Genomic DNA, 49439 nt, shown 5'->3' with positions numbered 1-49439 from the left:
TCAAAGACCGATAGCATCCACTGTTTGGTGGACGTCACTCTCGTTGAGTGCCTGTATATAATATCAAATTATATCGTTCCTGTCAATCAAAATAATAACTTTTTTATGATTATTTCAGATTATTTTTACTAATCTGCTATTCCATATGATCTAGGCAGAAATTCTTTCTATCGCTTTACGAATTTGCCTCTTGATATGGATACTTTTGATAATCACAAAAGGAGTTCCTACATCGTAAGAACTCCTTCTTGATATCCTTTAGGATTGTTAATCGTGTAATTCCGGAAGAATTGGCTGTTTAATTCCAATTTCTTCATCAGATACATCTTCACCATCCATGATTTTCTGTACCATTTCACTTGTTAATTTCTCAGGTGAAGGTACATATGCCATAAATTGATCATCATCTGGTTTCGCATTACGTTCGATACGCTCTTCGCGTAACTCTTCTGCTCTTTCCGCAATGATTTCATTTGTCTGGCGATCAGCTTTGCAGCCGGTTCCAGCTGGAATCAGCTTACCGATGATAACATTTTCTTTCAGACCAATCAGGTAATCTTTCTTACCTTTGATTGCTGCATCCGTCAGAACTTTCGTTGTTTCCTGGAAAGATGCTGCCGATAAGAAGGAGTCTGTTTCAACAGATGCCTTAGAAATACCTAACAATACCGGTTTGAAAGTAGCCGGTGTTTTACCGCTTAACAATGCCTGACGGTTGATTTTCGTGATTTCGGTCAAGGATACCTGCACACCTGGATTCAAGTGTGTATCATTGCCTTCCAGAACGACTACTTTACGCAGCATCTGGCGAATCATAACTTCAATATGCTTGTCACTGATTTCAATACCCTGGCTAGCATATACTTTCTTAACTTCTTTTAGAATGTAGTTTTGAACCTGACGTACACCAGCAACCTTTAACAATTCCTTAGGGTCAACCTGACCTTCCGTAATTTTGTCACCAGCTTCGACATGTGCACCAACCTTCATCCAAGGACGAATTGCCTGTACCAAAGTCACCTTATGCGTAATACTTTCTTTATCATTTGCGACAACTACTTCGTAGCCTGTTTCAATCTGATTAATCGATGTGATTTCACCGGTAATCTGAGCTAATACAGCTACACCCTTAGGACAACGAGCTTCAAACAGCTCCTCGACACGAGGAAGACCCTGTGTGATATCTCCACCATCAGCACTTGCTACACCACCGGTATGGAAAGTACGCATGGTCAGCTGTGTACCTGGTTCACCGATAGATTGGGCAGCCATGATACCAACAGCTTCGCCAACTTCAACATCTTTACCGGTTGCCATGTTACGACCATAACATTTCTTACATACACCGTAAATAGATTTACAAGTAAATGCGCTTCGGATATATAAGCCTTCAACACCAGCATCTACAATTCGCTGCGCAATTGGCTCCGTGATGAATTCATCACTTTCAATGATGACTTCACCTGTCTTAGGATCTGTAACTTCTTGTTTTGTATAACGACCAACTAAACGATCATACAAAGATTCGATAATCGTATTCGTTTTGCGATCTACGATAGCTTCTACCCAGTACCCTTTATCTGTACCACAGTCTTCCTGTTTAACGATAACATCCTGGGCAACGTCAACCAAACGACGTGTCAGATATCCAGATTCGGCAGTCTTCAATGCGGTATCGGTCAGACCTTTACGCACACCGTGTGTTGAGATAAAGAACTCAGACACATTCAGACCTTCACGGAAACATGAATAGATAGGAACCTCGATGATACTTGGTACATATTCACCCTTCGCTGATTTGGACTGTGATGGTTTCGCCATCAGACCACGCATACCAGCTAACTGAGTAAAGTTTGACGTATTACCACGGGCACCAGAACGCGCCATCATGTTGATTGGGTTTTTACGTGGCAAGTTACCTAACAGCTCTTCGGCGATATCATCTTTGACATCTGCCCACAGCTTATTTAAGTGACGTTCCCACTCCTGCATCGTAAGCTTACCTTTCTTACGCAGGGTTTTTAATTCTTCGGCTTTGGCTTTACCATATTCCACATGCTCTTCTTTATGAGGAGCAACCTCGATATCACTTAAGGATACCGTAACACCGGCAACTGTAGAATATTTAAATCCCATATCCTTGATCTGGTCAAGGATTTCAGATGTTTTTTCAGTACTGTAACGTTTGAAGATCTCACCGATGATCTTACCTAAATCTTTCTTCTTGAAAGCAGGTGTTACAGGTAAATTACGGATAGCTTCTTTTACATCTTTTCCCATATCCAGGAAATACTTTTCCGGTGTTGCCTGGAAATTGGCTGCACTTACCTCATTCAAGAATGGGAAGTCGCTAGGGAACATGTTGTTAAAGATAACCTTACCAACTGTTGTCAGCAAATACTGTTTCTGCTGTTCATCCGTAAAGCTTGTTTTATTTAATGCTCTTGCCGGAATGGCAATACGAGAATGTAAATGAATCTGGTCTGTTTCATAAGCCATCAAAATTTCATTGATGCTACCGAAGACATGTCCTTCATTATCTCCATAACGCTGCCACATAGCTGCTGATTTTGGACAATCGACAGATAAATAGCGCTGCGCTTCATCATGGAATTCTTCAGCCGTTTCTTCCATCGTCAGATAGAAGTTACCCATGACCATATCCTGACCTGGGGTAACGATTGGTTTTCCATCCTTTGGACCTAGGATATTGTTAGAACCTAACATCATCACTAAGGCTTCAGCTCTTGCTTCTTCACTCAATGGTACATGGACAGCCATCTGGTCACCATCGAAGTCGGCATTAAAGGCAGTACATACTAATGGATGCAGACGCAATGCACGTCCTTCTACCAGTTTTGGCTTAAACGCCTGAATACCTAAACGGTGCAGCGTAGGGGCACGGTTCATTAAGACAGGATAGCCATCAATTACCTTTTCAACGATATCCCAAATACGTGGATCCTGACGATCAATCAGTTTCTCTGCTGTTTTTGGATTGCTGGCGATTTCCTGATTTACGATTTCATTAATAACAAATGGTTTAAACAACTGAATTGCCATTTCACGTGGAATACCACACTGATACATCTTCAAATCTGGTCCTACGGCGATTACAGAACGACCGGAGAAGTCAACACGTTTACCTAATAGGTTCTGACGGAAACGTCCTTGTTTACCCTTTAAGGAATGTGATAAAGACTTCAAAGCACGTCCGCCGGCACCGGTAATTGGTTTAGAACGACGACCATTATCGATCAAAGCATCAACTGCTTCCTGCAGCATACGTTTTTCGTTTTGTACGATGATAGCAGGAGTTCCCAACTCTAATAGCTTCTTCAAACGGTTGTTACGTGTGATGACACGACGATATAAATCATTTAGATCACTTGTCGCGAAACGTCCACCATCTAACTGCAGCATTGGTCTTAAATCAGGTGGGATTACCGGAATTACTGTCATAACCATCCATTCTGGCTTATTGTCAGAATTACGGAAAGCTTCTACGGTATCCAAACGCTTGATTAATTTCTTACGTTTTTCACCCTGCGCATTTTCCAAAGCTTCTTGAATGTGTTTGTATTCTAATTCCAGGTCAACTTCTTTCAACAGGGTCAAAGCAGCTTCTGCACCAGTCTGTGCCGTAAAGCTTCCAGGACCGTACAGTGCCATATATTCACGATATTCTTTTTCAGATAAGATCTGTTTGTATTCCAGATTCGTATCCTTAGGATCTGTTACGATCCAGGATACGAAATATACTACTTCTTCCAATTGTTTTGGTGTTACATCCAGCAGCAGTGCCATACGGCTAGGAATACCGCGTAAATACCAGATGTGTGCTACCGGTGCAGCCAATTCAATGTGTCCCATACGTTCACGACGAACACTGGATTTGGTGATTTCTACACCACAGCGGTCACAGACAACACCTTTATAACGTACTTTCTTATACTTACCGCAATAACATTCCCAGTCCTTGCTAGGTCCGAAAATACGTTCACAGAACAATCCATCACGTTCCGGTTTCTGGGAACGATAATTGATTGTTTCCGGTTTTTTAACTTCACCATGACTCCATTCATGGATTCTTTCAGGAGATGCTAGGCTCACCTGAATTGAGGCAAAATCATTAACACTCATCTACTTACGCCTCCTCTACTTGTTCATCATCTTCTGCAATTAATACATCTTCGTCGAAGTCATCCATGTTTTCTTCATCATCCAAAAGCACTTCATCATCTTCAACTTCAACATCTTCATTTATATCATTGATATCCTCTTCACTGACAACCTCTTCCTGTGGAATTGGTGGCAGTGCAGCAGGTTCACTTGATTCTTCTTTGTTGATATCGACTTCATTTCCGTCTTCATCCAGCATCTTCACATCGATGGCTAATGCCTGTAATTCATGTTTCAATACGCGGAAGGATTCAGGAATGCCTGGTTCAGGAATATCTTTTCCTTTGATGATTGCTTCATAAGTCTTAGTACGTCCTACGATATCATCAGATTTTACCGTCAAGATTTCCTGCAGTGTATGGGCAGCACCATAAGCTTCCAGTGCCCAAACCTCCATCTCACCGAATCGCTGACCACCATTCTGTGCTTTACCACCTAATGGCTGCTGCGTTACTAAGGAATAAGGTCCGGTTGCACGGGCATGCAGCTTATCGTCAACCATGTGCGCCAGTTTGATCATGTACATAACACCGACAGAAATACGTTCATCGAATGGTTCACCGGTACGTCCATCGTACAGTACCTGTTTACCATCTACGGTCATATCGGCTTCTTTCATGATGTCGCTTAATTCCTGATTGTTGATACCATCGAATACCGGTGTGGAGAATTTCACGCCCAGTTTCTTAGCGGCATATCCTAAATGGATTTCCAGAACCTGTCCGATGTTCATACGAGATGGCACACCGAATGGGTTCAACATGATATCAATTGGCGTTCCATCTGGCATATATGGCATATCCTCAACCGGTAAGATCTTGGAGATGACACCTTTATTACCATGACGGCCGGCCATCTTATCACCTTCAGAAATCTTACGTTTCTGAACGATGTAAACTTTTACGGTTTCATTGACTCCAGGTGGCAGATCATGTCCTTCGCTTCTTTTGAAGATGCGGATAGAATGGACGATACCGGCACCGCCATGAGGTACCTTCAAGGAGTTGTCACGCACTTCACGGGATTTCTCACCGAAAATTGCTAATAACAGTTTTTCTTCAGGAGAGATTTCACTCTGTCCTTTTGGTGTTACTTTACCAACCAGAATGTCACCCTCGCGTACTTCCGCACCAACCATGATGATACCACGGCTGTCTAAGTTACGGCAGGCTGCTTCACTTACGTTAGGAATGTCACGAGTAATTTCTTCTGGCCCTAATTTTGTTTCACGACAATCAATGTCGTATTCTTCAATATGAATTGACGTATACACATCATCACGTACCAAACGCTCACTCATGATGATGGCATCCTCATAGTTGTAGCCATACCATGTCATATAGGCGATCGTAACGTTTTGTCCAAGGGCAAGTTCACCCTTTTCCATAGATGGTCCATCGGCTAGGATATCTCCCTTATCGATGCGTTCACCTTTTTTTACGATTGGACTTTGGTTGATGTTGGTACCATTGTTAGAACGCTGGAATTTACGCAAACGATATTCATGACGTTCTCCATCATCACCACTGACGATGATGCGCTGAGAATCGACGTATTCAACAATACCGTTTTCTTTTGCGACGATACCGACACCAGAGTCCTTGGCAATCTTATATTCGATACCAGTTCCTACATATGGAGAATGTGGCTGTAACAAAGGTACGGCCTGACGCTGCATGTTCGCACCCATCAAGGCACGAGAAGCATCGTCATTTTCCAGGAATGGTACACAGGCAGTTGCCACGGATACGATCTGTTTTGGTGAAACGTCGGCCAATTCTACTTCTTCACGTTTAGCGATGATGGTTTCTCCCGCTTTACGAGCAACGACATTTTCATTGATCAAACGGCCTTCTACAACCTCATTCGCCTGCGCGATAACATAATCTGCTTCTTCATCAGCTGATAAGTAGATTGCTTCATCTTCTACTGTTCCATCTTTCTTAACGATACGATATGGTGTCTGAATAAATCCATATTCATTGATCTTACCATAAGAAGTCAGGTTGGAAATCAGACCGATGTTTGGACCTTCTGGAGTTTCGATAGGACAGATACGACCATAGTGAGAACTATGAACGTCACGTACTTCAAAACCGGCGCGATCTCTGGTCAGACCACCTGGACCTAAGGCAGAAATACGACGTTTGTTGGTCAATTCTGCCAATGGATTCTGCTGATCCATGAACTGTGACAGCTGAGAACTGGAGAAAAACTCCTTGATAGCTGCTGTTAATGGACGAATATTCGTTAATTTCTTAGGTGTTAAGGTTGCTGTTTCCGCAATGGACATACGTTCCTTAACAACACGCTCCATACGGCTTAAACCGATACGGAACTGGTTCTGGATCAATTCACCAACAGAACGGATACGACGGTTACCCAACATATCAATATCGTCGGTTTCTCCAACACCTTCCATAACATTTAAGTTATACGTATAGAATGCATACATATCGGAAATCGTAATGGTATGCTTGTTCGCATATGGGTCATTACCGATTACTTTTACTACTTGCTCATCGCCAGTACGTACAAGCACTTCCTGAACGGCTGCACCTACCAACCATGCATACACCGTTTCACCGTTGTTTACTTTATTACGTAAAGCTTCCTGGTCGTTTGCACTTAAGGTATCTGGCTTATGACGAGGTAAATAGCCTTCTGCATAGAAGTCACCTTCTTCATTTTCCAGGTCATTGCCCTGTGCATCCGTTACACGGCCTAACGCATACATGCGCTGTCCATAGTTTAACACTGCATTGACATTGCCTTTTTCCAAAGCCACCTGCTTTGCGATGATACCGCCATGTACAGAAATGGTTTCACATTCTTTTGCGATTGCGTCTACATCCTTCTGTGTTAATACGGTTCCTTCAAACAGGGTAGCATCACTCAATTCCACATCCTCTGCCAAAACACGGCCAACAAGACCAAGATGGTTAGATGCCGGAACTTCTACTTTATCCGGATGGTTGAATAATGGATTGAAAGGGAAAGCATGTACATGCATACCTTTTTCCAACTCTTCACGTAAAGTGTTACGTTCATCACGATGAATCATCGTACCGCTAGGCATGAAGACACTGCCATCACTTGCCAAAATATCCATTGCCAAACGATTACCGTAAATACGGTTGATGGCATTTAATTTCTTACGTAATTTAAAACGTCCGGCTTTGGTTAGATCATAACGGCGAGGATCAAAGAACTTCGCATTCATTAAGGTGATAGAACCATCCAAGGTAGGTATTTCATCCGAACGCTGGTTTTCATAAATAGACAATAAAGCTTCCTGTGTAGTCTTAACCTTATCGGCTAACAGGGTATTCTCAATTTCTTCGTATTTACCAAAGTAAGATGCATATAATGTAAGGTAAAGATTCATGAATTCACGATCTTCATCATCCTGTGCAACATCTTCGATCACATCACGTCCCATAGCCTTTAAGAACGTCTTGATCTGTGTTGTATCATGGGCATCTTCGCTGTGATCTAAATCAATTGACATACCGACAGCTTTAAACAATACAGAAGAAAGCATTTTACGTTTACGGTCAATGCTCATGTTTAAAACACGTCCGGTAGACGCTTTTTTCGTTTCTGTCATGTATTCCAGCCAAGTACCGCGGCTTGGAATTAATTCACAGGCATACGATACTTTACCTGTTTTTTCATCATAACCGGTAGAGAAGTACGCTCCCGGAGAACGCACGATCTGCGAAACGATGACACGTTCCGCTCCATTGATGATGAAAGTACCTGTTTCGGTCATTAAAGGGAAATCACCTAGGAAGACATCTTCCCATTTATTGATAACTTCACCTGTTGTGTTATCTGTTATTTCAAGTTCCATGCGTGCTTTCAATGGTGCTGCGTAATTACATTCGCGATACATTGATTCTTCCGCATTGTATTTAGGTTCACCGAATTCATAACCGGCGAACTTCAGCTTGATATTTCCTCCATAGTTTTGAATCGGGTAGATTTCATTGAAAACTTCTCCAATTCCTTCGTTCTTGAACCACTCAAAAGAATCCGTCTGAATTTCAACCAGATTCGGCAGTTCCAGATGTCCACTAACTTTTGAGTAATCGCGACGCTCTGCCTTTTTACCGGAAGCGACAATACGATAAGGCTGTTTTTTGTCCATGTACGCCATCCTTTCTACAAGTTTTTCTTACCAAAATAGGGCATGAAAACCCATTTTAATATTTTAGTATTATGCAATTTATTATAATATCAATGGTTTGTCAAATTGTCAATGCTTTTTCGATATTTTAGCTATTTGTGTCCGTTGGGTAGCAATCTGCATGGAAAGGTATATTTTCATAACTGATTGCATGTGATAACGATTGTTGCACCATCATGGTGGCAATTTCCATAAAGAAGAGCTTTCCTTCATAATTTCGTGAAAGTGTGCATGCTGGCATTTCCTAGTATCAACCGATTTAACTTCTCTACGTTATCGTTGGTATTTTTGGTATCACCCGGCTTAACTTTTCTACGTTATCGTTGGTATTCTTGATATCAATCGGCTTTACTTCTCCCTACGTTATAGTGGTACTATAGTTATGCTGTACGTATATTTATTTCTTTGCCTTTAAGATCCAATAGCCTTTTTCTTTTTCAATGATGTCACAATTACCGAACACTTCTTTGATTTTATTCACTGCACTGTTTGCGCCCTGTTGCTTACGAATAACGACCCATAAGCAACCGCCTTCACATAAATAATCATAAGCTTTTTCAAAGATTTCATAAATGACCTTCTTACCGGCCCGGATGGGTGGATTGGTTAGGATGTCAGTATAAGTATTCCCAGTTACCTGTGCATATACATCGGACTCATGAATCTGCACATCCACATGATTGGCCTTGGCATTTTCTTTAGCTAGGGCGATTGCACGTGGATTGACATCGACCATTTCCACATGCTTATCGGGATATGTATGCTTGATGATGATACCGATTGGTCCATATCCGCAGCCAACATCAAGTATCGTATCCTGTAGTTCATCTCTTTTCAGCAGGGTGTTTAAGAAGACCTGTGTTCCAAAATCAACACCGCCTTTTGAGAAGACACCGTTATCAGTTAAGAAAGTATAGTTAAAACACCAAAACCGGAAAGATATTTCCTTCCGGTTTTCTGCTAAATGACGATTATCTGTAAAATAATGATCCATCGTTATCCCGCCTTTTTTAGGTGACAAAAAGCCCGAAGGCTTTTTGTAGTTCATCAAGATGTGTAAGTTATTACTTAACTTCTACGCTAGCTCCAGCGTCCATCAATTTCTTCTTGATTTCTTCTGCTTCTTCTGGGCTAACATTTTCTTTGATTACGCTTGGTGCTTTGTCAACCAGACCCTTAGCGTCTACCAGACCTAAGCCTGTGATTTCACGTACAGCCTTGATAACAGCAACTTTTGTTCCACCGATGTCTGTTAATGTAACAGTTACTTCGCTTGGTCCTTCAGCAGCAGCACCTGCATCAGCAGCAGCTGCAACAGCAACTGGAGCAGCAGCCGTTACGCCAAATTTTTCTTCGATTGCTTTTACTAATTCATTCAGTTCTAAGATTGTAGCTTCTTCTAAGTAAGCTAAGATGTCTTCCTGGTTTAATTTTGCCATGTTCTTTTCCTCCTAGTTAATAGTTTGTCTGCATGCAATTAAGCAGCAGCTTCTTCTGTAGCTTCGGCAGCTGGTGCTGCACCTTCTTCTTTGCTTTCTGCAACAGCTTTAACAGCACATGCGAATCCGCGTACTGGTGACTGTAAGCAGCTTAACAGCATTGATAACATACCTTCACGGTTTGGCAGACTTGACAACTCTTTGATTGTGTCAACACTGACTACCTTACCTTCTACGATACCGCTCTTCAGTACAAGCTTGTCGTGTGTTTTCGCAAATTTTGCTAATACACGAGCAGGGGCAACTGCGTCTGGTCCAAATGCGATTGCGTTTGGTCCAACCAAGTCTTTTACTAATTCACTGGCACCGGCTTCTTCGGCAGCACGCTGAGCAAGAGAGTTTTTGTAAACCTTGAACTCTACGCCTTCTGCGCGAAGATCTCTACGCAGCTGTGTTACTTCCGCAACACTCAGACCACGATATTCAACAACTACGGTTGAATCGGCTTCTTTCATTTTCTGAGCAATTTCAGAAATGACTGCCTTTTTGCTATCGATGATTGCCTGGTTCATGAACTTCACACCTCCTGATTTATATGTAACAATATACCTTTCAAGAGTGATATAAAACACCCGCAAACTGGACAGTCTACGGGTGAAAGTTTTATCTACTTGCTTTCTACCTCGGTAACATGATTAAGCTGTTACGCCGTTACTGTCTATGGTATATTGATAACATCGAATATTTTAAACGTTGTTTTGCAGTTTGTCAACCTTATTTAACGATTTCTACATGGATGCCAGGACCCATTGTTGTTGTTAATACAAGGTTTTTGATATAAGCACCCTTAACTGCAGCAGGGCGTGCTTTTACGATTGTGTTGTAGATTGCGTTGAAGTTGTCCACTAACTTCTCATCGTCAAAGCTTACTTTACCGATCATCAGGTTAATGTTACCTTCTTTATCAACACGGTATTCTACTTTACCTTTTTTGATGTCTTCAACAGCTTTTGCAACATCCATGGTAACTGTACCAGTCTTAGGGTTTGGCATTAAGCCCTTAGGTCCTAACAGACGACCTAATTTACCTAATTCACCCATCATGTTTGGAGTGGCAACGATCACATCGAAGTCAAACCATCCCTTCTGGATTTCTTCTAACAATTCTTTTCCACCAACGAAATCTGCGCCAGCGTCTTTTGCTTCCTGTTCCTTAGGTCCCTGTGTAATAACACAAACTTTCTGTGTTTTACCAGTACCATGAGGCAGTACCATAGCACCACGGATCTGCTGATCTGCATGACGTGGGTCTACATTTAATTTGAAGCTAACTTCAACAGATGCGTCGAATTTAGCGATGTTTGTTTCTTTTGCTAATTTTACAGCTTCAGCTACCGAATAAGACTTTGAGCGGTCGATTTTCTTAGCAGCTTCAGCGTATTTCTTTCCAACTTTTGCCATATCTATTTACCTCTCGCCTTTCTTATCCTTCATAACCTTCAACTTTAACGCCCATGTTTCTAGCAGTACCAGCAACGATACGCATAGCAGCTTCTACATCATTTGCGTTTAAGTCAGGCATTTTGTATTCTGCGATTTCACGCAGCTGATCAACTGTAATTGTTCCAGCGGTTTCTTTCTGATCACCACTAGCCTTCTTGATGCCAGCAGCTTTCTTGATCATGATGCTTGCTGGAGTTGTTTTTAATACGAAATCAAAGCTCTTATCTTCGTATGCAGTAATAATAACTGGTACCATATCACCATTACGGTCCTTTGTAGCATCGTTAAATGCTGTACAGAACTGCGGCATGTTGATTCCGGCAGATGCCAGTGCTGGTCCCGGTCTAGCTCCTCCTGCAGGGAACTGAAGTTTACAAATCTTTGCAACTTTTTTACTCACAAGACACACCTCCTATATATTGTTGTCTTATGCAGTGGTTTGATTGAAGGAGCTGCTCCTTCTCCCACGCATTCTAAAACACCACAAAATGTGGCGCTCTTGTATTTTAATACGAATGGAAATGAAATGCAAGAAGAAGTGTTTATTTTTTTAAACTTCTTTTCCAAAAGCGATAGTAGGTATTAAAAAACGATACTCTTTATGAAATGTATAACGTTTGTCCCATATATAGCAAAGGTTCAATACCATCATGGCATTGAACCTTTCTTACTTTATTTCACTTGTTTTTTCGCAGTTGGTTTTTTTCTCTTATATTCTAATAAGACACCGCCAAAACTTGGCACATCTACTGTAATGGTATAAGGACGTTTATTGCATTCTTCTTTTATCGTTTTATATTTCTGCAATGTTGTAGTTTCTCCTCCATATATATCCATATCCGTATTCAGAATTTCCTGATAGGTTCCACTTTCAGAAACCCCGAAGGTATGAGCCTTATATACATTAGGTGAAAAATTCAGAAGAACGATATAATTCTTAGTTTCCCCTTTTCGCATATAACTAAAGAGATTTTCATCCGCATTATCCGCATCGATCCATTCAAAAGATTCCCAGTCATATTCTTTTTCATACAGCGTAGCCGATTTACAGTATACTTCACCTAGTTTCGCAAAGTATTTATGGAAAGCGTCGTGCATCGGATATTTTAATAGATCCCAATCGCACTGTTTTTCTTCATCCCATTCACGGAAATGAGCCAATTCATTTCCCATGAAGTTTAGCTTTTTACCAGGATGTGTAAACATATACAAATATAACGTTCTTAATTGCGCAAATTTTTGTTCATAGGTTCCAAAGATTTTATCAACAATTGTCTTCTTGCCATGTACTACTTCATCATGAGAAAATTCCATCAAGAATCTTTCAGAATAGAAATAGGCCATTGAGAAAGTAATATTATTATGATGCCATTTACGGTAAATAGGATCTTTTTCTAAATATTTCAAGGTGTCATTCATCCAGCCTAAATCCCATTTATAGTCAAAGCCCAAACCACCTTCAACCGTCGGATGTGTAACCTTAGGGAAATCACTGGAATCCTCTGCTATCAGCATGATTCCAGGGAATGCTTCATGTAAATTAAAATTCATTCGTTTAATAAAGTGCAATGCTCCTTCGTTTGTTCCTAAGTCTTTATTGCCATGCCAGTGAATGACATTGCTGATTGCATCCATACGAAGACCATCGACATGATATTTATCAATCCAGAAAGCTGCCGCTGACATTAAGAATGAGCGTACTTCTTCTTTCCATAGATTAAAATTAGCGGTTCCCCATTGTGAGTCTGCATCACATGCTTTCTCATATTCATATAGAGGCGTTCCATCAAAATAAGACAAAGAGAAATCATCTCGTACAAAGTGTACTGGCACAAAGTCCATAATGACACCAATTTTTGCTTTATGACATGCGTTAATCAGATACATCAGATCCTCACATGTACCATAACGGCTCGTTGCACTGAAATAACCGCTGCATTGATAACCCCAAGAACCATCGAATGGATATTCATTCAAAGGCATCAATTCAATATGAGTAAAATGATTTTCTTTTACATAAGCGATTAATTCTTTTGCTATGCTGCGATAATTTACCCACTCCACATCTTCTTCCTTTTTCCATGAGCCTATATGCAACTCATAGATATTCATTGGTTTTGCAAAGTTCTTATCTCTTTCTGCGAGCCATTTGCCATCGCTCCATTTTTTATATTCCAGATTTGTCACAATGGATGCTGTGTTCGGACGCAACTCTGAATAAAATGCATATGGATCCATTTTATCGACAACTCTGCCAGTTGCCTGTGTGATACGGTATTTATACATATCTCCTTCTTTAGCACCAGCAATAAATAATGTCCATACTCCTTTATCATCACTGCGACGCATCTTGTGTCCTTTACAGCTCCAATCATCAAAGCTTCCAATGACCTGTATTTCCTGTGCATGCGGCGCAAATGTCGTAAAACGAACACCCTTTTTCCCACGTTCTTCACAGATATGCGCACCAAAAAACTCATATGCATTGATGGCATTTCCTTTATAATAATTATCTAAAATTTTATTTTTCATGAGAACTCCTCCAGTTTCTATATCATATCTTTATTTTACTCTATTTTGCCTGTAAAACCTACAAGAATTTTGTTATTTTAAAGAATTTGTAATGGGTTTCAAGGTTTTTTGCTGTTTTTTTATACAAATCATGAAAATTGTCGTTTAGCCTTTGATAATCAAAGTTTTATGCATCTATGTTGACTTCTAATCCCATATAAGTTATTGTATATATAGAGTTATCCTAAGCTAACAAAAGGAGGCGTTTTTATGATCATCTTAATCCCTTTACTTGTATTATCTTTTGCCTATAGTACCTTTTTCATTAAGAAAAAACTATTGCAGATTGTTAAACTGTGTGCATAAGTCATCTTTCAATAAACTTTGTCTTTCAATTGATCATTTTGGTTACCTTGACAATTAGGCACTGACATCTCGCATAAACTTTGCCTTTTCATGGCAGATAGTAAAATCTTCATACTCCTTTGCTAATTAAAACAGGAAGTCTTTACTATTTTTCAATAGTCTTAAGACTTCCTTATTTTTTCCCGAATCGGGCATTAAAATGTACTTTGCTATGTTCTATTAACCAATCAGTTTCTTCATAGCATCTTGATAAGCTAATGTTTTTTCATGTGCGTCCTGTAAGGAAGTGCCTTTGATACAATAATAGAACTTACATTTTGGTTCTGTACCGCTTGGACGTATTGCTATCCAGCTGCCATCTTCTAAATAGTATTTCAAGACGTCTGATTTCGTAAAGCCACATAATTCACTCTCTACACCATTTTCTAAGATACGACATTCCTTGTAATCCTCAAAACGCGTTACCTTTGTTGCATTGATTTCTTTTACTTCACTCTTACGCAAAGTAGCTAAAATTTCCTGAATGCGTTCAGCTCCAGCCTGTCCTTCTAATTTCAAAGAAGTTTGGCTTTCTTCATAATAGCCCAATTCAGCATACAAATCATATAATACATCCACTAATGTCTTACCTTTTGCTTTATAGTAGCAAGCAGCTTCAGCTAGCATCAAACAAGCCTGTGGAGCATCTTTATCGCGTACGAATGGTTTAATCAAAGAGCCATAACTTTCTTCATAACCAAATACATACTGCTTTTCATTTGTCTTTTCATATTTCGCAACCTTTTCACCAATAAATTTGAAGCCGGTTAATGTCTTTTCTGTTGCAACACCATACTTTGTCGCAATCTTTTCTCCAAGATCACTGGTTACAACGGTATTAAACATGACAGGATTGTTTGGCATTTCCCCTTTTGCTGTCAATTGTGAGAAGATGTACTCAATTAAAACGGCACCACTTTGATTCCCTGTTAATAGTTTATAGTCTCCATTATGTTTAACACCGACACCCATACGGTCTGCATCAGGATCACATACCAAAATAATATCGGCATCTTCACGTTTTGCATATTCTAATGCCATTTCATAAGAACCTGCTTCTTCAGGATTTGGTGTTGGTGTATTCGAGAAATCAGGATCTGGCGTACATTGTTCTTCCACAGCCACAAAATGATATCCCGCACGTGTATATACCTCTTTCACTGGAATATTGGCTGTTCCATGCTCTGGGGTAAAGATAATTTTCACATCATCTTTTGGAATATCCGGATTCAACTGGATACTTAATACATTAGCATAATATTCTTCATCAACATCTTTTCCGATGACCGTAATCAGTTTCTCCTGTTCAGCAGTTGGATTTGCCTCAATTGCCAATTCATCCGCAACCGCATTCACACGATCAATAACTTGTGCAGCAAGTGCCGGTACTAGCTGACAGCCTTTTTCATCATACAATTTATAACCATTATATTCTTTCGGATTATGACTAGCCGTTACCATGATACCGCCGAAACATTGAAAATGTCTGACTGCAAAGCTTAATTCAGGAGTCGGGCGCAAGGATTCAAACACATAAGAACGGATGTTATACGTAGCCAACAATCTTGCAGAATCCATAGCAAATTCTTTTGACATATGACGGTTGTCATAACCAATCGCAATGCCGCGTTTCATAGCTTCTTCGCCATGTGCGCAGATATATTCAGCAAATCCCACATTTGCTTTACGAATCGTATGAATGTTAATACGATTTGTTCCAGGACCCAACAAGCCTCTCATTCCTGCTGTTCCAAACTCTATCGTTGTATAAAAAGCATCATTCATCGTCTCTTCATCCATGTTTTCAAGCACTTCTTTATAAGAAGGATCTAGGTTAGGATGATGTAACCATCTTTCATAAATATCTTTGTACATTTTCTCATTCTTCCTTTCTGTATTGCTGTTTCTATTATAGCATACTTCATTTACATTTTATATCAAACTTTATCGAAATGTAAGCGATTACCACAGATTTCTGTGATGCATTATGTTTCTTTTTTATTACCTTATAAAAGAGTTGAAAAAAAAGATGACCTTTGTCATCTTTTTCATCATAATTTCATTAACCGATGATTTTCTGTGCGCGCAATACTTCTTCGATAGCAGCGATTGCAGAATCTTCATCATCACCATTACAAGTGATTGTGATTTCAGACTGTGTTGGGATTCCCAGTGACATAACACCCATGATGGATTTCATGTTTACTTCACGGCCTTTGAAAGACACGTTAACTTCACATTTGAATTTGCTTGCAGCGTTTACAGCAACAGTAGCTGGACGTGCATGCAAACCAACTGGGTCGATTACAGATACAGTAATTTGTTTCATTTTATATTCCTCCTAAATTAACTTATTTACATACTCTATTTTAAACCATTTTGATACCACTTACAATCTTTTTTTTAACGAAAACAAAGGAAATCGCCATTATTTTAAAAAGCCGATTCGTTTTTCAAGAAATTCGTCACAATTCCACACTTCAATTCCCTGCTTTTTACAGAGCTGTACAAAAACACCATCACCATCTTTTAATTTCCCTTGAAAAGTACCGTCATAAATACGCCCTTTTCCACAGCTTGGGCTTCTTGGCTGTAAGATTACCAAATCTACTTTTTCATCAAGCAACCGCTGTACTTCCTTTTCAGCGCCTCTTATAAAAGCGTCTGTCACATCTTCCTTATCTGTATTCAAGATACGTCCGTTAACGATCTCACAACATGCCCGCGGAACCGGTAAACCACCGGCTATTTCAGGGCATACTGTAAGATGAGGACGATCCTTTAAAAATGCTATAATTTTGGCATTTTCATTGTTACCGCCATTGTATTTACAATTCACGCCCATAAGACATGCACTCACCGCATAGTTCATTCATTTTGCCCCTTTCCCTTTCGATTTGATCACTCATGTAGCATCATTATACCATACTTTCAAAGAACGCAACAATTTCAACAAATCCTCTGAGTAAGTGCTTTGATCGGTTATCCTTTTATAAAAATCATATAGCTTATTATTTTATTTAATAAGCTATCTTTCTCATCAGCCGATATAGAGATTTCCTATATCTTTCACATAGACCAATATCAAATACGTCCCTAGATCCTTCATGTGTCAATCTGCTTGCTATTTGCTTCTATCTTTTATATTGCCTCTTTCTTTTCTTCCTTAACATATTTCACAAAATCTCCATGCGGAATTACCGCTTTTAAACGCTCCGCATTCTTTTCATAATCCAAGGAAAAGCAATAGACTTCCAATTCTAAAAGTGCGCCTTGTGTTGTACGTATTATCTTTCGTGCTTTGTAGTACTCCCCTAACGTATCTTTATGACAGCCCTCCAGCTCATCAATCGCTGATGCAACCTGTTCATCAATCTCATAAATTTCACCAAAGACATCCTGATCACCATCTAGCAATGCCGGATACGCCGCATCTTTTAATGCGTAGAGGCAGCCTTTTACATATCCATATCCAACAAAGTGGCTTTTCCCTTTCAGATAGCGTTCATAGTTATACATTCCCTTACGTAAAGAACCATATACAAATATCTGTTTCATTAACAAATCGTGCCTTCACTTTCTTTAACATCAATTGCTTGCTCAACCATTGCCGTTATCGCCGCTTGAATACCTTTTACAATGACATCCAATGCCATACTTGGCTGATTTGGTTTATCAACAACCTGACTTGGGAGATATGGAATATGAATAAACCCACTTTTTTGTCCTTTTCCACGTTTTTCTAATAAATAGCGAACGCCATAGGTAACATGATTGCACACAAAGGTCCCTGCTGAATTAGATATAGAGGCTGGTATACCTGCAGAGCGTATGCTTTTGACCATCGCCTTAATCGGCAGATTAACAAAATAAGCATCCGGACCATCCGCAAAGATTTTTTCATCGATAGGCTGCTGATGACCATTATCTGCAATGCGATAATCATCAATATTGATACCAATGCGCTCTACCGTGATATCACTTCTGCCTCCTGCCTGACCAATGGATAGCACCATGTCCGGTTCATGGTCTTCAATCGCCTGTTTGATGACGGCAAGAGATGTGTGGGCAATTGTTGGTATTTCTAATTTTATGATCTGTGCATTCGCAATTTCATCATCTAAACGTTTCACTGCCTCGATTGCCGGATTGATACTTTCCTTTCCAAACGGATCAAAACCTGTTACTAATATTTTCATAATCTTATGATACAGCTTTTATGTGCTGTATGTGCTCCTTTCCATACGCTTTATTCTGTGCCAATCAAAGCTTTTTAAACTTTTTTAAAAAGCTAAGGTCAGCATCAAGATGATATGAATGAGAATCAACAACAAAGCCATTGGTGCCTGTGCTTTGATGATGGTCCATTTATCCTTTGTTTCTAATACGGCGGTCGGTACAATGTTAAAATTTGCCGCCATCGGTGTTAATAATGTTCCACAATATCCACACGTCATACCTAAAGCTCCAACAACACTGGCATCACCGCCTTGAGCAATCACAAATGGAATACCTATCCCTACCGTTATAACTGAAAAAGCCGCAAAAGCATTTCCCATGATCATCGTAAAAATGACCATCGCAAGGCAATAGACAACCACACCAAAGAAGATACTGCCTTCTGGTAAGATACCAGCCATCATTGTTGATATGACATCGCCAACACCGGCTTTGGTAAATACCTGCCCCAATGCTCCTAACAACTGTGGCAACAAGGAGGCACTTCCCACCTGCATCAGCAATCTAGCCGTATCATGGCGTGTATCCTGAAAGTTTGGACGACAAATAAACATAGCGGTAAATAAAGCAAGGATGCATCCTGTTCCAACCATTACCGCACCGGGTAACGCTAATTCACCAAGTTTCACTCTTGACAATATCAACGCCACAACCGCTACCAACACCGCCGGTATAAATATCTTATTACCAATTTTTTCACTGTATTGTTGACGTGCTTTTTGATCTACTGGCGCAAATGTACCAACTTGTACTTGATGGGTCATGGTCAAACCGCCCATCACTAATAACAAGATGCCGCACACTTCATAGGGTAACACCTTACCAAACATAAAGATCACCCCAAGGATGCTCCAAAACAATGTCGTCCCCACTTTGGCATGTTCATTTTCCAAAGCCCGATAGGCTGCATTAAAACTGATAAATCCACAAAGGATAAAGATAAATTCCGCTGCATAATCTAAGAATGCCGCCATTTTATTCTTCCCTCCTTCGCAATTTCTTATCCTTTAGCCAAACCTGCACAAAGCTTAAGCACAGGACAATTATGGCCACCGGTATGGAAGCTGCTGCTACAGAACTGATCGTAACTTCTCCATAGCCGGCTTCTGCTAACGCTCCCTGTATCAATAAGACACCACTTGCGGCAGGAAACAGATTTTGCGCAAAAAAGTTCCCATAGTTTTCAATGGAGGCTGTCATTCCTTTTAATGTATCTCTTTGCTTTTCATTTAAGGGTTCCCCCTTAGCCTTCTCTGCTGCCGCCTCTGACATCGGCAAAATCAAAGGACGTACAAATTCTACATGTCCGCCGATTCGTATATTTGCGGCACTGGCAATACTGCGTATGATCATATACAAAGCCAATACCTTGGCGGCAGATGCATTTTTAATCTTCCCTATCAAATAAGCAGAGCGTTCCTTAAGTCCATATCGCTCGATAATCGCAATAACAGGAAAAATCACCAAAAAAATCGACATCAAGCGATTATTCACAAAGGATTCTCCCATAATGCGTAATATTTCCATAAAGCTTAATCCGGATACCAAGCCAGTTACAAAACCGGCAATCAACACGGTCGCTAAAACATCAAATTTCATGACAAAGCCAGCGACGATGATAACGATACCGATAAGTTTTATATAATCCATTCTTTTGACTCCTTTCTAGAACGGTTTAAATTTTATCAAGGAATCAATCTCTATGCAAACAGGATTACCTTAAAATCTTATCATTTTATCCTTTTTTATAAAATACGATCTGCTGATTTCCAGTTCGTTCCTTATCTAGCTGATAACCATCTTCTTGAAACTGATAAACTTCTGCCAAAGTTTCTACTTGTCGCTGTGCCAAAAAGTGAACCATGCGTCCTCTTGCCATCTTGGCCTGTGTTGCCTCAACTTTACGTTTTCCCTTTTTTTCTACTTGGAAAATAACATCAATCCATTGTTCTTTTGGAATATAGGGACGTATTGCTTTCTCATATTCTTTACTTGAAAGATTCAAAAGATACTTCTCTTTATGCGTATGAACTTCCTTTAGCAATACTTTAGCCAAAGTATCTTGCCAATATGCATATAGATCGTTATAATCTTGTACCTTTAATTTACATTGCATTTCTAAGCGATAAGGTTGAATACTGTCAAAGGGTCTGACAATGCCATAAAAAGCGCTGAGGATACGCAGATGTTCCTGAAGATAGGAAAGCTCGCTCATCGCTAAATCTTCCATTTGCATATATTTAAATTGTAAGCCATCATAAGCTTCTATTGCACAATAGCCATTCTCATGAAAAGACAATTGATCAAAGCGTTGTTTTGTCTGTATAGCCAATGCTTCTTTCACATGCATGAAATGCATAATATCTTCTACTGTTAACATCTTTATATTCGCTAAAAGCAACTCTGCTTTTTCCCACAGCTGTGGCATGGCAGATGGTTTGTAATGGGTCGTTGTTTTCATTGTTTTTGTCGGTGAAATGATATAAAGCATAAAATCCCTCACTTTCTGTATGTATTATAACAGATATCCTCCATTTTGACAGAATGCTGATGGCATAAAAAAAGGGGGTATCCAAAATCTTTAGGGGTCTGAAATTTCTTGTTTGTTTTTTCATTCCCCTAAAGTTGCCCCGTAATTTTCTGGTGAAACTTCCTAAAAGTTTGGTTGCATTAAGAAAGTAGGCGATAGTCATTAAACTACCGCCCCTTATCAAACCGTACGTGCCCTACTAAGGCATACGGCTTACCAATATGCTTATTTATGTTATCCACTATATCGTAGATTCACTCCTGAATTTACGATTTTCTTTATTCTCTCCTGTGTATAGTATTTGATTCCCTGTTCTTTTAATTTATTGATATATTTTTCTTTTCTGACTTTGTTCTTTTCCTGTTGTTTGTTCACATACACATCTATTGTATAGCTTGGATACATATCCTTGTAATAATGCCATGCCGCGGGTATCAATCCTATCTTACAGAAGAATTCGATATTCCAGACTCCTATTTTCGCAAATCCTTTGCGTATGTTTGGATGTTTATGTATCATGCATACTCTTAATCTTTGCCTAATATATGCATCCAATTTATGAAGATTTCCAATACAACCTTTCACATAACAGTGACTTTCCTGTCCTGCCTGTTCATTCAGTTTTATGGCTTTCTGCACTGTCTTATAATAGTTTACTTTACCAACGATTACATAATTCACTCTTTTGACCCATTCTTCTTTACTTAGCGTCAATGTTTTCTTTGTCTTTTCTTTGATTTTCATTTTAAAATCTTTCAATGACTTTTCCGTTGGTGTTACTAAAAAGTATGGTTTCCCATCTTTCTTTCTATTTCTCCAATGTTGAAAATCAAATCCTACGAAAGTAAAATCGTCATCATGAAAATCTACTATCTTTGTCTTGTTCATGGCTATTTCCAAGCCTAATTCTTGGATTACTTTTTGCGCCAGTTCTCCTGCCTCTATGATTTTCTCTTCACTTTCCGCAAACAGTAGAAAATCATCGGCATATCTTACAAAGTAGATTCCTGCTTTCGCCAGTTCCCAGTCCAGTTCATTCAAATAGATGTTTGCCAGTAATGGAGAGATTACTCCTCCCTGTGGTGTGCCACTATTTGTTTCAAGATATTTTCCTTCTTCCATATATCCTGCCTTCAGCCATTTCCATATGAGGTTCAGCACTGTACCATCTGCGATATATTTATTCAATACGCGCATTAACTGTTTATGTGGGATATTATCAAAGAATCCTTTTATATCACAGTCATAGATATAATTTCTTCCTTTTTCTATATTCCACAGTATCAACTGCATTACTTTCTCCATACCATAATTGGGTCTGTATCCACAGGAACATTTATGAAAGATTCCATTCTCAAACTTTGGACTTAGTATATTCACTAGGGTCTGTTGTATGATTCTATCTTCTATCACAGGTATTCCAAGTGGTCTTTTACCTCCACTCTTCTTAGGTATATACACTCTTCTTACAGGTGCTGGTGTATACGTTTTTGTTTTAAGTTTTTCTAGGATTTCAAGGATTCTTTCTTCCGACTTTTTATCGAATTCCGCAATGGTCTCCCCATCTATCCCTCCGCTTCCTTTATTAGTCTTTACCTGTTTCCATGCCTCCCTCAGTTTCCTGTCTCTCAGCATTTGACCATATAAAGAATGCCACTTAAATTTTAGTGGTTCGTTCATAAAACTCTTTTCCTCCTTCCCCACACATCTGGTTCGTCTATACCTCAGTATCGTGACCATTGCCATTGTGTGAAATTTAGTTAAGTCGCATAAGGTCAAGCCTCTTCACATTCAGTCAAGCTTTGGTTTCTTGACCTACTCCGCTACTACAAGCTTGTCTGACTACTCCATACGTCTTATGAATTTCGCATTACGCTTATATCATAAGACCCTTTGCGAGTATGGAGTCCTCACAGGGTTATCGCTATATCCTTACTGACATGCCAACTATCATCACGTTAATACTCCTATCTTCTCATCCAATTCATTGAAGAAGATTAGTACATAGACTTCCCATTTTTTCGCATGGTCGCCAAGTATTCCCGCCGCCTATATAGTTCACTTTACATTTCGGCCTGCCAATCCGTCTGTGGGCCTCTCGGTTACCCATAACTCCTTCATACAATTTCTCACGAAACCGCATTAGTTTAGACTTTCTGTCTTGCATTGGAACTCAACAGAGTAGGACTTTCACCTACGTAACACCTATCTTTTTAGGATTCATTTATTTCGTTTATACTCCGTATCGTAAATACAATCCCTAATAAGAAAGAATTTCAACCATGCCTGTACATGGTTGAAATATAGCGACTGCCTGTCGCACAAAAAGAACAGCAGATTTTCTCATGCTGTTCAATTAGCATTATTTTACAACAATCTTACAGGAAACTTTTTTGCCATTTACACTACGTGCATAAATATAGGCAGTTCCTTTTTTCTTAGCTGTAACCTTTCCTTTTGCACTGACGGTCACAACATTCTTATTAGATGTTGACCAGGTAACTGTTTGAATGGTTCCTTTCGGTGCCAGTGTCGCTTTTAAGGTGAAAGAAGATCCTTTTTTCAATGTTTTGTTCTTATAATTTAAAGTCACCTTTGAAGGAGCATTTACAACCTTTACAATACATTGTGCTTTTTTCCCATTCAATGATTTCGCTGTAATGGTTACACTTCCTGTGGCTTTTGCGCTGACTTTACCATATTTATCCACCGTTTCAATTTTTTTATTACTACTCGACCAAGTAACATTCTGAGATGCTTTTGAAGGTAAGACGCTGGCTTTTAAGGAAGATTTCTGTCCTTTATACATCGTCTTTTTCGTTGTACTTAATTGTACCTTGGCTGCAGCAGGACGTTTTAAAATTCCGTAAATTATTTTACGAAGCAAGGTGTGTTATTGTTTATGGAAAATGGACGTGATTTTCAAATACCTTCCTTTTTATATGAACCAACCACATTAGCAGAACGCCTTTATGTCCTGCGTAAGATCTTAAAACAAAATCAAGAAGATAATAGAGCTGACTTCCTATTAAAAGAAGAATACTTTTCTTTTGAAAGCATCCTTTCTATCAGCTGTTATTCTCCAACGAATATTATTTTCTATTACGGAGAAGATATGGATAAAAGTACCTTCTTCTTTAAGGAGAATAGTTTAAATCATTGTATTTATGACTTTTTAGCGAATTTATGGGACACAGAAATGGTTTATTCTGTGGAAGAAACGAATGCTTTTTATGAAGAAGTCATACAGCACTATGAAACGCTTCTTGAAAGCTCAAACACCGATCATAAAACAAGGCGATAAGAATGTATGACTTCCTACCGCCTTGTTTATTTTTTATGATGCTTGTTTTGGCAAAGGTTGCTTTGACTTTTCTCCTTCATCACTTTGTCTTTTCAAACTGCTTCGCCGATGCATTTCTTCACGCAATAAAGCATAGATGATGGAGAAAATCGGCAAGCCCAATAACATACCGGCAAAACCAAAGAAACCTCCGCCTACCGTGATTGCAAATAACACCCATAAGCCAGATAAGCCTACTGTATTCCCCACAACACGTGGATAGATGAGATTAGACTCAAATTGCTGTAGACAAATACCGAACAAAATAAAGAAGATTCCTTGCAGCGGATCAACAAAAGCAACAAGCAAGGCACTTAAACCTACACCGAAGATTGCTCCAAAGATAGGGATAATATTTGTACAGCCAATGATTACGCTAAGAATCGGCGCATATGGGAATTGTAAAATCAGACATCCGATATAACAAAGGATACCGATGATGATTGCTTCTACTAATTGCCCGGTAACAAAATTAGCAAAGGTTACATTGGTTAAATGTGCAACCTTTAGTAAATACTCGTTTACCCGCTTTGATGTAAAGGCATATAAGAATTCTTTTGCTTGGGTTATTAAGCGGTTTTTGGAAATTGTCAGATAGACCGCAATCACCAAAGCCATAAAGATATTCGCAATGCTGCTCGCAAAGCCACTTGCCATATCAATAAGATGAGGTAACCCATTCTTTACGATATTAACCGCCATTTTTTGAATATCCATCGCATAGGTTTCAATTTGTTTTAAAACTTCCTCCGGTATCTGTTTATTCTCAATCGCCGTTTGAATATTCTTTTGCACTTCTTCTAAATACCCCGGCAATGCATTTGCCAGTGTGGTAACACTGTGAATTACTTGCGGCATGACAATCCAAAAGATAAAGGTGATCACACCTATAATAATGATCAATGATAACAAGGCTGCCACTGCACGTTTACCTTTACCCAAGGATGCAGGCAGTTTCTTCATAAAGTACTTCATTGGCAGATTAAAGACAAATGCCATCATAATACCATAAATAAATGGCTTTAATAAATTTATGATCATCTGTAAAGTACCCATGACCTGATCAATATGTAAAATGACCCAAACCAAGGCAATGGTATAGGTGATGATGAATATAATGTGTTTCATCGTCAAACGATTTAACTTCTTATCCTTATCTTTTAACATTGCCCCATCTCCTTCTTCTTTGCAAGTGATTATGAATTACGTAATTCAATCAAAATATCACGTAATTCCGCAGCTCGCTCGAAATCGAGCACTTTTGCCGCTTCTTTCATTTCCTTTTCCAAATTTACTAAGAGTTTTTCTTTATCCTTCTTTGTTACTTTGGCTTTTTTGCTCATATATTTCGCCGTCATTTCCTGTGTTTCTTTACTGCGAACAACCTCATGAATCGGCTTGATGATTGTTTTTGGTGTGATTCCATGTTCCTTATTATAAGCAATCTGGATTTCACGTCTTCTGGCTGTTTCATCCAAAGCTTTCTGCATACTGCCGGTAATCGTATCGGCATACATGATAACTTCACCATGCGCATTACGGGCAGCACGTCCAATGATCTGAATCAAAGAGCGTTCGCTACGCAAGAAGCCTTCCTTATCCGCATCTAATATCGCTATTAAGGAAACTTCCGGAATATCCAGACCTTCTCTTAGCAAGTTGATACCAATCAATACATCATATTTCCCACGACGCAAATCACGGATGATTTCCGTTCGCTCAATTGTTTTTACTTCATGATGCAGCCAGGCAACCTTAAAGTCCATCCCTTTCAAGTAGCTGGATAAATCTTCTGCCATTCGCACGGTTAATGTGGTTATCAAGGTACGCTCATTACGAGCGATCCGTGTTTTTATCTCATCCACCAGATCGTCAATTTGTCCTTGTGTTGGACGAACTTCAACCTTAGGATCTAACAATCCTGTAGGACGTATGATTTGTTCAATGACTTCACCATGCGTCTTCTCCATTTCATAATCTCCCGGTGTTGCGGAAACAAAGACTGCCTGATGGTACATTTTTTCAAATTCTTCAAAACGCAGCGGTCGATTATCCAATGCACTTGGCAAACGGAATCCATAATTCACCAAAGTTTCTTTTCTTGCCCGATCGCCATTATACATCCCACGAATCTGTGGCAAAGATACATGACTTTCATCTACGACCAATAAAAAATCATCCGGGAAGTAATCAAATAAGGTATAAGGACGTTCCCCTGGTTTTCGTCCATCGATATGACGAGAATAGTTTTCTATACCGGGGCATACGCCAAATTCACGCAATGCCTCCATATCATAACGAGTACGTTGTTCCAAGCGCTGTTTCTCTAGCAGCTTTCCTTCATTATCAAGTTCTTTTAAGCGTTCTTCTAATTCCGCACCGATCGTATCTGCGGCACGATTGATAATTTCTTGCTTTGTCGCATAGCCACTTGCCGGATACACAACATATACCGTATAAGCGTTTTGTACCTTACCAGTCAAAGGATCTACTTCACAAATACGTTCAATTTCATCATCAAACATCTCAATACGCAAGATATAAGAATCGGTATGTCCAAGTGCCACCTCAATCACATCACCACGTACACGGAAGGTACCACGTATTAAATCCATATCATTGCGCTGATACTGACGTGCTACTAATTTCCCCATTAATTCCTTACGATCTATGATATCCCCTACGCGAATACTGAAAAACATATCCCGATATTGCTCTGGGTTACTGGCACCATAGATACAGGCTACAGACGCAATAATAATCGTATCTCTTCGTTCCAGTATCGAATTGACGGCTGCCATTCGGAGCATATCTAATTCCATATTGGTTGTGGCATTCTTATCAATATAGGTATCAGAACTTGGTATATAGGCTTCAGGCTGATAATAATCAAAGTTAGATACGAAATATTCCACACGATTATTAGGAAAGAATTCTTTAAATTCTGAATATAGCTGTCCAGCCAACGTCTTATTATGCGCAAACACTAGCGTAGGTTTATTGACCTGTGCAATGACATTCGATATCGTAAAGGTCTTACCCGTTCCGGTTGCCCCTAACAAAACCTGCTGTTTCTTTCCTTCCTTTATGCCTTCTACAAGCTCTTTGATTGCCTTAGGTTGATCTCCTTGAGGCTGATATTCTGATACTAAATCAAATAGCTTTTCCTCATTTTTCATTTGCTATTTCCATCGCTTTCTTTAATTGTAAATCATATTTATATGGATCACTCCGCCATTTTCTAAGGCAGTCTGATACCAGTGATCTACAGACTTCTTCGCGAATCTTTCCATCCGCTTTCAATTCATGATCTTTTTGATACTGTGTTAATGCTTTTGCAGAGGTATAAGAGAAATAGGCATCCGTACGATCAACTGCGTATCCTAAAAACTTTAAGTAGATCTGTACAGGAGATGCCGCTTCATTTACGGTATCAAAAGCAAATTCTTCTTTATCTAATTGCGGCATGCCCGTTACATATGCCGCTTCCTGTGCTACTTTGATATCCGGAGTAATTCCAACTTTATTAAGCTTATTACCTTTTGGTGTTATCCATTCACCGGTTGTGTATTTTAGCATACTGCCATCCTTAAATGGTAATGGAATCTGTACCGTACCCTTACCATATGTTTTTTCACCGATAACGATTGCTTGCGCCTGTTCTTTTAAAGCCGCTGTTAAAGCCTCTGATGCACTTGCCGTTCCACCATTGACCAGTATCAATAATTTATCAAAGGTATAATGCTCATAACCATTCAATGTCTTATATTCCGTGATATTTCCATCATGATCATCTTCCTTAAAAATAACCTGATCATCCTGCATTAAATAGCTGGCAATCTGTAGTGCCGCTTTTAAATAGCCTCCACTGTTATCACGTAAATCAATAATCAAATGCTTAACTTTTGCTTTATTGATATCCTCTAAATGGCGACCAAATTCATCACCACTTGTTTCCGCAAAAGTCGTTAGTTCAATTTTTGCTGTATCTCCCTTGATTTCACTGAACACAGTTCCATTTACTTTTTTACGGGTAATCGTTTTTTCTATATGTTTTCCACTGCGAATGATTTCCAGCTTCACTTTTGTGCCACTTTCCCCTTTAACTTTTTTAGCCACTTCTTCTGTTGAAGTGTTTTTTAATACTTTGCCATCTACTGCATAAATCTGGTCACCTGCATGAAGTCCTGCTTTTTCTGCCGGTGAATCCTTAATAATATCAGAGATGATAAACGTATTATCATCTAAGGCATACATTGTAACACCAATGCCGACAACACTGCCTTCCATAGAGCTTGTAAAGCTTTCACTTTGCTCATTATTCAGATACATCGTATGCTGATCACCGCCGGCATCGACCATACCCTTGATAGCTCCATTGATCAGTTGCTCATTGAAGTCTTCTTTATCTTTCCCAAAATAAAATTTATTTTTCATGATGGTATATACTTCACTCAATTTAGCAAAAGTTTTATCATTGGTGACATCTGAACGGCTTAAAAATCGGTTAAGACCATATCCAGAAAAGAAGAAAATAACACATAGAGCAATTATGCCAATGCGTCTTTTCCTTTGTTTCTTCTCTGCTTCTATCTCATCCGGCCATTTATGGCGCACTAATTTATAACGAACTACTTTTTTTTCAGACATCATCATCACCTCATCAGCATAACTGAAAATTATTACGTGTATTATCATACCATATTTCAGCGTTCATGATAAGTCATTCCCTTCGTAATCATCTGAATGATCAAAAAGGTAATGACAAACGTAGTAAATATGAATAAATATCCACCGATTTATGATTTATACCCAGAATTCTTATCACTATTTGAAGGATTTTTTTCATACAAAAAGAGCCCTCTGTTTTAGAAGGCTCAACATATGCACATCTTTTTTATAAACTCTTATTGACCGCAACTTCTTTAATGATTTCCACACAACCATCAATACCAAAGGTACTGGAGTTTAATGAAATATCATAATTTTCTGCACGACCCCATTTACGATCGGTATAATACTCATAATAATTCGCACGACGCTTATCAATTTTATGAATAGAATTTTCAATATCGCGTTCATCTACTTCATAAGAATGAATAGCGCGTTCTTTTTTCTCTTTCATATTACCATGAATAAATACATTTAATACCGTATCATAATCTTTTAAAACATAATCTGCACAGCGTCCGACAATAACACATGCGCCTTCCTTTGCCACCTGCTCAATAACCTGTGATTGTACCAGAAACAGACGATCATTCAAGGAAAGTTCAGTAATTGTTGATAACGGTCCTCCTAAGGAATAACCAAGAGCACCTAATAAACGGAAACCTTTGCTTGTACGAGAATCTTCTTCCTCAAACAATTCCTTATCTAATCCGCTTTCCTTTGCAGCAATTTCGATAAGTTCTTTGTCATAGAAAGGTACATTCAGCTGTTCAGCCAGCTTTTTGCCGATTTCTCTACCGCCGCTTCCAAATTCTCTACTGATTGTAATAATGGTCTTTTTCATAAAATCGACCTCCTCACCTTGTAATTTCATTATACTATCATCTGCTTACAACATCAATGTTTCCGTTTTCATTTTTGTAAATAGCATTGCATCAAGTTTTTTATCACTGCCTTTCTTAAGGTATTCCCGGATAGTATCTATCCTATACAAAAAGAAGCAAACGGCTAGTTACAAAGGTTGTTATTTGTTCATATTATAGCGATTAATTCAGATAGAAAAAACATTTATATTGATATTTTCCTTGTATTTGTTCAATTTATGTATTATCATAACGATATTGAACATATAATTATCTTATATGATTCATCAAAAGGAGATGCTAAAAATGAAGCCTACTGTCTTATTAACACCGGGTCCTTTAACAACCAGCGCTGCTGTAAAGCAAGCAATGTTACAAGATCTTGGCACTAGAGATGATGAATATCGTATGATAATCCAATCTTTGCGTGAACAACTATGCAAATTGGGACAAGTGCATCCAGCGCAATACGCTTTGATTTTCATGCAAGGTTCTGGAACCTTTGGAGTAGAAAGTGTCTTAACAAGCACGATTCGTCAAGATGAGCATGTTCTGATTTTAGCGAATGGAGCTTATGGAAACCGCATGGCACAAATATGTGAAACTGCTCATATCCCATTTACATTAAAAAATTATCCTATGGATAAAGCTTTACCACTCGATGAAGTAAAAGAGCAGATAGCCGATCCTCGCTATACCCATGTTGCCTATGTGCATTGTGAAACAACGGCAGGTGTGATGAATGATCTTTACCGTATTCAAGAATGTATCCGCAGCTATCACAAAATCAGCATTGTCGATGCCATGAGCAGTTTTGGTTCTGCACCGATTGCTATTGCAGATGCAGGGATTGATTATCTGATAACCAGTGCGAATAAATGTCTGCATGGTGTACCGGGAGTAGCTATCATCTTTGCCAGAAAAGCACATTTGGATACATGTCAGCATTGTGCTGTTAGCCTGTCCTTGGATTTGTACGAACAATATCGCTCTATGGAAGAAACCCAAGGCGCATTTCGCTTTACCTCACCAACGCATGTCATGTTAGCTTTGCAAGAAGCCTTAACAACACTGATAACAAACGGAGGCATTCCAGCACGTCATGAACGCTATATGCATGTCCAAAAAGAATTGCATGACAGTATGACGAAGTATGGTTTCCATACCTTAGTAGAGCCTGACGTGCAATCTTGTGTCATAACGACATATTTGTGTCCGAAAGGTTTTGATTTTACGCATTTCTACAACTTTTTTAAAGCCCATGGTTTCTTGTTATATGCTGGGAAATTACCTGGTATAGATGCATTTAGGATTGGTAATATAGGGGAAATCAGCGATGCAGATATTCTTCACTTTAAAAAAGTCTTACGCATGTATATGGAGGAAAACAGATGAAAGCAGAAACTTTGATAAATGCTTTAGAAGCAATTGCTATCCACGATTATATTGGTGTTCCAGATTCCACATTAAAAAGCTTTTGTGATTATTTATACTTGCACAAGAGCCCTGCACAGCATCATGTGCCTGTAAATGAAGGTGCAGCACTGGCTATGGCAGCCGGCATCTATTTGGCAAGCGGTCAGATATCTTGTGTTTATATGCAAAACAGTGGCTTAGGTAATGCTGTAAATCCTATCACCAGTCTGCTGCATGAAAAGGTATATGCGATTCCAATGTTATTCATCATCGGCTATCGCGGTCAGCCAGGATATACAGATGAACCACAACATAAATTTCAGGGAGCGATCACCTTACCTATGCTAGAGCTGTTAGAAATTCCCTATGCCGTGTTGAAAAAAGACGATGATGCCTTCTCCCTTTCACAGATACTAAAAAAAGCACAGACATGTTTTCAAGCGAAGAAGCAATTTGCCATCGTTGTGGAAAAAGGTGCTCTTGAAAGCGAAGAAACCTTACACTTTCAAAATGGCTTCCATATACGAAGAGAAGAAGCCATTCAACACGTTATTTCTTCACTGCAATCAGAAGATGTCATCATCAGTACGACCGGCAAGATTTCCCGAGAGGTTTATGAACAGAGCAATGCTATATTAGGTCATCATAAACAAGCGTTCTTAACCGTAGGCTCTATGGGACATGCCTCTATGATTGCACAAGGTATAGCCTTAAAGTGTCCGCATAAGCGTGTCTTTTGTTTTGATGGCGATGGAGCTGCGCTGATGCACATGGGCTCTATGAACTATATTGCCCAACAGCCTTGTAAGAACCTTATCCATATCGTTTTTAATAATCTTGCTCATGAATCCGTTGGTGGCATGCCGACACAATGTGCTAAGACGCCCCTTTATGAAATCGCAAAGGCCATGGGCTATAAACATGTTCTCTATATTACTGATTTACAAGAATTGGATAGCACTTTACAAAGAAACTATCAAGGACCGGTATTTATCGAAATCGGTGTTGCAGTAGGTTCTCGTGCTGACTTAGGAAGACCGAAAGAAACTGCTGTAGAAAATAAAGAACAATTTATGAGCGTTTTGAAAGGAGAATACTAACATGAAAAGTGTTTATGCATGTTTTAGTACCGATGTCATTCACGAAGGACATCTTCATATTATTCAAGAAGCACAGGCCTATGGAGAACTCACGATAGGGGTATTAACAGATGAGGCGTTGATAAAGTTTGATCGTTTCCCGACAATTACCTTTGATGAGCGGTTTCAAATGATGCAAAAGTTGGATGGCGTTGCACATGTTGTTGCGCAATCCACGGTTTCATATACCGAAAACTTACAAAAGTTAAAACCAGATTATGTCATTCATGGTGATAATTGGAAGACGAACGAACAAAAAATCATACGTGATAACGTGCTTAAGGTTCTATCAACATGGGGAGGACAACTCATTGAGGTTCCTTATACACGCACGGAAAAGGTACAGCATATCGATAAAGTGATGCATGATAAGTTAGCTATGCCTGAATTTCGAAGGAAACGATTGCGTCAGCTTTTACAGCTGCGTCCAATCGTAAAAGCACTGGAAGTCCACAGTGGCATTACAGCTTTAATTGCCGAAAAAACAATTGTGCAAAACAAAGAAGAACTTGATCAGTTTGATGCCATGTGGATCAGCAGTCTGTGTGATTCTACCGCAAAAGGAAAACCTGATATCGAACTGGTGGATATGTCCAGCCGCATACGTACCATTGATGATGTGATGGATGTATCTACCAAACCCATCATATTAGATGGCGATACTGGTGGTTTGATTGAACATTTTGTATACAACGTACGAACCTTGGAACGTCTTGGCGTTTCGGCAATTATTATTGAAGATAAAACAGGATTAAAGAAAAACTCTTTATTTGGTAATGATGTAGAACAGACACAGGACAGCATTGCCCATTTTTGTGAAAAGATCAAAGCCGGGAAACAGGCACAGCTAAGCGAGGACTTTATGATCATCGCTCGTATCGAAAGTTTGATTCTTGAAAAAGGCATAGCGGATGCATTACAACGTGCTTATGCGTATGTCGCGGCTGGGGCAGATGGCATTATGATTCATTCAAGGCAAAAAACACCGGATGAAATTTTTGCCTTTTGTGATGCCTTTCGCCAAAAAGATAAGAACACCCCGATTGTGGTAGTGCCTACTTCCTATCATAGTGTATTGGAAGAACAGCTGGCAGCGCATGGTATCAACATCGTTATCTATGCCAATCAGTTAACGCGCAGTGCTTTCCCAGCCATGCAAGAAACAGCAGCCAGCATCTTAAAACATCATCGCGCGAAGGAAGCAGATGCACAACTCATGTCGATTAAAGACATCATCACGCTAATTGATGAAATGTAGCCTCTCTGATTCATATATGAATTACCGGTAGTTGACAATGGTCTGAATCCCTGTCTGCTACTGGTTTTTCTTTTCCTATTGGCATTTCCTATACCCCATTACAAGGAATATGCTAAAATGAACATAGAAGATGAGGTGATTTTATGCGTATTCTTTTAGCCGAAGATGAAAAAGAACTAAATCGTATCGTATGTGAACGATTACGGGAAGAACAATACAGTGTTGATGCTTGCCTAAATGGTGAAGAAGCCTTAGCATTTTTACAAGTCATGGAATATGATGTTGTCATACTGGATATCATGATGCCTATCGTAGATGGTTTAGAGGTTTTACAAACCTTGCGAGCTAATGGCAAGCAAGTGCCGGTTTTGATGTTGACAGCAAAAGACAGCATTCAGGATAGAGTTAAAGGATTGGATGCCGGAGCAGATGATTACCTTGTAAAGCCATTTGCCTTTGATGAACTTTTGGCACGAATCCGTGTTTTATTACGCAAACCATCCAATCAGCACACCGGTTTTTATCAGGTAGATGATTTAGTCTTATATCCAAATACTCATAAAGTGTTACGTGCTGATAAGGAAATTCATCTCTCCGCAAAGGAATTCTCATTATTACGTTATATGATGCAAAATACCGGTATTGTCTTAAGCCGAGAAAAACTGGAACAGCATATCTGGAATTATGATTACAGCGGAGAATCGAATGTCATTGATGTTTATATCCGTTATCTGCGTAAGAAAATCGATGAAGGGCATGCGCATAAGCTGCTGCATACGATTCGCGGTGTTGGCTATGTTTTGAAGGTGGACGTATGAAACGATTATCTATTAAAGCCAAACTGACAGTATTGTACAGCTCATTGATGATGCTTTTGATCATCTTTATCATAGGACTATTCTTCACATACAGCTCCCAAGAGATTCTTTCCCATACCAAAGCAACTTTAGAAGAACATGTATCATCCAGTTTTGATAACATCGACTATAAGCATGACAGCTATCATTTTGATAATGATATATTAGAATTAGAGGATGGTGTCTATCTTTCTGTATATGATGCAAAAACGCAGGAATTGGTGTATGGGCGAGTTCCTTATGGCTTTGCGTATGATCTTCCTTTTGCGGATGGACAGGTGCGCAAGATTAAAAGCAATCAGACTAAGTTTTATGTGTTAGATATGCAGTATCAGGTAAAAAAGAGTGCCCCTTCTTTGTTGGTGCGCGGTATCATATCCATCAGTGATGCACAGGAAAACGTTTATGCTACCCTGCGTTTGAGCTTACTGTTACTGCCATTGTTTGTACTCGTCAGCTCAATTGCCGGTTATTTTCTTGCGAAAAAAGCATTGTCACCGGTTGCGACCATTACCCAAAGAGTCCAGACCATTTTAAAAGGACAAAATCTGACGAAACGCGTGGCTTTAGGAAAAGGAAAAGATGAAATCTATGAGATGGCTGAAACCTTTGATAAACTGTTAGCGCAGATGGAAGACAGTTTACAACGAGAACAGCAATTTACCAGTGATGTTTCACATGAATTAAGAACACCATTAACAACTATCCTAATGCAATGTGAACAGCTGTTACATGAGAAACAGAAGGATGAAGCATCCGCCAAAGAGTTAAAAGTCATCCAACAAAAAGCCATTGCCATGCGTAATATCATCTCCCAGTTGTTATTGTTGTCGAGAGCCGATATGGGTAATGCCCAGCTGACGATGGAACCACTGAACTTTAGTGAATTAAGTGCTTATGCCATTGAAGAAATACAGCTACAGGCAGAAAAGAAACAGATACAGGTAACAAGTGACATACAGAACAACATCATGGTCTATGGTGATCAGACATTGTTAATTCGTTTCTGGATGAACGTGTTACATAATGCAATTCAATATGGTAAGGAGCAAGGACATCTTTTCCTACAGGTAAAACTTATGGAAGATCATGTGCAGATTGTTGTGGATGATGATGGAATCGGCATAACAGAAGAACAGCTACCTTATATATGGAATCGGTTCTATCGCTGTGACAGTGCCAGAAACAACAGCACTAGCAGTGGTTTAGGATTATCTATGGTAAAATGGATTATTGAAGCGCATGGTGGTTTATGTGATGTGAAGAGCTGCTATGGAAAAGGTACAACCTTCACTTTCACTTTACCCGTTTTAAAAAAAGATGAAAAGCTTTAATCTTCCTTTAATCTTTCCATGGTACTGTGTATGTGTAAAGAAGGAGTCGCATAGGAGGAAACGATTATGAAAAAACAATTATATCTGACAACTCTTCTCAGTGCCGTTATCTTAGCTGGCTGTGGCAGTTCCGTAACTCCATCCTCAGCCGCAAGTGACATTGGGGAAGCAAAGGCAAAAGCGATTGCGCTGGAACATGCAAAGGTAAAAGAGGCAGAGCTTACCAAAATTCATGTGGAAAAAGAAACAAAGAAGGGCAAAGCGGTATATGATATTGAATTTGAAACAAAAACAAAGGAATATGATTATACGGTAACGCAAGAAAAAGGAGAAATCCTATCTTCATCCATTTCCAACAACATGAAAGATGACGATAAGAAAAAGACGACGGAAGATGATAAAACAGCAGACAAGAATACACAAAACAATGTTCAAACAAAGGCAACCGAGTCTACTGATAACCATGCATCCTCACAGCCAAATACATCGGATTCCACAAAAGAAATCAGTGCGGAAAAAGCGAAAGCGATTGCTTTAGCGCATGCCAAGGTCACTGAAAACAACACGCAATTGTTGAAAGTAAAAAAAGAACGTGAAGATGGCATTAAGGTGTATTCCGTTGAATTCTACGTTGGTAATACCGAATATGACTATGACATTGCCCGCAGTAACGGAAAGATTATCCAGTATGATATTGATGTGGAAGAACAGAAACACCACACACCATCTACTTCTATTATCTCATTAGCAAAAGCTCGCTCTATCGCATTGCAGAAAGTGCCTGGCGCAACCAGTAAAAACATTCACTTATCCTTAGATGATGAAGATGACAAACAGGTATATGAAGGAGAAATAAAGTATAAACAAATGGAATATGATTTTGAAATTGATGCGAAAACCGGAACTTTCTTAAAATGGACCAGTGAAAGAGATGATGATTAAACTCATATAACATAAAAAAGCTGCCTAAGACGGTTCAATAAAACAGTATGATTAAAATTATTTTCAGGAAACGGCGTAACTTACAGGTTATGCCGTTTTTTCGTTTTGCACTCGTTAGTAAAGAGGTGGGAAGTCTTCCCACAGTTATTCCTGCTTATGCTCATCATTATCAAAAAGCATTTAGAATCTGTTGTCAGATAGTTCTCAATTTTAAATACGGTGGTAATTGTAAAATGCCAAAATAGATAAAGAAAATTTGCACCAAAATTTTTATTCATCTACACTATATATAAGTTTACAAAAGAGCGCATCAAAAGCGAGGAATAATAAGTAATGAGAAGCTATGATTATATAGAAGGAGGCACACAAAATGGAATGGTTGAGAAAGCTAAGCGCAGCCATAGATTATATAGAAAACCATTTAGACGGTGATATATCCTATGACGAAGCTGCAAAAATCGCCTGTTGTTCAACCTTTTACTTTCAACGGGTTTTCTCTTATGTGGCAGGTGTTTCACTGTCTGAATATATCCGGCGCAGAAAAATGACACAGGCAGCGTTTGATTTACAACGGACAGGTGCGAAAGTAATTGATATTGCCTTAAAATATGGATATGCTTCTCCGACTTCATTTAACAGGGCATTTCAGAGCGTCCATAATATCACACCCGCAGCTGCGCGCAGCATAGGAAATACATTCAATGCTTATCCAGCAATTCGCTTTTCCGTTCAAGTTTCAGGAGAAACCGCTATGTCCTATCATATTACACAAAAACAAGCCATGCGTATGGTAGGTGTTCGTATTGCGTTAAGTGAGGACATGGAGGAAAATCAAAGAATAATTCCAAAATTTTGGAAGTCTGTTTTAAAGAGCAGTTTATTTTCCGAAATATGTGATTTATCACATCAATCTCCCGAAGGAATATTAGGCGTTAGTGTTTATGAAAATCCCAAAAAGATATTTTATTATATTGCAGCAGCCACGAAAGAACCTGTCCCATCCGGTATGTTTGCATTTGAAATTCCGGCTGCTGTATGGGCTGTCTTTGAGAACAAAGGAGATTTTAAAGAAAATGTGCAGGACATTTTTCGAAGATTTTATACAGAATGGCTACCGTTTTCAGGATATGCATATGCTGGACTTCCAGACATAGAAGTATATCCTATCACCAAAGAAACACCGCTAAGAGGTCATTCTGAAGTATGGATTGCTATAAAGAAAGATTAGGAGGATAAAATATGTATCATTTACGATTGAAAGGCGACCATTATCAAATGGGCGTTAAGAGAGGAAAAATTTTTCAAAAAAGCAATATCACATTTCCTCTGCATCTTGATGATTTTCAACTTGAGCATGGAAGAAAAAGCGAACAGATATTGAAAGAGTATTTTCCCGAAGTATGTGAAGAAATAAAGGGCGTCAGTGATACCATCGGGGTAAGTTATCTACCCTTTGTATCATGGATGTTATGCATGGGCTGCTGTATGTATAATCTGGAAGATAATATCCCCGTAGAAATCAGGGGGTGTACAGCCTTTGCCTATTCCAAAAACAACAACATAATCTATGGAAGAAATAATGATTTACCGCCATATTTGAAAAAAGGGAGTAAAAGTGAAATCTATTCCCCGTTAAATGGGAATAGATTTAATATAACAACTTCTTCTTTCATTAACGGAGAAGAAGGGGTGAATGAACATGGATTGGCCGTAGCAATGACTTTTGTAATGACTAGTCTGGAAAACATACAAGCGGGTTTTAATTCCTGTTTTGTCGTAAGGTACTTGCTTGAAAAAGCGAATAGCACAGAAAGTGCACTGTTTCTGCTGATGAAACTGCCAATAGCATCTAACTGTAATATTCTTATCGCAGACAAGAGTGGAGAAATGCTTGTTGTCGAATGTACACCATATGAAAAAAGAATCCGTGAAGCGGTAAGCATCGATGATGCTAAAATTGTGTGTACTGTTAATAGCTTTACATCTGATGAAATGAAGCAACACGACGCAGCTAAGGGAAACGATTATCAATCTGCAAAACGCTATCGTACGGTTATGGAAAATTTCAGCACCCACATAAAAGGAAATCTGATAGAAGCGACTCAACAGCTTTTAAGAGGCAATTTCGGGTTCATGTGTCAATATGATGAACCAGATTTTGAAACCGTCTGGAGTTCCATCTTTGATTTGAAAAAGCTGATGATATATCGGGCAGAGGGTGACCCACGAAAAAAGAAATTTATCGTAGACAGCAGATTGCATAACATTGTGCAAAAAAAATAGGGATTTAGATATGTATCATTGGATCCTGTGTCCTATCTGTAATCACGCAATAAGGCCAGAAAGGACAAAATTCGGTTTTTCTCTTTTGGAAGAGGTTTTATTATGTTAATTACCATCATGCAAACGTTATGGAATTCATAAAAAAGGCTGAATCCATATAACGAGAATTTTATCCATGCTTATAAACTGTCCATATATTATACATACTTATATAAATCACATTATTCAAACGCCTATGTAGTTTTATGCCGCATGGGCGTTTGTTGTAATCGTTTTTATTGGAAACAGACAAAAAAAGACGGGCAAAAAGCAATCGCTTCTTCCTCGTCTTTCTTGCCACCCTGTACAACAGCTACTCGCTTTCTGTTTGTTGGTTGATATTGTTTTACGAGTAGCTACCTATTAAAACAATATCTTTTATGTTAGAGCTTTGACGTATCTGTAAAGCCCTTTATTTGGATGCTATTCACCTTGTGAACATTTCGCCGCATCAATTGCCAATACAATCATCAGGCAGAGTAATGCATCCTTTTCATGTACGATATCCATTGTATATGTATCGGAAAGTTGAAACAGCTCTTTATGAACATCCATAATATGTCCACTCTGGCTGACAACAGCATAATCCCATTCCATGACGTTTCCATCTACTTCCCAATCATTACAGGTTAAATGAAATTTAGGCCGTAAAAAGGTTAATTCTTTTTGGATAGTACCAACTTCTTCGCCGTCGATATACATAGTAAATTTAGGCAGAAAGCTAAATGCTTTTTCTTTGATTTCGCCTAGCATATTACCATCTCTATCATAAATTTGTAGGCGATGTCCAAGTGACATAACCCCCTTCACATGATAGCGTGGCTGTTGTTCTTCATCATAAATATCATAGCTATCGAACCAGCTGAAGATCCGTTGTTTAAATAATAGTTTCATTTTTTACCTCTTTATACATTATCTTTTTTTATGCTAAGCACCTTTTATCTTGTAGATAAATAAACATATCATGATTCATTTTTATGATCTTCACGCTTTAATTGTTCAAGATAAACAGCTAAAACGGCAATATCTGCCGGATTGACACCGGAGATACGAGAAGCCTGCCCCATTGTCATTGGCTGCACTTCATTTAATTTTTGTCGCGCTTCTAATGATAAATGCTGAATCCGCTGATAATCTATATGTTCCGGCAAACGGACGGCATCCATTTGTCGCAAATGAGCTGCGTCACGTTTCGCTTTTTGAATATAACCTTCATATTTTATTTCTATTTCTACTTGCTGCGCAATGGCTGGCGCAAAGGTTTTTTCTAAATAAGGTGCTAAACCTTCCATTGTCACTTTCGGACGTTTTAATAAGGTTTTTGCGCTAATGCCTTCCTTTAAAGGCTCATAGTCCAATTCCTGCATATACGTATTTACAGTAGATTTCGGTGTAAAGCGAACGGTATCTAAATATTCCAGACAGTCAATGATCTGTTGTTCTTTTCCTTTAAAGTTTTCATAACGTGCATCTGAAATCAAGCCTATTGTATGACCATAAGGTGTTAAACGTAAATCTGCATTATCATGACGCAGCAACAAACGATATTCTGCTCTCGATGTTAATAGACGATAAGGTTCTTTTGTCCCTTTGGTAACCAAATCATCAATCATTACCCCAATATATGCCTCATCACGACGCAAGATAAAAGGTTCTTTGCCATCCAGTTTTAAGACTGCATTTATGCCTGCTAGTAACCCTTGGGCAGCTGCTTCTTCATAGCCGCTGGTTCCATTGATTTGTCCTGCGGTATACAAATTAGCAATCCGCTTGTTTTCTAAGGTTGGTTTACACTGTAAAGGATCGATTGCATCATATTCAATCGCATACGCATATTTTTTAATGACACAATTTTCCAATCCTGGTAAGCTATGCAGCATAGCTTCCTGTACATCATGTGGCATAGAGGTTGAAAAACCTTGTACATAGGTAGTATCCAAAGATTCACTTTCTGGCTCAAGGAATATCTGATGTCGTTGTTTATCCGCAAAGCGCACCAATTTATCTTCAATGCTTGGACAATAACGAGGCCCTACTCCCTTTACCAAACCGGAATACATGGCAGAACGTTCTAGATTTTCATTAATGATACGATGGGTTTCAGGGGAGGTATAGGTTAAATAACATAATGCCTGTTCTTTAAAAGGTCTGATGTTTGTTGTTTCATGAGAGAAACAAAGAAAGGCATCTGTACCGGGCTGTACTTCTGTTTTGGAAAAATCAATAGAGCTTGTTAAAACACGCGCCGGTGTACCTGTCTTTAAACGGAAAGTACGAATACCTAAATCACGCAGGCTTTGAGATAAGTAATTCGTTGTTGGTTCTCCATCCGGTCCACTTGGTGTAGAGGTATGACCAACCAGTATATTGCTTGACATGAATGTACCGGTTGTCATGATCAATGCCTTACATTCTTCCATATGTCCATCAGCCTGCAAAACGCCTTTTACGACACCATCTTCTGCAATGACTTTTTCAACGCACATTTCTCTTACTTCCAGATGTTCCTGCGCTAACAGTACTTTCTGCATATAAGCTTTATAAGCCAATTTATCCGATTGTACACGTAAGCACTGCACGCCTGGGCCTTTTGTGGTATTTAGCATCTTAAACTGCAACGCTGTTGCATCTGCCGCTTTGCCCATTTCACCGCCAAGCGCATCAATTTCTCTTACAACAATTCCTTTTGCAGGTCCTCCAACACTTGGATTGCATGGCATAGATGCAATCATATCTATGTGCATGGAGTATAAGATTGTTTCTTTCTGTAAACGAGCACAAGCTAATGCGGCCTCAACACCCGCATGACCTCCGCCGATAACGATAACATCTGCCATCCTGTTTCCTCCTAATTCTTTCGACAATATCCGCATTTAGGGCAAATGCCACTTGCCCCGATCTTAGCCCCACATGAAGGACATAATACCTCTTTACTACGAATATCTTTATCTAGTTCATATATAAATTCTTTCTGAATACGTTTCCTACGCAAATTCATTTTTAATACCATACCTGCTAATAAAAGATTCAATAAGGACATCACCAGCAAGATACTTCTTGACACGATTTGATTTGTCAGAAAAGCTGCCAGCAAAATAATCAAGGTACTTATACATAAGAATCCAAAACTTATCCAGCGCTCTTTTCCATACAAATATGTTTTCTGATGGTACATAAACATTCCTTCCTTCATATATAAAGCAAATACATATTTACGTGGTATATTATAAAATATTTTCTATCCATTGAACAGCAATATTTCATGTTATTTCATATAATCTGTAAGTAACCCCTTACCCCTTTTCCTATTTGATACAAAGGAAAAGGTTGCGTGTTTTTCTTTTTCTAAATGCTCAAATAAAATACATACACCTGTTTTACCCGCTTTTTCTTTCGGTTGGAAATCATAGCACATTAATTATAAACCCTTCTTTTATCAAGGACAATTCGTAAGATATTTTAAGCTGTCTTCATCTAGAAAAGGAAAACGGATACGCTTAAGACGCATCCGTATGCAGATAAATAAATAACATGCGATTTTTTCCACTCATATCCTGTAAGACTTCAATCTTAGCTTCCGGAAAATATTCTTTTGCCAATGCTGTCAGTCTTTCTTTTTGATCATAGCCCATTTCAAAAGCCATAAAAGCTTTTTCATTTAATACCTTACGCGCATTTTCAAAGATGATGCGATAGAATTTTAAACCGTCTTCACCACCAAACAATGCGACATGTGGCTCATAATCAACAACACTCTCCTCCATCACTTCCTCATTGGGAATATATGGCGGATTGGAAATTAAGATATCCAGCTTAATATTGCGTTCGATCAAAGGCTGCAGCATATCCCCTACCATGAAGCACACGGTTGCCTCATTGGCAGCGGCATTTTCTTTGGCAACCATAACGGCTTTTTCACTGATATCCGTTGCCAACATGTGCAATCTATCCTCTTCCTTTTTCAAGGAAATCGCGATTGCTCCACTACCGGTACCGATATCTGCGACCGTTACCTGTTTACCATCAAATACTTCATCATAAGCAGCTAATACATTTGCCACCAATTCTTCGGTTTCCGGTCTGGGAATCAATACGTCTTCATTGACTTTGAAACGATAGCCATAAAACCATTCAAAACCTAAAACATGCCCTAAAGGTTCTCCTTTAATCAGACGACATAAGCCCTGTTCAAATTGTTCGGCTATATCGGCAGGTACTTCCTGCTCATATTCCATATAAAGGTTATGGGCCTCCATATTGGTAAGTTCCAACAAATACAACAAGGCTGCCTGCTCCCCACGATCGGCCTCTTCCATGCGTTTGTTGGCATCTTTTAACAGCTCACGATATGTACTCATTCGTTATTACCTGCCAGTTTTGCTTGTTGATCAGCACTTGTTAAGGCATCTAATAAATCCTGCATCTTGCCTTCCATAATGCGATCCAACTGATTCACGGTATAACCAATACGATGATCGGTCACACGGTTTTGCGGATAGTTATACGTACGAATCTTCTCTGCACGATCTCCGGTACCAATCTTGCTTCTACGCTCCATGCCCTGCTCTTCTTCCAGCTTGCGCTGATGTTCCTCATACACACGAGAACGAATCGTCATTAAGGCAGTTGCGCGGTTTTCATGCTGTGAACGTCCATCCTGACATTTTACTGTAATACCGGTAGGTTTATGCACGATACGAACAGCGGAATCTGTCTTATTGATATGCTGTCCACCGGCACCACTGGAACGCATCGTTTCAATTTCCAAATCATTCATATCAATATCAAAATCTTCAGCCTCAATCTCTGGTGTAACTAAAACCGTTGCTGTAGAAGTATGGATACGTCCCTGGCTTTCTGTCTTTGGCACACGTTGTACGCGATGACTGCCAGATTCAAATTTCAGCTTGCCATACACACCATCACCCTTCACCATGAAGGATACCAAAGAGAAACCGCCGGCCTCACTGTCATCCATTTCAACAATTTCAATCTTCCAGCCCTGACTTTCCGCATACTTGCTATACATACGATACAAATCACCCGCAAAGATATTGCCCTCATCGCCACCGGCAGCTCCACGGATTTCCACAATGGCATTGTGCGAATCATTTGGATCTTTAGGAATCAAAAGAATCTCCAGTTTTCCTAAATATTCTTCAATCTTCGGCTCTAATTCCTCAATTTCCATCTTCGCCATTTCTTTAATTTCTTTATCTTCTTCCTTTAACAGTTCCTTTGCCTCTTCTAAGGCTTCCATACTGTGTTTATAATCCTGATAGGTTTCAACGACCTGTGTTAAGTCTGCTTGCTCTCTTCCCAGCTTTGCCAATTCTCTGCTGTCAGAGACAATATCCGGCTGCATCATCAGTTCTGTAATCTCATGATACCGGTTGACCATACCTTCCAGTCGCTCGATCATAATGCTCATAAACAAACCTCCTTGTTTTGCGTCTTTTCTATTGTTGCCTTTATATGCGTAAATATCCTTATATACTATACCATTGAAAGTAAAAAATGAAAAGCAATTCTTATAGAGTAATATAAGGTTTTACTGTGTGGAAAAAGATAAGAAAAGTTAATGTTGATGAAGGTGGTACACCCTGTATTAAAGGATAAGAGAAACGAATTTTAATGAAGGGAATACATCATAGAAAAGGCTGACAGTAAACAGGTGCTTATAACATGATATGATGATAAGCAACGCTTAGAAAAGATGAGATGATCATGCAAATGATTCAATAGAAAAATGAAACCATCGTTCAAATAATCGCTGCTTATAAAAGCACGACACACCTGCATATCAAACAAAAAATCATCATGAAAGCGTTGACATCTAAAAAAAGGCTTGTTATAATGAAACCGCAAACAAGGATAGTTATTGTTGAAAGACAAGCTCGACCTGTATAAATTAACGTATATGCTTTCATGCATATGGTTTCTTATATGGGTCTTTTTTGTTAGGAGGATGGCATAGATGATATTTAAGAAGCGCTTAAACAACAATGTTGTGATTGCGATTGATGGGACAGATGAAAAAATTCTCACAGGAAAAGGATTAGGCTTTCAGATGCAGGCCGGCAATGAAGTGGATGAAACAAAGATTGAAAAAATATTTGCCTTAGCGGATAAGAAAGCGAATCAGAAATTGTTGGAGCTGTGTGAAACGATTCCGATGGAGCATGTGGAATTAGCTGAAGAAATTGTAAATTATGCAAAGATCCATGTGAATGAGGCAATGAATGAAAATGCCATTCTTGCTTTATGTGACCATATTTATATGGCAGTAGAACGTAAGAAACAGGGCGTCGATGTGAAGAATGTTCTCTTGTGGGATATTCAAAAGTTCTATCGGGATGAATATGAAGTCGGTCGCTATGCAGTAAAAGCGGTGCAAGAACGCTTTCATGTTGCATTGAGCGAAGATGAAGCAGGCTTTATTGCCCTGCATATCGTAAATGCGCAGTTGAATCTGCAAACGAAGACGGTAAAAGAGATCACGGTACTCATGCAGGAAATCGAACGTATCGTTCGCATTGATTTTGCGATTGATATCAATACGGATTCTATCTATTATGATCGCTTTATTTCCCATTTGAAATTCTTTGCCGAACGTGTCTTTTCCCACAAAACCTTTACCGGGCAAGAAGTCGATGGCTTATTGGATGTCATCATTCAAAAATATCCGAAGGCTTATGCCTGTGTGAATAAAATCAGTGCCTTTCTAACAAAAAAATATGCTTATACCTTAAGTGAGGAAGAAATCTTATATTTAAGCATTCATATCTCACGTATTGTTCAGGTATCTACTCAGAAAAGCTGAGTTTGATATAAGTCGTTACAAGCGACAGCTAAGCAGCATTTAAGAAGGATAGTTACATTGAGTTGGCTTGACCTTCGTTTCGTGTATTTCATTAAAATGAAGAAATGGAGGACTTTAAAATGGCTACTTACGAAACACTTGCACAAGAAATTGTGAAAAACATCGGAGGCAGTGACAATGTCATCAGCCTCACACACTGTATCACTCGTTTACGCTTCAAACTAAAAGATGAGTCTATCGCAAAGGATGAAGTCTTAAAGAATTTGGATGGTGTTGTGACCGTCATGAAAAGCGGTGGACAATATCAGGTTGTCATTGGCAATGCAGTTGCGGATGTTTATGCGCAGGTCCTGCCTTTATTGCATCTTGGTGATATGGACAATATGGCAACACAAAGCGATGGCAAAAAGGAAAAATTATTAGATCGTTTTGTGGATATCATCTCCGGTATCTTCCAGCCAATCCTTGGTATCATGGCTGCCTGTGGTATGATCAAAGGCTTAAATATCCTTTTTGTATCTTTGCATTTGTATAGCGATACTTGCGGTGGCTATATGATCATTAATGCAATTGGGGATGCGATGTTTACCTTCCTGCCGCTATATCTTGGTTACACTGCATCAAAGAAATTTGGCTTAAAGCCAATGATTGGTTTAACAATCGGTGCGATCATGTGTTATCCGGCTATTCAAAGCAGTGCCGTATCAACCTTGGGAGAGCCTATGTATACCCTGTTTGAGGGAACGATGTTTGCTTCTCCTGTCTATATTGATTTCTTTGGCATTCCTTTGATTTCCATGGATTATACTTCTACCGTTATTCCAGTCATCTTTATCGTTTACTTTGCTAGTAAATGTGAAAAACTATTTAACAAATGGATTCCAGATCTGGTTAAATTCTTCTTTGTGCCAATGTTGACATTGCTTGTTGCTTTACCAATTGGTTTCTTATTAATCGGACCTGTTGCTACCTTTGGTTCTAAGATCATAGCCGAAACGGTCATTGCGATTCGTGATTTCTCTCCAATGTTGGCAGGTGCTGTGGTTGGCTTAACTTGGCAGATTCTTGTCATCTTCGGTTTACATTGGGGCTTTATTCCAGTATATATCAATAATATTATGACCAATGGCTTTGATGCGGTCATGATGCCCTTCTTCGCTTGTACCTTTGCGACTTCTGCCGTTGTTTTAGCTATCTTCTTAAAAACAAAAGATAAAAAGTTAAAAGAAATGTGCATTCCTAACTTTATTTCCGGCATCTTCGGTGTTACTGAGCCTGCTATTTATGGTATTTTATTACCTTTGAAAAAACCATTTATCATCAGCTGTATTGCCGGAGGTATCGGCGGCGGTTTCTATGGCTTCTGTAACTTCCGTAAGTTCTCTATGGGTGGCATGGGCATCTTTGAATTGCCTGCTATGATAGAGCCTGATGGTAGTATGGGCAATCTTACGGTTGCGATTGCCGGTATCCTGTTAACGATGGTCATCGCCTTTATAATCACAATGATTAGCTTTAAAGATAAAGCTGAAAAAACAAATACTTCTGCGATAGAAACACAAACAGCAACGGAAATGGAAAAACCTTTAGTAAAGAAAACCATGCTGACAGCACCTGTTGATGGTAAGATCATTGCGTTATGTGATGTACAGGATGATGCTTTTGCCAGTGAAATTCTTGGAAAAGGCTGTGCTATTTTACCGACAGATGGATGTTTTCATGCACCAATCAGCGGAACGATTTCTACTTTATTCCCTTCACGTCATGCGATCGGCATTACATCGGATGATGGAATAGAAGTACTAATTCATATTGGATTGGATACCGTACAGCTCAATGGGGAAGGTTTTACAGCACTTGTGAAACAAGGTGATCATGTAGAACAAGGTCAACCATTAGTAAATGTGGATCTAGCATTTGTAAAAGAGAAAGGTTTCTGTCTGGAAACACCAGTTGTCATTACCAACTCTGCTCAGTATTTAGATGTACTGGATGTTGCGAAAGACACGATACATGCAGGAGAAGACTTCCTGCATATCGTAAAATAGAGGTATGTGTATGAGCTTTCCTAAACAGTTCTTATGGGGTGGGGCAACCGCCGCAAATCAATTTGAAGGTGGATATCAGGAAGGTGGCAGAGGCTTAGCAAATGTTGATATCTGTCCTTCAGGAAGTGATCGTTCCGCTATTATTTGTGGTCATCTTAAAACCTTTACCTGTGATGAACACCATCACTATCCATCACATGACAGTGTTGATTTCTATCATCATTATCAAGAAGATATCGCCCTCATGGCAGAAATGGGGTTCAAGGTATATCGCATGAGCATTGCCTGGACACGTATCTTTCCCAATGGGGATGAAGAAGAACCAAATGAAGAAGGTTTGCAGTTTTATGATGCCATCTTTCGTGAATGCCAAAAGTATCATATAGAACCACTTGTGACAATCGTACATTTTGATTGTCCTATGCATCTCATCCAAACCTATGGTGGATGGAAAAACCGTAAGATGATTGATTTTTATCTTCGTTTATGCAAAGTTTTATTCAAACGTTATAAAGGTATCGTAAAATATTGGCTGCCTTTTAATGAAATCAATATGATCTTACACGCTCCATTCTTAGGTGCCGGTTTATATTTTGAGGATGGAGATGATGAAGAGCGTATCAAATATCAGGCTGCGCATCATGAATTGATAGCCAGCGCTCTAGCCACAAAATTAGCACATGAAATAGATCCAGAAAATCAGATTGGCTGCATGTTTGCGGCAGGTTCTGTCTATCCTTATAGCTGTCATCCACAAGATGTCTTTGAGGCTTTGAAGAAAGATCGAGAAAGTTACTTTTTCATTGATATCCAAGCACGTGGAGCTTATCCATCCTATGCGATAAAGGAATTAACTAGAAAACATTGCATGCCCCATATGGAAGATGATGACTATGCGATTTTAAAGAAGTATCCGGTTGATTTTATTTCCTTTTCCTATTATAACAGTCGCTGTGTCAGTGGACAGAAAGAACCAGAAAAACTAACAGAAGGCAATCTGTTTGCTTCCGCAAAGAATCCCTATCTGACCTATAGCGATTGGGGTTGGCCGATTGATCCATTAGGCTTAAGAATCACTTTAAATCACGTCTATGATCGCTATCAAAAACCAATGTTCATTGTAGAAAATGGCTTAGGCGCGATTGATACGGTAAAGGCTGATGGAACGATTGAAGATGATGCACGTATTTCTTATTTGCGTGAGCATATCCTTGCTATGAAAGCTGCAATAGAAGAAGATGGTGTTGAACTGATGGGGTATACCGCTTGGGGACCGATTGATTTAGTTAGTGCCTCCAGCGGTGAGATGAAAAAACGGTATGGTTTTGTATATGTTGATAAACAGGATGATGGCAGTGGCTCCATGCAGCGCATCCGTAAAAAATCTTTTTACTGGTATAAATCAGTCATTGAAAGTAATGG

General features: G+C 39.1%; 39 protein-coding genes and 1 other annotated feature. Of the genes, 12 read left to right on the top strand and 27 right to left on the bottom strand.

Annotated features, from left to right (window positions below):
* Positions 1-267 precede the first annotated feature (267 nt).
* The 18 genes from rpoC to AC1VS3_RS05520 form a co-directional block, all read right to left on the bottom strand.
* On the bottom strand, positions 268-4143 hold the full coding sequence (gene rpoC, locus AC1VS3_RS05605; protein WP_008691285.1) for a DNA-directed RNA polymerase subunit beta': 3876 nt from the start codon (positions 4141-4143) through the stop codon (positions 268-270).
* A gap of 4 nt (positions 4144-4147) precedes the next feature.
* Entirely contained in the window at positions 4148-8335 is a 4188-nt protein-coding gene (gene rpoB, locus AC1VS3_RS05600; protein ID WP_008691284.1) for a DNA-directed RNA polymerase subunit beta, read from the bottom strand.
* Positions 8336-8771: 436 nt separating this feature from the next.
* Positions 8772-9368, bottom strand: a complete 597-nt coding sequence (locus AC1VS3_RS05595; protein WP_008691283.1) for a class I SAM-dependent methyltransferase — start codon at positions 9366-9368, stop codon at positions 8772-8774.
* A 70-nt stretch (positions 9369-9438) separates the two neighbouring features.
* Positions 9439-9813: a 50S ribosomal protein L7/L12 gene (rplL, locus tag AC1VS3_RS05590; protein ID WP_008691281.1), complete on the bottom strand. Its 375-nt coding sequence runs from the start codon at positions 9811-9813 to the stop codon at positions 9439-9441.
* Positions 9814-9851: 38 nt separating this feature from the next.
* Entirely contained in the window at positions 9852-10385 is a 534-nt protein-coding gene (gene rplJ / locus AC1VS3_RS05585; protein WP_008691280.1) for a 50S ribosomal protein L10, read from the bottom strand.
* A 43-nt stretch (positions 10386-10428) separates the two neighbouring features.
* Positions 10429-10555, bottom strand: a sequence feature (ribosomal protein L10 leader region).
* A 32-nt stretch (positions 10556-10587) separates the two neighbouring features.
* Positions 10588-11274, bottom strand: a complete 687-nt coding sequence (rplA, locus tag AC1VS3_RS05580) for a 50S ribosomal protein L1 (protein ID WP_008691279.1) — start codon at positions 11272-11274, stop codon at positions 10588-10590.
* Between the two features lie 22 nt (positions 11275-11296).
* Positions 11297-11716, bottom strand: a complete 420-nt coding sequence (gene rplK, locus AC1VS3_RS05575) for a 50S ribosomal protein L11 (RefSeq protein WP_008691278.1) — start codon at positions 11714-11716, stop codon at positions 11297-11299.
* 272 nt (positions 11717-11988) lie between these two features.
* Positions 11989-13848: a 1,4-alpha-glucan branching protein GlgB gene (gene glgB / locus AC1VS3_RS05570; RefSeq protein WP_008691277.1), complete on the bottom strand. Its 1860-nt coding sequence runs from the start codon at positions 13846-13848 to the stop codon at positions 11989-11991.
* Positions 13849-14412: 564 nt separating this feature from the next.
* Positions 14413-16107 carry a phospho-sugar mutase gene (locus AC1VS3_RS05565; RefSeq protein WP_008691275.1) on the bottom strand — a complete coding sequence of 565 codons (1695 nt, stop codon included), beginning with the start codon at positions 16105-16107 and terminating at the stop codon, positions 14413-14415.
* 187 nt (positions 16108-16294) lie between these two features.
* The gene (locus tag AC1VS3_RS05560; protein WP_008691274.1) at positions 16295-16561 is read right to left on the bottom strand and encodes a phosphocarrier protein HPr; all 267 of its coding nucleotides are present in this window, start codon (positions 16559-16561) and stop codon (positions 16295-16297) included.
* 99 nt (positions 16562-16660) lie between these two features.
* Positions 16661-17104, bottom strand: a complete 444-nt coding sequence (locus AC1VS3_RS05555; RefSeq protein WP_008691273.1) for a 2-thiouracil desulfurase family protein — start codon at positions 17102-17104, stop codon at positions 16661-16663.
* Between the two features lie 269 nt (positions 17105-17373).
* Positions 17374-17790 carry a gamma-glutamylcyclotransferase family protein gene (locus tag AC1VS3_RS05550; protein ID WP_008691272.1) on the bottom strand — a complete coding sequence of 139 codons (417 nt, stop codon included), beginning with the start codon at positions 17788-17790 and terminating at the stop codon, positions 17374-17376.
* Positions 17790-18431: a pyroglutamyl-peptidase I gene (pcp, locus tag AC1VS3_RS05545; RefSeq protein WP_008691271.1), complete on the bottom strand. Its 642-nt coding sequence runs from the start codon at positions 18429-18431 to the stop codon at positions 17790-17792. Before pcp ends, AC1VS3_RS05550 begins: the two co-directional genes overlap by 1 nt.
* Positions 18432-18515: 84 nt before the next feature.
* Positions 18516-19445: a DUF979 domain-containing protein gene (locus tag AC1VS3_RS05540; protein WP_008691270.1), complete on the bottom strand. Its 930-nt coding sequence runs from the start codon at positions 19443-19445 to the stop codon at positions 18516-18518.
* Between the two features lies 1 nt (position 19446).
* Positions 19447-20121 carry a DUF969 domain-containing protein gene (locus tag AC1VS3_RS05535; RefSeq protein ID WP_008691269.1) on the bottom strand — a complete coding sequence of 225 codons (675 nt, stop codon included), beginning with the start codon at positions 20119-20121 and terminating at the stop codon, positions 19447-19449.
* An 85-nt stretch (positions 20122-20206) separates the two neighbouring features.
* A complete protein-coding gene (gene yaaA / locus AC1VS3_RS05530) occupies positions 20207-20962 on the bottom strand; it encodes a peroxide stress protein YaaA (RefSeq protein WP_008691268.1) in 756 nt (251 codons plus the stop codon).
* 273 nt (positions 20963-21235) lie between these two features.
* The gene (gene ltrA, locus AC1VS3_RS05525) at positions 21236-22681 is read right to left on the bottom strand and encodes a group II intron reverse transcriptase/maturase (protein WP_008686908.1); all 1446 of its coding nucleotides are present in this window, start codon (positions 22679-22681) and stop codon (positions 21236-21238) included.
* A 682-nt stretch (positions 22682-23363) separates the two neighbouring features.
* A complete protein-coding gene (locus AC1VS3_RS05520; RefSeq protein ID WP_008691267.1) occupies positions 23364-23888 on the bottom strand; it encodes an Ig-like domain-containing protein in 525 nt (174 codons plus the stop codon).
* 15 nt (positions 23889-23903) lie between these two features.
* On the opposite strand from AC1VS3_RS05520, the gene AC1VS3_RS05515 reads away from it, so the two are divergent.
* Positions 23904-24305 carry a hypothetical protein gene (locus AC1VS3_RS05515; RefSeq protein ID WP_008691264.1) on the top strand — a complete coding sequence of 134 codons (402 nt, stop codon included), beginning with the start codon at positions 23904-23906 and terminating at the stop codon, positions 24303-24305.
* Between the two features lie 33 nt (positions 24306-24338).
* Here AC1VS3_RS05515 and AC1VS3_RS05510 read toward each other — a convergent pair whose 3' ends face one another.
* The 4 genes from AC1VS3_RS05510 to AC1VS3_RS05495 form a co-directional block, all read right to left on the bottom strand.
* Positions 24339-25511 carry an AI-2E family transporter gene (locus tag AC1VS3_RS05510; RefSeq protein ID WP_008691261.1) on the bottom strand — a complete coding sequence of 391 codons (1173 nt, stop codon included), beginning with the start codon at positions 25509-25511 and terminating at the stop codon, positions 24339-24341.
* Between the two features lie 29 nt (positions 25512-25540).
* The gene (uvrB, locus tag AC1VS3_RS05505) at positions 25541-27523 is read right to left on the bottom strand and encodes an excinuclease ABC subunit UvrB (protein WP_008691259.1); all 1983 of its coding nucleotides are present in this window, start codon (positions 27521-27523) and stop codon (positions 25541-25543) included.
* Positions 27513-28994 (bottom strand): S41 family peptidase, encoded by a 1482-nt coding sequence (locus tag AC1VS3_RS05500; protein ID WP_017144540.1) that lies wholly within the window; start codon positions 28992-28994, stop codon positions 27513-27515. Before AC1VS3_RS05500 ends, uvrB begins: the two co-directional genes overlap by 11 nt.
* 247 nt (positions 28995-29241) lie before the next feature.
* Positions 29242-29859, bottom strand: a complete 618-nt coding sequence (locus AC1VS3_RS05495; protein ID WP_008691257.1) for a cytidylate kinase-like family protein — start codon at positions 29857-29859, stop codon at positions 29242-29244.
* A gap of 325 nt (positions 29860-30184) precedes the next feature.
* Here AC1VS3_RS05495 and AC1VS3_RS05490 point away from each other — a divergent pair, with 325 nt between their 5' ends.
* The 8 genes from AC1VS3_RS05490 (at position 30185) to AC1VS3_RS05455 (ending at position 39107) form a co-directional block, all read left to right on the top strand.
* Positions 30185-31273: a 2-aminoethylphosphonate--pyruvate transaminase gene (locus AC1VS3_RS05490; protein WP_008691256.1), complete on the top strand. Its 1089-nt coding sequence runs from the start codon at positions 30185-30187 to the stop codon at positions 31271-31273.
* Positions 31270-32394, top strand: coding sequence for a phosphonopyruvate decarboxylase (aepY, locus tag AC1VS3_RS05485; RefSeq protein WP_008691255.1), 1125 nt, complete (start codon positions 31270-31272; stop codon positions 32392-32394). Before AC1VS3_RS05490 ends, aepY begins: the two co-directional genes overlap by 4 nt.
* A gap of 1 nt (position 32395) precedes the next feature.
* Positions 32396-33691 (top strand): phosphoenolpyruvate mutase, encoded by a 1296-nt coding sequence (aepX, locus tag AC1VS3_RS05480; protein ID WP_008691253.1) that lies wholly within the window; start codon positions 32396-32398, stop codon positions 33689-33691.
* 143 nt (positions 33692-33834) lie between these two features.
* A complete protein-coding gene (locus AC1VS3_RS05475) occupies positions 33835-34509 on the top strand; it encodes a response regulator transcription factor (protein ID WP_008691251.1) in 675 nt (224 codons plus the stop codon).
* On the top strand, positions 34506-35882 hold the full coding sequence (locus AC1VS3_RS05470; protein WP_008691250.1) for a sensor histidine kinase: 1377 nt from the start codon (positions 34506-34508) through the stop codon (positions 35880-35882). Before AC1VS3_RS05475 ends, AC1VS3_RS05470 begins: the two co-directional genes overlap by 4 nt.
* Before the next feature lie 66 nt (positions 35883-35948).
* Complete coding sequence (locus AC1VS3_RS05465) at positions 35949-36824, top strand: PepSY domain-containing protein (protein ID WP_008691249.1); 876 nt, start codon at positions 35949-35951, stop codon at positions 36822-36824.
* Between the two features lie 370 nt (positions 36825-37194).
* Positions 37195-38052, top strand: coding sequence for an AraC family transcriptional regulator (locus AC1VS3_RS05460; protein WP_008691248.1), 858 nt, complete (start codon positions 37195-37197; stop codon positions 38050-38052).
* Between the two features lie 11 nt (positions 38053-38063).
* Complete coding sequence (locus AC1VS3_RS05455; RefSeq protein WP_008691247.1) at positions 38064-39107, top strand: acyl-CoA--6-aminopenicillanic acid acyl-transferase; 1044 nt, start codon at positions 38064-38066, stop codon at positions 39105-39107.
* Between the two features lie 462 nt (positions 39108-39569).
* On the opposite strand, the gene AC1VS3_RS05450 is transcribed toward AC1VS3_RS05455, so the two are convergent.
* From AC1VS3_RS05450 to prfA, 5 genes are all read right to left on the bottom strand, one after another.
* Entirely contained in the window at positions 39570-40040 is a 471-nt protein-coding gene (locus AC1VS3_RS05450; protein ID WP_008691246.1) for an LURP-one-related/scramblase family protein, read from the bottom strand.
* 68 nt (positions 40041-40108) lie between these two features.
* Positions 40109-41983: a tRNA uridine-5-carboxymethylaminomethyl(34) synthesis enzyme MnmG gene (gene mnmG, locus AC1VS3_RS05445; protein WP_008691245.1), complete on the bottom strand. Its 1875-nt coding sequence runs from the start codon at positions 41981-41983 to the stop codon at positions 40109-40111.
* An 11-nt stretch (positions 41984-41994) separates the two neighbouring features.
* Positions 41995-42321 carry a hypothetical protein gene (locus tag AC1VS3_RS05440; protein WP_008691243.1) on the bottom strand — a complete coding sequence of 109 codons (327 nt, stop codon included), beginning with the start codon at positions 42319-42321 and terminating at the stop codon, positions 41995-41997.
* Positions 42322-42643: 322 nt separating this feature from the next.
* A complete protein-coding gene (gene prmC / locus AC1VS3_RS05435) occupies positions 42644-43504 on the bottom strand; it encodes a peptide chain release factor N(5)-glutamine methyltransferase (RefSeq protein ID WP_008691239.1) in 861 nt (286 codons plus the stop codon).
* Positions 43501-44577 (bottom strand): peptide chain release factor 1, encoded by a 1077-nt coding sequence (gene prfA, locus AC1VS3_RS05430; protein WP_008691238.1) that lies wholly within the window; start codon positions 44575-44577, stop codon positions 43501-43503. The genes prmC and prfA overlap by 4 nt, the downstream gene beginning before the upstream one ends.
* A gap of 546 nt (positions 44578-45123) precedes the next feature.
* Here prfA and licT point away from each other — a divergent pair.
* The 3 genes from licT to AC1VS3_RS05415 form a co-directional block, all read left to right on the top strand.
* The gene (licT, locus tag AC1VS3_RS05425) at positions 45124-45969 is read left to right on the top strand and encodes a BglG family transcription antiterminator LicT (protein ID WP_008691237.1); all 846 of its coding nucleotides are present in this window, start codon (positions 45124-45126) and stop codon (positions 45967-45969) included.
* Positions 45970-46088: 119 nt separating this feature from the next.
* Positions 46089-48017: a beta-glucoside-specific PTS transporter subunit IIABC gene (locus AC1VS3_RS05420; protein WP_119983617.1), complete on the top strand. Its 1929-nt coding sequence runs from the start codon at positions 46089-46091 to the stop codon at positions 48015-48017.
* A 10-nt stretch (positions 48018-48027) separates the two neighbouring features.
* A partial coding sequence (locus AC1VS3_RS05415; protein ID WP_227151282.1) for a 6-phospho-beta-glucosidase occupies positions 48028-49439 on the top strand: 1412 nt, incomplete at its 3' end.

This window comes from Longicatena sp. (assembly GCF_982403165.1).
The sequence above is the reverse complement of the archived record's forward strand: the minus strand, read 5'-3'. Positions and strand labels throughout refer to the sequence as shown.

What these genes read in the sequence shown, in the direction of transcription:
- glgB (WP_008691277.1), bottom strand. Translation starts at nt 13,848, where the DNA reads ATGAAAAATAAAATTTTAGATAATTATTATAAAGGAAATGCCATCAAT.
- uvrB (WP_008691259.1), bottom strand. Translation starts at nt 27,523, where the DNA reads ATGAAAAATGAGGAAAAGCTATTTGATTTAGTATCAGAATATCAGCCT.
- AC1VS3_RS05560 (WP_008691274.1), bottom strand. Translation starts at nt 16,561, where the DNA reads ATGAAACAAATTACTGTATCTGTAATCGACCCAGTTGGTTTGCATGCA.
- AC1VS3_RS05450 (WP_008691246.1), bottom strand. Translation starts at nt 40,040, where the DNA reads ATGAAACTATTATTTAAACAACGGATCTTCAGCTGGTTCGATAGCTAT.
- pcp (WP_008691271.1), bottom strand. Translation starts at nt 18,431, where the DNA reads ATGAAAATATTAGTAACAGGTTTTGATCCGTTTGGAAAGGAAAGTATC.
- AC1VS3_RS05495 (WP_008691257.1), bottom strand. Translation starts at nt 29,859, where the DNA reads ATGAAAAAGACCATTATTACAATCAGTAGAGAATTTGGAAGCGGCGGT.
- prmC (WP_008691239.1), bottom strand. Translation starts at nt 43,504, where the DNA reads ATGAGTACATATCGTGAGCTGTTAAAAGATGCCAACAAACGCATGGAA.
- rpoC (WP_008691285.1), bottom strand. Translation starts at nt 4,143, where the DNA reads ATGAGTGTTAATGATTTTGCCTCAATTCAGGTGAGCCTAGCATCTCCT.
- AC1VS3_RS05475 (WP_008691251.1), top strand. Translation starts at nt 33,835, where the DNA reads ATGCGTATTCTTTTAGCCGAAGATGAAAAAGAACTAAATCGTATCGTA.
- AC1VS3_RS05460 (WP_008691248.1), top strand. Translation starts at nt 37,195, where the DNA reads ATGGAATGGTTGAGAAAGCTAAGCGCAGCCATAGATTATATAGAAAAC.
- AC1VS3_RS05565 (WP_008691275.1), bottom strand. Translation starts at nt 16,107, where the DNA reads ATGTACAAAGATATTTATGAAAGATGGTTACATCATCCTAACCTAGAT.
- AC1VS3_RS05535 (WP_008691269.1), bottom strand. Translation starts at nt 20,121, where the DNA reads ATGGATTATATAAAACTTATCGGTATCGTTATCATCGTCGCTGGCTTT.
- AC1VS3_RS05500 (WP_017144540.1), bottom strand. Translation starts at nt 28,994, where the DNA reads ATGTCTGAAAAAAAAGTAGTTCGTTATAAATTAGTGCGCCATAAATGG.
- ltrA (WP_008686908.1), bottom strand. Translation starts at nt 22,681, where the DNA reads ATGAACGAACCACTAAAATTTAAGTGGCATTCTTTATATGGTCAAATG.
- licT (WP_008691237.1), top strand. Translation starts at nt 45,124, where the DNA reads ATGATATTTAAGAAGCGCTTAAACAACAATGTTGTGATTGCGATTGAT.
- AC1VS3_RS05595 (WP_008691283.1), bottom strand. Translation starts at nt 9,368, where the DNA reads ATGGATCATTATTTTACAGATAATCGTCATTTAGCAGAAAACCGGAAG.
- rplJ (WP_008691280.1), bottom strand. Translation starts at nt 10,385, where the DNA reads ATGAACCAGGCAATCATCGATAGCAAAAAGGCAGTCATTTCTGAAATT.
- AC1VS3_RS05440 (WP_008691243.1), bottom strand. Translation starts at nt 42,321, where the DNA reads ATGTACCATCAGAAAACATATTTGTATGGAAAAGAGCGCTGGATAAGT.
- prfA (WP_008691238.1), bottom strand. Translation starts at nt 44,577, where the DNA reads ATGAGCATTATGATCGAGCGACTGGAAGGTATGGTCAACCGGTATCAT.
- AC1VS3_RS05470 (WP_008691250.1), top strand. Translation starts at nt 34,506, where the DNA reads ATGAAACGATTATCTATTAAAGCCAAACTGACAGTATTGTACAGCTCA.
- rplA (WP_008691279.1), bottom strand. Translation starts at nt 11,274, where the DNA reads ATGGCAAAAGTTGGAAAGAAATACGCTGAAGCTGCTAAGAAAATCGAC.
- AC1VS3_RS05455 (WP_008691247.1), top strand. Translation starts at nt 38,064, where the DNA reads ATGTATCATTTACGATTGAAAGGCGACCATTATCAAATGGGCGTTAAG.
- aepY (WP_008691255.1), top strand. Translation starts at nt 31,270, where the DNA reads ATGAAAGCAGAAACTTTGATAAATGCTTTAGAAGCAATTGCTATCCAC.
- AC1VS3_RS05555 (WP_008691273.1), bottom strand. Translation starts at nt 17,104, where the DNA reads ATGAACTATGCGGTGAGTGCATGTCTTATGGGCGTGAATTGTAAATAC.
- AC1VS3_RS05515 (WP_008691264.1), top strand. Translation starts at nt 23,904, where the DNA reads ATGGAAAATGGACGTGATTTTCAAATACCTTCCTTTTTATATGAACCA.
- aepX (WP_008691253.1), top strand. Translation starts at nt 32,396, where the DNA reads ATGAAAAGTGTTTATGCATGTTTTAGTACCGATGTCATTCACGAAGGA.
- AC1VS3_RS05510 (WP_008691261.1), bottom strand. Translation starts at nt 25,511, where the DNA reads ATGTTAAAAGATAAGGATAAGAAGTTAAATCGTTTGACGATGAAACAC.
- yaaA (WP_008691268.1), bottom strand. Translation starts at nt 20,962, where the DNA reads ATGCTTTATATCATTTCACCGACAAAAACAATGAAAACAACGACCCAT.
- AC1VS3_RS05490 (WP_008691256.1), top strand. Translation starts at nt 30,185, where the DNA reads ATGAAGCCTACTGTCTTATTAACACCGGGTCCTTTAACAACCAGCGCT.
- rpoB (WP_008691284.1), bottom strand. Translation starts at nt 8,335, where the DNA reads ATGGACAAAAAACAGCCTTATCGTATTGTCGCTTCCGGTAAAAAGGCA.
- AC1VS3_RS05540 (WP_008691270.1), bottom strand. Translation starts at nt 19,445, where the DNA reads ATGGCGGCATTCTTAGATTATGCAGCGGAATTTATCTTTATCCTTTGT.
- AC1VS3_RS05420 (WP_119983617.1), top strand. Translation starts at nt 46,089, where the DNA reads ATGGCTACTTACGAAACACTTGCACAAGAAATTGTGAAAAACATCGGA.
- AC1VS3_RS05550 (WP_008691272.1), bottom strand. Translation starts at nt 17,790, where the DNA reads ATGAAACAGATATTTGTATATGGTTCTTTACGTAAGGGAATGTATAAC.
- AC1VS3_RS05465 (WP_008691249.1), top strand. Translation starts at nt 35,949, where the DNA reads ATGAAAAAACAATTATATCTGACAACTCTTCTCAGTGCCGTTATCTTA.
- mnmG (WP_008691245.1), bottom strand. Translation starts at nt 41,983, where the DNA reads ATGGCAGATGTTATCGTTATCGGCGGAGGTCATGCGGGTGTTGAGGCC.
- rplL (WP_008691281.1), bottom strand. Translation starts at nt 9,813, where the DNA reads ATGGCAAAATTAAACCAGGAAGACATCTTAGCTTACTTAGAAGAAGCT.